This is a genomic window from Mycolicibacterium rhodesiae, from assembly GCF_002086695.1.
Taxonomy (GTDB): Bacteria; Actinomycetota; Actinomycetes; order Mycobacteriales; family Mycobacteriaceae; genus Mycobacterium; species Mycobacterium rhodesiae.
Genome location: NZ_MVIH01000001.1, coordinates 170,984 through 227,617, shown reverse-complemented (window position 1 = coordinate 227,617; position 56,634 = coordinate 170,984). Strand labels below are relative to the sequence as shown.

Here is a 56,634-nt window from a genome sequence, read left to right as displayed (position 1 = left end):
CCCGCGCCGACATCAACCGGACGGCCTTCGAGAGCAACGGAATCCGGGCGCTCAACCTGATGAGCTCACCGGGTTCAGGCAAGACGACGGTACTGGCCGCCACCCTCGACGAACTGGCGGACGACCTCGCTGTCGGTGTGATCGAGGGCGACATCGCCACCGACCTCGACGCCGCCAAGCTCGGCGGCCGCGGCGCACAGATATCGCTGCTCAACACCAACAACGGTTTCGGTGGCGAATGTCACCTGGATGCCCCGATGGTCAACCGCGCGCTACAGGGCCTGGACCTGCGCCTGCTGGACCTGGTGATCATCGAGAACGTCGGCAATCTGGTGTGCCCCGCGGAGTTCGACGTCGGCGAGCACGCCAAAGCGATGGTGTACTCCGTGACCGAAGGCGAGGACAAACCGCTGAAATACCCGGTCATGTTCCGGTCCGTCGACATCGTGCTGCTGAACAAGATAGACCTGGTGCCCCACCTGGATGCCGATGTCGACACCTACGTCTCGCGGGTTCGCGAGGTCAATCCGACGGCGACGATCCTTCCGGTGAGTGCCCGCACCGGCGAGGGCATGGCGGCCTGGTTCGAGTGGATTCGGCGCTTCGCGTCCGCAACGACCACCGCGCTCTGAGCCGGCCGCGTCGGCGCTCTCAACGCACGGCGAGTTCCAGAGACGAATGCCGCCGCGCCAGAACACTGGGCAACCACGGACCGACGTCGACGGTATCGATCCACGTCGTGCGCTCGAGCATCAAACGCAGGACGGTGGTGGCTTCCAGCCGCGCCAGCGGCGCCCCGAGACAAAAATGGGCACCCCGGCCAAACGACAGATGTGCCTTGCTGTTCGGCCGGTCGAGCCGGAATTCGTCGGGTGCCTCGAAGTGCTCCGGATCCCGGTTGGCCGCGCCCCACAGCAACAGGACCCGGGAGTCGGCAGGCAGTCGGACGCCGCAGAGATCGGTGTCCCGCAACACGTGACGGTAGTGGGCCCGAAACGGCGGTTCCAGCCGCAAGGTCTCTTCGATGAAGCCACCCAACAGTTCGGGACTGTTGCGAAGCTGCTCCTGGAGCTCAGAATGCCCGGCCAACACCGACACCGCCGTCCCGAGTAGTGACGCGGTGGATTCGCCACCGGCACTGAACAGTGATACCAGGATGAGCTGTGCGGTGAACTCACTGAGCCGACCGCCGCGACAGGCCCTGGCCAACTCACCGATCAGGTCATCGCGCGGGTCGGCGATGGCCCGCCCGAGGTGATCGGCGATGTAGCCGGACAGTTCGGCGATCGCCGTCATCGAGGCGGCAAGTTCGTCTGCTGACATCAGACCGTCGAGCAGCTGAGTTGTCGCGCACCCCCAGTGCGCCAAACGCTCGGTGTCGACATCGGGCACCCCGATGAGGCGAGCCACGATCATCATGGGCAATCGGTTGGCCACCGTGTCCATCCAGTCGATGCGACCGTCGACAACGCCTGCCGCCCACTGCTGTTCGAAGACGTCCTGAATCAACGGAGCCAGGGCGGCAACACCTTTGGCCGAGAACTGCGAGAGCACCAGCTTGCGGTGGACAGCATGCACCGGGTCGTCCGCGGTGACCAGGATGTGGGTGGCGCCCCCGACGCCGTCCATGGGAAACGGCACCACCCCGCCGTCGGTGGTGTAGGTCATCGTCGCGGTGAGGTTCGACGAGAAGTCCTGTGGGCGCGCGGCGACATCGGTGATCGCGGGCCACGAGCAGGCAAGATAGAAGCCCGAGTCACCGACCTGATGGACCGGCCCTGCGGAGCGCAACTTCGCATACAGCGGGTAGGGATCCTGGATGGCTTCCGCGCTGAAGAACTCTGCCGGGTCCACCGGACACGCGATCACGCGATGGGCCCGAGCAGGCCGGGATCGAACGTTGCCCGGGCCGAAACCGACACTGCTGCAGCCGAAACCACCAAGGCGGCGTCGTCCTCGTATCCTTTGGGAAAGACGATCTCAGCGCTGTCAGGGTCTTCGCGGTGCGCCATCAGCCAATCGTAGAGCAGCCAGTCCACCGCACAGCTCACCGTCAACGGATCGGCATCCGGCGACCGTGCCGCCGCGACCACCGCCTGCAATGCGTCGCGATGCTCCTTGCGTGCGGCATCCTTGTTGACCCCGGAGCTGTCGAAGAACAGCATCGCAAGAGTGAGCGGAAAGCGCTGGCCCGCTTCGGTGCGGACCACCCAACGGCCGCCCTTCCACGGCGTCTCGGGATCGACGTAATGGAACTCGCCGAAGCCGCCGATGACCCCGATGGACGGATCGTCGAGTTCGCCATCGAAAGGCGCGGGCCCGAGCAGGTCCAGCGGAAGGCGTGCCCGGATCGAGAACAAGGCGGCCGTGCCGACGATCTTTCCGGCCCGCAGATCAACGCCGACGCCGGTCATCTCCTGTGCCGTCGCGAATTCGAGGCACAGCCGGTCGAGGGTTCGGTACAGCTCGACAAGGCCGTCACGTTCGTCGGCACCGGCGGGTGGGCGCCCGCCGCCCAAGATCTCACCGAAGCGGCCCGCGGCGATGATCAGCGCATCGTCGAGCGCCTCGAGGTGGGTGGCCAGCAACCGGTCGGGTTCGTCGTCGACGGTGACCAGGGCCTGCAATGACGTCGGAGTGCCTGTCGGTGTCGACCAGAAGAACCCGATCTGGTCGTCTCCCTGGATGATTCGTGGTCTCAAGGCCGCCGCCAGATCATCACCCGGTTGTTCCCGGAGTCGGCGACGGCCAGCGTGTCCCCGCGCAGCGACAAGCCGTAGGGCCAGCAGAGTGTGTCGCGCTGCACCGAGGTCCACCGATTCTCGCCGTTGGAGCCGAAATCCGGTTGAGCGAGCACGTGATCGGCGCCGCGTCCATCAGCAGGCATGCCGTCCCACAACAGAATCCGGTTGTTGGCGGTATCAGCCACGGCCAGCCGCTCGCCGTCGAGGCACGCCGTATAGGGGAAGCGCAGCCGATCCGACGTGTGCGGTCCATAGGGCCATTCGAGCGCGCTGGTGAAATCCGGCTGGCCGAGCACGGAATCGGCGTCCCGGTCGGCCTGCGGCGGAGGTGACCACCCCAGCAACCGGTGATCGCCGGCATCGGCGACCACCAGCAGGTCCTCGCGACCGGTGATGTCATGGGGCCAACGGAATGAGGCCGGGCCGACGGGGCCACCGCGGTTCTCCTCCCGCGTGGCCGCGTCGGGCTGGCCCAGCACGACATCGGCGGGCTGATCGGGTTCGGGTATCCCGTTGCGCCATCCGAGAACCCGGCGATTGCCGGTGTCGGCAACCCAGAACGCGGAGCCGACCATGCCGATGCCGAACGGCCAGTACAGGGTCGACGCCGAACATTCACCGCCGCGGTTCTCCGCCACCGAGGCGGCGTCGGGCTGGCCGAGCACGAGGTCGGGTGCCACGTCAGGTGTCTGCGGCACGGTGTTCCACACCAGGATCCGGTGATGCCAGGCATCGGCGACGACGAGCCGGCCGTCGTGCACCAGAACACCGGTCGGCAGATTCATTCCGCGTTCCGGACCGCGGCCGCCGGCCGCGCGGCCCTCCGACTCACCGTCCGGTTGGCCGAGCACGACATCGGCGGGTTGCTCGTCGTCCTCGGGTATTCCATGCCAGATCAGGACGCGATGGTTTCCCGAATCGGCCACCACCAGGTGCCGGTCGCCGAGGAAGACGCCGCGTGGTGAATACATCCAGGACAAGGACGGTTTCGCCGGTGGAAGTGCCAGCCCGCCCGGCGCGGGTGCGCCCAGCCACAGCGCAGGCGACCAGCCCCCGCTGCGATCGACGTCGGGTGTCACGTCGACGCGGGTGCCCAATCCGCTCACGTTGTGCCGGACGGTGTAGCGGCTCATCCGCCGACGCGCACCCAGACGACACCGTCGTCCACACGCAACGGCAGCTGTTCCAGCTGGGCGCCGGGGGCGCTGAGACACTCCCCCGACGTCGCGTCATAACAGAAGCCGTGCCACGGACAGGTCAGCGTGTTGCTGCCCAGGTCGAGTATTGCGTTGTCCAGCGGAAGTGCTTCGTGCGCACACTCATTGCGGTAGGCCGACAGTCGCAGGCCCGCATTGACCACGATCACGTCGGCGCGCTCACCGTTGGCCGCGGTCACGCTCAGCGGCGACAGATCGTCGACGGCCAGATCAGCGGCCGGGCCCACCTCGACCCAGCCCTCACCGGCAGGGTCACGCCCGATCCGCAGCGCCTCGACCGGAATCAGTGTCGGTGTCGGCTCATTCGGCAACACCTCCACCGCCGAGATCGCCGGGACACCCTGCACCAGAGCCTCTTCGACCAGGGTGCGCAGCGTCACCGCCGACATGGAACAGCCGTTGCACGCGCCCTCCAGGCGGACGTACGCCGTGCCCTCGTCGACCCGAACCAAGGCCACGTCGCCGCCATGGCTGTGCAGTTGCGGACGCACCGAGGCCAGTACCTGGTTGGCGTGGGTGACCGGATCAGGGCGCACGATCCCATGCAATGACAGCAACAGATGCACGGTCGGATCGTCCACCAAGTCGAACAACACGTCCCGCGCCGGGTCGTCGGACCGCATCCGGCGCACCATGGTCACCAGCCCGGCACGATGGATCTGCTCGATCGCCGCCTTGAGCTCCTCGGCAACCGCGCGCGCCGAGGGATCCAGGCCACCCAGCGCGGCGACCGCGTCGTCGACACGTTTGGCGAGATCTTCGAAAGTCGGCTCGGTGACCGGCCGTTCAGTGGTCGTCGACATCGCTGCCGTCCGTTCTGCCCAGTGTGACCTGTCGGGCGATCTCGTCGAGTACGCCGCGCACCGCACGCACCGAGTCGCCGTCGCCGAGCTCCTCGAACAGGAACCGGGCTTCGTACAGTTTGGCTTTGGCCTGGTCGAAGGAACCGAGATGCGCCAACACGTTGCCCTGATTGGCCAGGACCCTGGCCCGGCCCAGCGGATCGCTGTCCCGGCTGCGCGCGTCGAGGACCGCTTCGTACAGTTCGACGGCCTCGACCAGGTTGTCGGCCTGGTGCTTGGACGGGGTGTACACCAGCGAGTTCGCCAGATTGAGCTGCACGCTGGCCCACTGCTCGGGGTAGTCCTCGCGGGTGTACACCTTGAGCGCCGAGCGCAGCGACTGCGCCGCGATTCCCAATCGCAGCTGGCCGGAGGCCTCCGTCATCGGCATGGTGAGGTAGGCGGTCGCCAGGTTGGCGTGCGCCGACGCCCACAGCAACGGGGCCTCTTCGCGCAGTACCAGCTGCAGTGCCGAATGATAGTGCGGCACAACAGCTGCCAACAGCTCGGGCCGCTCCGGCGCCTGTTCGTGCAACAGCCCCGCCAGGTTCAGGTGCAGTTCGGCCCGTGCGACGCGCAGACCGTCAGCGCCCTCGAGACCTTTCAGCGCCGTTTCGAAACGCCGGACGGCATCAGGATGGCCGCCGTGAGCGGCGATCGACGCTGCCGCACCGAGCAGCACCCCGTACAGCGGCTTGGACACCGCTGCCGCCTCGTCGGCTGCCTGGTCGAGCAACGCGGTGGCCCGGGCCGCGTCGCCGTCATTGAACGCGCTACTGGCCTGGGTCGACAACACCAGGGCCGCGAGCTCGGCGCCGGCCGAGCCCAACTCCGGCGCGACGTCCGAGCGGCCCACAGCGAACAGCACGACATCGACGAGAACTCCGAAATCGCCCAACAACGAGCGCAATTCCGCGGGGTCGTCACCATCCGGGTCCATCACGAAACGGTTGTATCGGCTGACCGGATCGTCCCCGTTCAGCGCCTCCAGCGCGCCGTCACGGTCACCGGCCAGTGCCAGCTGGTGTGCCCGCAGCGCCGCGGGCCACTGCGGTACGTTGCCTGCGAGCAGTGCGGTGCGGGCGTCCTCGGTGTCAGCGGATGCCGGAATCAGCATGTATCCCAGCGGGAGTGGGAAAGCTCCGAGCGGTTGCGGTCGCACCGCAAGGATGTCGGTGTCCACCGGTTCGGTGTTGGCAAGGGCGGTCACTGCTCGTCTCCCGTCATCCGTGGATGGGCCCGCGGATATCGCGCTCGGCGGCGCGTTTGATCAGTCGGGCCGACAGTTCGGCGCGAGCCTTGGTGTGATGGGTGTCGATCCGCTTGCGCACCACCCCGTCGGCGAAGACGACGACGATGTCGACCGCCCACCGGCCCCGTTCCTCCACGACGACGGTCTGCACATCCACAGCCTCGTCGGAGGAGCTTCCTTTGCGGACGGCGGTCTTCGGCCGGGGCTCGTCACACATCACGATCACCGCGCCGACTCCAGCGGAATCCGCAACGCCTGTTGGGCATCGTCCCAGAATGCCCGATGAACGCCGGTGACGAGGTGATCCGACAGCACTTCACGGATCAGCAGGGACCGGTCGCCCGCGGGGTTGCGCTGTTTGAGTAGCAACCCGCCGCTGCGAGGCCCGCGCAGCGGGAACAACCAGAGATCGTCGCCGCGCACCATCGCCGCGACGGTATCGGAGGGAAATCGGCTGGCCGCCAACGCCGCATCGAGGCGCAGATATCCGTCGTCGGTGAACTGCACCGAGATGTCGTCGTCCCCCGGAGGTCGCAACGGCCCCAGAAAATCCCGCTCGAGAACGTCGATCACCTGCTCCATCGCGGCCTGCACCGGCTCGGAAAGGTCAGCGCCCAGCTCGACGCCACCCGCCTCGATCAAGAACACCGTGATATCGCTGGGGCAGGCATCGGCCAGCGCCCAGTGTGCGAAGGCGATGGCGTGATCCCACCGGAACGAGTGGGTGTGCAAGCCCTGCAGGGGCGGCAGGTCGGCCAGCTCCTCGCCGGGGACGCGGTAGATGGTCCCTGGCGTTGCGCCGGTCGCCGAGGCATCGACGATGACGACCCGCTCGGCGCCGCGCATCTGGAACGCGACATCCATGCCCGCGGTGCCGCCGTCGACCAGGCGAGCGCCCGCGGGCACGCCCCGCTCCCAGAGATGCCGGACCAGAACCGGTCCGACCCCGTCGTCGCCACGCAGCAGGTTGCCGCAGCCCACCACCAGAACCGCACACCCAGGCGGCCCGATATCGAGCGAGGGGTTGCTGATATCGGAACCGCCTGGGTTGCTGTGGGAGTCGTGTGCCCCAGGCTCGACCGCCGGGATCACACCATTCCGTTGATGACGAACTTCGAGAGCTCCTTGCCTGTCTTGCCGTCGTAGGCGTGCACGGTGCACACCAGGCAGGAGTCGAAGCTGCGTGCCACATGTCCGAGCTCGACCGGATCGTCGGGATCGACGATCGGTGAACCCACCAACGCCTTCTCGATGGGACCAAGGACCTCGTTGCCGTCTCGTGGCCCGATGTTCCACGCTGTCGGGGTGACGACCTGGTAGTTCTTGATCTTGTTGTCTTCCAGCACGATCCAGTCGCTGAGCGATCCGCGGGCCGCCTCGGTGGAGCCGAAGCCCTTGCCCTCGGCGTATTCGACGGGCTTGGTGTAGAAGCTCTCCTTCAGGTCCAGCTGGTCGAGCCAGGACTTCACCCACTTGTAGTACTTGGGCGCCTCATGCATGCGGGCGAGCTGGCGCACCAACACACTGGGGCCGATCTTGCTGTAGATGTCACCGAAGAGCGGATCGTTGTCCTGATGCGGTCCGGCGTTCGGGCCTGCTGCGGCCATCCGGCGGGCCAGCGGCCCCGCCTCCAACGGAATCGTGCCCAGGTCTCCGACGGCATAGCGCGGCGACTTGGCCCAGCTGTACTTGCCCTGCTTCCTGCCCTCTTCGGGGTCGACCGGGATGGTCTCCCCGTCGAACGGGTGCAGCGGCGTGCTGCCCTCGTAGAACGAATGGGCAACATCCTCGCGAACGTTGGCCTGATCGAACTCGTACCACTGGCCTTTGGCGTAGATCCCGCCCCGGCCGATCAGCGCCGCGTTGCGGCCGTCGATGGTGGGGTTCTCGTACAGCGTCGGATCGAAGTAGGTACCGGTGGCGATGTAGTTGCCCACACCCTGGCCGTACTTGTCCAAGCCGATGTCGAGGGCGTAGCGGATGAAAAAGCCGCAGTCGCTGTTGTACTGGGACTCGTTCTCGTCGACCCAGGCCAGAACGTCGTCCCAGGTTTTGTTCTCCAGCCAGCGGTCGATGCTGCAGCCCAGCCATTGGCCTTCGAGCCAGTTGTCTTTCCAGTGCTCCAAGATCGCGATCGAACGGGTCACGTCCGACAGGGTGGGCGCACACATGACGCCGCCGGGCACCATGAAGCTCGAATGCGGCCACTGCCCACCGAAGATCGCATATACCTCGACCGGCTTGTTCGAAAGCACCACTCCGGGTTGGTAACTGGTACCGACGTAGGGCGCGAAGCGGCGAACCGCCTCGTCATACATCTTGGATTTGGCGTAGTTTTTGTTGGTGAGATCGATCGCGAACAGCGCATAGAAGTAGCGGGGAATCGACTGCAGCGTTTCGCATGCCTGCGCGATGTTGCGGATCAGCGTCGCGTTCGCCGGCATGTGGGTGCGCCACGCGGTGTCCAGGGCGTAGGCCGACTTGTACAGATGGCTGCCGCCGCAGATCCCGCAGATGCGGGGGCACACGACGAGACCGGATTGCGGGTCCTTGCCCCGCAAGATGATCTCGAAGCCGCGGAACATCGCGGCCTCCGTCCACGCCGACGTCACGACGCCGTCGTCGATCGTGACCCGGACATCGAGGTCACCCTCGACACGGCCCAGTGGGCTGACGTAAAGGTCGAGCGCGGTCATGAGATGGTCCTCCAAGAGGTGAGAGCTGAACCAGGGCTGGCGGTTTCGGTGGGCCTAGACGACGAACATGTCCTCTTTGGACCACTGCGGCGCGGCGATACGGGCGGCCGCAGCATGCGCCATGTACGTCAGGTGATCGGATCCCTCCGGCACTTCCTTGGGGATCACCCCGCCGACCTTCTGGGTCTTGAACAGCGTTCCGGGCGCCAGATCGAAGTGCGGGAACTCTGGCTCTGTGCAGCCCAGGCACGGCATGCCGGCGCGGGTCTTGGACGACTGCCGGTTCCACAGGATGCGGTTGCACGGCGAGTGCGTCATCGGTCCGCGGCAGCCGAACTCGTAGAACAGGCAGCCTGTTCGAGTGCCTTCACCGAAGGACATCGTCGACTGTTTGTACTCGAAGAATTGCACACGGGTGCAGCCGGTTTGGGTGAACGTCTTGAAGAATGTCTCGGGCCGGTGCAGCTCGTCGAGGGCGATGTCACCGGCGCGTCCGGTGGCGAGCGCCACGATGATCTGGGTGATCCAGTCGGGATGCGCGGGGCAGCCCGGAATGTTGATGACGGGAAGTCCCATCTTCGAGCGGAAGTCGGGCCCCAGGAAACCGCCCTTGTCCCGCTTGTGGAACTGAAGACCGGTCGAGGCCGACGGGTTGGGCTCCATCGCGGGGATGCCGCCCCAGCAGGCGCAGTCGCCGATCGCCACGACGATCTGAGCGGCGCCGGCCAGGTCGGTGACCCAGTCCTTCATCGGCCGGTCGGCGAACATGTCCATCCGCCCGGTGCCGTTGGGAGCTTCGATGACGGTGCCCTCGAAGACGAAGATGTCCAGGGGCCGTTCACCTTTGGCGCAGTCCCAAAACACCTTCTGGGCGTTCTTGCCGAGTTCCAGACCGAGCGACGGGTGCCAGATCAGATCAAGGCCGAAGTCGACGATCAGGTCGACGACGTTGGGTTCCTCCGCGTTGAGGAAAGACATCGTGTTGCCACTACACGCACCTCCCTGAAACCACAGAACAGAAGCCATTCGAACTCCTCTCAGAGAGCGGCCCGGAGGCCAGGCCGGTAGTGACCGATGGTCAAGCGCACGAGCGAGATACAGGCGGCCACTACCGGTTCACCCGGCGGCCGAAGGATGTGGCGACGGCGATGAGGAAGCCGAGACCGCGGGCGAAGTCGGGGTCTTTGGTGGCCTTCCACAGCCCGTAGACGCCCTTGGGGGGATTCGCCGCACCGGCCTTACCGTCGCCGAGGGCATCGCCGATGGAGGCCAGCACCGCAGCGGTTTCCGGATCGGTCAGCCCGGAGGACAGCACGGTGGTCAGCGCGGGTGCGGCGGTCACGACCGAGCCCGACAGCAACGCCAGACTGGTGGCGAGGCTCTGCAGGTCGACGCTCTTGAGCGCATCAGCACCGGGGACCACCGCCGCCGCCGAGGCGCCGCGCAACTCCGCGACCGCGGCCGACACCGAGTCGGTGATGGTGTCGCCGCGACTGAGGAAGCCATCGAGACCGCCGAGCAGGACTGCCAGCACATCGGCGTGGTCGAGCAGGGTGTTGAGCGCGGCCGCGACATGGGGGTCGTCGAGTCGATCGCGGAGGGTGTCCGCTGGGGTGACTGACACCGCCTGCCCGTTAGCTGTCATGCGCACCTCCCAGCAGTTTGGCCTGAACCGAAGGTAGCCGTCCGGAGCGTGGCTGCCTATCGCTTTCGCGCAATGACTGTCAGAATTACGAACAATTACCCGCGCTCAAGCGCGACCGATGTTTGAGAGGCTGGCGGATCGATTGCGATGGAAACTAGCGGCGGCCCTTGCGCCGCGGCGCGTTCACCCGGGTAGGCGCTGATGTCACGGCTCACCCGACTCGGCTATATCGACGTCCGGCGCACCAGCAATCCGGTCCGGCGCAAGGTGCGTTCCCGCGGCGTTCCCCCGGCGCTGGCCGACAACGAGATCTTCTACACCGAAGACGTCAAAGCCGCGTCGAGGCTGATCGCCAAAACCCTGGGCCCGCTTCGCCTCACCGTCGCAGGCGACGACGCGACCGGTTTCGCGGCGACCATGCACGGCGTCCGGCTGCGCAACGTCAGCCTGCTCTACCTCGACCTGCACGTCGCAGCGACTGTCGAGATTCCGATGGTCGGCCCGCACTACGCGGTCCACATGCCGATGAACGGCCGAGCGCTGGTCGAGCACCGCGCCCACTCCTTCGAAGCCAACACCATCCGCTCCGTGGTGAGCAGCCCCGGTGCGTCGCTGCGGATGGCCTTCGACCACGACTCGCCACAGCTGATCATCCGGATCGAGGAGCGAGCGCTGGACGCTCATCTGACCCGGTTGCTCGGTCGCGCGCTGGACCGCCCGCTGGTGTTCGATCCGGAGTTCGACATGGCCACCGAAGCCGCCATGCGATGGCACGCCGCTGTGCAGCTGATCCACACCGAGGTGTTCCACGAGGGTTCACTGATCCAGCGCGGGCAGGGCATCGGGGCGGTCGAGGACTTCGTGATCAGCAGCCTGCTGCATCTGCAACCGTCGAACTATCACGCGGAATTCTTGGCGCCGGCCCAGCCCGACCAGCGCCGCGCCGTCGTGCAGAACGCCATGAGCTACATCGAGGACCACCTCGCGGAGCGGATCACCATGGAGTCGGTGGCCAAGGCCGTGCACATGAGCGTCCGGTCGATTCAGCAGGGGTTCCGCGAGGAGCTGGGGATGACACCGATGACCTACGTGCGGGAACGCCGCCTGGAACGGGTGCACGAGGAACTGACCGACGCCATCCCCGCCGACGGCGTTACGGTGACGCAGGTGGCGGAGCGGTGGGGCTTCAACCACCTCGGCAGTTTCGCCGTCGAATACCGAAAGCGTTGGGGCGAAGCCCCTTCGGGCACGCTTCGCCGCTGACTTCAGCCCTCGACGGGGATGCTCACCGTGACGGTGGTCCCAACCCCGGGGCGCGACCTGACGGTCAGGGTGCCGCCGACCAGCTCGGCACGCTCAGCCATCGAGAGCATGCCGTAACCAGCTGACGACGAAACCGGTCCGGTCTCGAATCCCACCCCGTTGTCGACCACCTCGAGTCGGGCCACCCCGTCGCGCACCGTGAAGGTGACGGTGGCGACCAACGCACGAGAATGCTTGACGACGTTCTGAAAACACTCCTGCGCAATGCGATACAGCGCAACCTCGATGTGCTCGGGCAGCCGCTCGTCGGCCAGGTGCAGGTCCAGGTCGACCTCGGGGATCGACGTGGCGAGGCTGGCCAGGCCCCCCAACAGACCCAGATCGTCCAGGACCGGCGGCCGCAGCCCGCCGATCGCCGACCGGGCCTCGGCCAGCGTGAGATCGACCAGATCCCTGGCCTTTTCCAGCTGCTCGGCGGCCGCCGGCTGATCCAGGTCGTCAACCGCACGGGCCGCCGCGTCCAGCCGGTAGGTCAGTCCGACCAGACGCTGCGAGATGCCGTCGTGAATGTCGCCGGCCAGCCGGCGGCGTTCGCTCTCCTGAGCGGCGATCACCTGCTCGGCGAAATTCTCGTGCGCGCGTTCCCGTGCCGACAGCTGACGGTGCAGTCGGGCCTGGTGCAGCGCGCCGGCGATCAGCCGGCCGATGACGAGGAGCAACTCGATGTCGCGCGCGGTGAAATCACGCCGCTCGATGGTGTGCACGTTGAGCACCCCCACCAGACCGCCGGGCTCGGTTTCCATCGGAACCGACGCCATCGAGGCAAAGTCCTTGCCGCGCAACGCCGCAATCGGGACGTAACGCGGATCGGCTTCCTTGTCGCTGACGATCACCACAGGTTCCCGATGGCTGGCGACCCACCCGGAGACGCCCGATCCCAGCGGCATCCGGATGCGGCCGACCTGCTCGTCGAACGGCGGGGTGGCACCGGCCAGCGTCAGCGACTGGTCGGTGTCGTCCAGGACATGCACGAAGCAGACATCGGATGCGGTCGCCGCGGTGATCATCCGAGCCACCGCTGCAGCCATCGGTTCCACCTCGGGCCCGCTCGACGTCGCGGCGATGATGTCCAGCAGCAGAGCGACCTCCCGGTCGGCGTCGACCAGACCGTGTACGGCGTGCGGGCTGACGCCGCCGGAGCGACTGCTCATCGAAAAATGCCTTCCCGCAAGGCTGTTGCCGCCGCGCTGGTGCGGTCACTGACTCCCAGCTTGCGATAAATGGAGCTGAGGTGGGTCTTGACGGTCTCCTCGCCGATCACCAGCTTGCCTGCGATCCCCCGATTCGACAGCCCGGTCACCACCAGCGACAGGATCTCGCTCTCGCGCTGGGTGAGGCCGTGCCGGGCGCCCGGCCAGAACTGGTCACTCTGCAGCCGCGCCGCGGTCTCCGCTGCCCGCGCGGCCAGCCCGGCATCGATCGCGGTCGAGCCCGCGTGCACACCTTCCAGCTGGCGTACCAGCTCATCGCTGCTGATGCCCTTGAGCAGATAGCCCGATGCACCGACCCGCATGGCTTGGAAAAGGTACTGCTCGTCGTCGTAGACCGAGAGCAGGATGACCTTGCGCTGGGGATCGCGCTTACGGATCTCCCGGCACAGGTCCAGACCGCTGGCACCCTGCATCCGCACGTCGCACAACACGATGTCGGGCTGGAGGTCGACAATGACGGCCATGGCCTTCTCGGCCCCTACTGCCTCGCCCACCACCTCGACACGATCGCCGAACGGCGCGAGCATCGCCTTGAGGCCCTCGATGACCATTTCGTGGTCGTCGACCAGCACCACCCGCACCGTCATGGACAACACCGTAGTGCCGCAACCACGCCCACCGGACCGCAATGCCGTTCGACACCTGTCAATTCCCTAGAAAGGCCACTGCTGCAGGTGATTTCGGCCGGAATTTGCCGAAGAGGCCGGAGGTGTCACTGCGGTGACACGGGTGAGGGGTTCCCCCGCCTCTCCCCTGAACGGGGGATGCTGCGCACCACACGGCGCGCGATACTTCCCCCGTGGCCACGATGCTTTTGGACACGATCAGCCGGAATCGATCCTTCTGGTGGGATCGGGCGCGGTGCGCGCATGACGACGCGCCGGCACTCGAGGCGGTCATTTTCGACTTCGACGCGCCATTGGCGGCCACCGAACGCGATGCGCACATGTTCCGCGAGTTGATCTGGAGCCTGCACTGCGGCGACATCCGGGTCGCCGTCACCGCGGCGGGTCCCCGCGACTGGGTCGAACCATTGGTCCGCGAGCTCATCGGAGACGGCGTGGTCGAGGTGCTGATCACCGGTGACGACGTCGTTCGGCCCAAGCCCGACCCGGAGGTGTATCACCGGGCGCTGTGCGAACTCGGGGTCGGCCCCGAGTCCGCGATGGCCGTCGAGCATTCCCCGGCCGGGTTCCACACCGCGCGCTCGGCAGGACTGGCGACGATCGTCGTCACCACCCTGGGTATCCGCAACCGGGACTTCGCCGGGGCGGCCGCCGTCCTGGACCGCTACGACGGCGACGAACCCCTGTCGGCGAGCCGATGTCGGCGACTGCACGAACAGTGGTGGATCAACCGCAGCCGGCTCAGCGCCTAACTAGGTCTGGCCGCACGCGGCCATGACCAATTCACGAACCCGCGCCGCATCGGCCTGCCCCTTGGTGGCTTTCATCACCGCACCGACGATCGCACCGGCCGCCTGAACCTTGCCGCCGCGGATCTTCTCGGCGATATCGGGATTGGCGGCCAGCGCCTCGTCCACGGCGGTCTGAATGAGCGAGTCGTCGCGGACCAGTGCCAAACCCCGGTCGGTCATCACCTGCTCGGGCTCGCCCTCGCCGGCCAGCACACCCTCGATGACCTGGCGCGCCAGCTTGTTCGACAGCTTGCCCTCATCGACCAGCGCGATGACCTTCGCCACCTGAGCCGGCGTGATCGGCAGAGCCGCAAGCTCGACGCCTACCTCATTGGCTTTCTGCACCAAGAAGTTTCCCCACCAAGCCCGGGCCTGCTCACTGCTGGCGCCCGCCTCGACCGTCGCACTCACCAGCTCGACCGCACCCGCGTTCACCAGGTCGCGCATCACCTCATCGGAGATGCCCCAGTCGTCCTGAATTCGCTTGCGCGACAACCACGGAAGCTCCGGGATGGTGGCCCGCAACCGCTGGATCAGTTCCTCGCTCGGAGCCACGGGTTCAAGGTCGGGCTCCGGAAAGTACCGGTAGTCCTCGGCGGTCTCCTTGTCGCGACCGGGCGAGGTGTGGCCCGCCTCGTCGAAGTGCCGGGTCTCTTGATGAATCCTGCCGCCCTCGACGAGAATCGCTGCCTGGCGGCGCATTTCGTAGCGGACCGCCACCTCGACACTCTTGAGCGAGTTGACGTTCTTGGTCTCGGTTCGGGTGCCGAACTCTTCCTGGCCGATCGGGCGAAGCGACACGTTGGCGTCGCACCGCAGCGAACCCTGATCCATCCGCACATCGGAGACACCCAGTCCGCGCAGCAGATCCCGCAGCGCGGTCACGTAGGCGCGGGCGACCTCGGGGGCCCGCTCACCGGTGCCCTCGATCGGCTTGGTGACGATCTCGATCAACGGAACCCCGGCGCGGTTGACATCCAGCAGCGACGTGGTCGCGCCGTGGATGCGGCCGGTATCGCCGCCGACGTGGGTGAGCTTGCCGGTGTCCTCCTCCATGTGCGCCCGCTCGATCGCGACGCGGAAGGTGCTGCCGTCGTCCAGCGGCACGTCAAGGTAGCCGTCGAAGGCGATCGGCTCGTCGTACTGCGAGATCTGGTAGTTCTTCGGCTGGTCGGGATAGAAGTAGTTCTTGCGCGCGAAGCGCGACCACGGCGCGATGTCGCAGTTCAGCGCGAGACCGATCCGGATGGCCGACTCGACGGCCGCCTCGTTGAGCACCGGCAACGCACCGGGCATGCCGAGGCAGACCGGGCACACCTGGGTGTTGGGCTCGGCACCGAATGTCGTCGCGCAGGGGCAGAACATCTTGGTGGCCGTGGACAGCTCGACGTGCACCTCGAGCCCGAGCACCGGGTCGAAGCGGGCGATGACGTCGTCGTAGTCGAGCAGTTCAGCCTGCGCAGCAGCAGTCATGACTCGATCCTAGTGGGTCGCTTTTCCCCGCCGAGCAGACACAAACTCGGGCTTCGGGAGCCGAAAAAGGCCAAGTTTCTGTCTGCTCGCGGGGAAAAGTCTCAGCCGAAGAAGGCGGCCGCGTCGTCGTAGCGGCTCTGCGGCACCAGCTTGAGTTGGCGCACCGCGTCCGCCAACGGCACCCGGCCGATGTCCTGCCCGCGTAGCGACACCATCATTCCGTACTCACCGGCGTGCGCGGCGTCGGCGGCGTTGACGCCGAACCGGGTGGCCAGCACCCGGTCATAGGCCGTCGGCGTGCCGCCGCGCTGGACGTGCCCGAGCACAGTGACCCGCACTTCCTTCTTGATCCGCTTCTCCACTTCCATGGCCAGTTGCTGGGCCACGCCGGTGAAACGTTCGTGTCCGAATTCGTCGGTGCCGCCCTGGCGCAGTTGCATCGACCCCTCGGCGGGCTTGGCCCCTTCGGCGACCACGATGATGAAGCTGGACTCGCCGCGCTGGAAGCGTTTCTTGACCAGCCGGCACACCTCTTCGACATCGAAAGGCTGCTCGGGGATCAGGGTCATGTGCGCGCCCGAGGACAACCCGGCGTTCAGCGCGATCCAGCCCGCGTGCCGGCCCATCACCTCGACCAGCATCACCCGCTGATGCGACTCCGCGGTGCTGTGCAGCCGGTCGATCGCCTCGGTGGCGATCTGCAGCGCGGTGTCGTGGCCAAATGTGACGTCGGTGCAGTCGATGTCGTTGTCGATGGTCTTGGGCACGCCGACGACGGGCACACCCTCCTCGGACAGCCAGTGCGCGGCGGTGAGGGTTCCCTCACCGCCGATCGGGATCAGCACGTCGATCCCGTTGTCTTCCAACGTCTGCTTGATGTCGTCCAGACCGGCGCGCAGCTTGTCGGGATTGGTACGGGCGGTGCCCAGCATGGTGCCGCCCTTGGCCAGCAACCGGTTGTTGCGGTCGTCGTTGTGCAGCTGGATCCGGCGGTCCTCGAGCAGGCCACGCCAGCCGTCCAGGAACCCGACCACCGAAGACCCGTAGCGGGCGTCGCAGGTCCGCACCACGGCCCGGATCACCGCGTTCAGGCCCGGACAGTCACCCCCACCGGTCAGCACTCCGATACGCATGGGACCTATCCTGCCCCGTCAGATCGCTGTTGGCAGCGAACCGCGGGCAGACTCATAGGCCGCACCTATGCGGTACAGCCGGTCGTCGGCCAGTGCCGGCGCCATGATCTGCAGGCCGACCGGCAGATTGTCGTCGGTCGACAGCCCCGACGGCACCGACATTCCGCAGTGCCCCGCCAGGTTCAATGGCAGCGTGCACAGGTCGAACAGATACATCGCCAGTGGGTCGTCGACCTTCTCCCCCAGCCGGAAGGCGGTGGTCGGGGTGGCCGGGGAGACCAGCACGTCCACCTTTTCGTAGGCGGCGTCGAGGTCACCGGCGATCAGGGTGCGCACCTTCTGCGCCTGGTTGTAGTAGGCGTCGTAATAACCCGCCGACAGCGCGTACGTGCCAATCATGATGCGGCGCTTGACTTCTGGGCCGAATCCGGCCGCCCGCGTCAGCGCCATCACCTCTTCGGCGCTGTGGCTGCCGTCGTCGCCGACCCGCAAGCCGTAACGCATGGCGTCGAAGCGGGCGAGGTTGCTCGACACCTCCGAAGGCAGGATCAGGTAGTAGGCGGACAGCGAGTAGTCCAGGTGCGGGCAGTCCACCTCGCTGACCTCGGCACCCAGCGCTTCGAGCTGCTCGACGGCGGCGTTGAACGAATCCAACACGCCCGGCTGGTACCCCTCACCGCTGCGCAGCTGCTTGACCACACCGATCCGGACGCCCGACAGGTCACCGGTGGCGCCGGCCTTCGCGGCCGCGACCACATCGGGCACCTGCGCGTCGACCGAAGTGGAGTCGCGCGGGTCGTGCCCGGCGATCACCGAATGCAGCAACGCGGTGTCGAGCACGGTGCGAGCGCACGGCCCGCCCTGATCCAATGACGACGCGCACGCCACCAGCCCGTAGCGCGACACCGTGCCGTAGGTGGGTTTGACCCCGACGGTCGCGGTCAATGCCGCCGGCTGGCGGATCGATCCGCCGGTATCGGAGCCGATCGCCAGCGGCGCCTGGAAGGCGGCCAACGCGGCCGCGCTGCCACCGCCCGACCCGCCCGGCGTCCGGTTGACGTCCCACGGATTGCGGGTCGGGCCGTAGGCCGAGTTCTCGGTGGAGCTGCCCATCGCGAACTCGTCCATGTTCGTCTTGCCGAGGATCGGGGTGCCCGCCGCACGCAGCCGGGCCGTCACCGTCGCGTCGTACGGCGAAGTCCAGCCTTCGAGGATCTTCGAGCCGCACGTCGTGGGCATGTCGACGGTGGTGAAGACGTCTTTGAGCGCCAGCGGCACACCGGCCAGCGGCGACGGCAGCGTCTCCCCGGCGGCGACGGCGGCGTCGACGCGGGCGGCACTGGCCAGCGCTTCATCGGCGGCGACGTGCAAGAAGGCGTGGTAGCGCTCGTCGGTGGCGGCAATCTGGTCCAGGCAGGCCTGGGTCACCTCGACCGACGAGACCTCTTTGGCTGCGATCTTCTCGCCCAGTGTGGCGGCGTCGAGCCGGATCAAGTCGCTCACTGGGGCTCCCCCAAAATCTGCGGGACCGCGAAGCGGCCCTCCTCTGCGGCCGGCGCCCCGGCGAGCGCTTCGGCCTGGGTCAGGCACGGCTGAACCACGTCGGGCCTGGTGACGTTGGTGTCTTTCAGGGGATTGTCGGTGGGCTTCACGTCTGCGGTGTCGACGGCCTGAATCTGGCTGACGTGCTCCAGGATGGCGTCGAGCTGGCCGGCGAAGCTCTCGAGTTCGTTGTCGGTCAGGGCCAGCCGGGCCAGCTTGGCGAGCCGGGCGACATCGTCGCGGGAGATCTGGGACACGGTGGTCAAGCCTAGGTGAAACCCTGGCCTCGCCGAGACTGCAGGTGCTGCACACGAACCTCGAGAGCTGTCGCCGGCAGCTGCACTCCGGGGGTGAGCGTGCCCGACCCTGCCGGAATGCTGAGTCCAGGCGGCTGTGAAACAGTGTCCGCGTGCCTTCGTATCTGCTGCGGGTCCAGCTGGCCGACCGGCCCGGTAGCCTCGGCTCGCTCGCCGTGGCGCTGGGCACCGTCGGCGCCGACATCCTGTCGCTCGACGTTGTGGAGCGGGGGCCCGGCTGGGCGATCGACGACCTGGTCGTCGAGCTGCCGCTCGGCGCCATGCCCGACATGCTGATCACGGCCGCCGAACAGATCAAGGGTGTCCGGGTCGACACCATCCGTCCGCACACCGGGCTGTTGGAGGCTCATCGCGAACTGGAGCTGATCGATCACATCGCGGCGGCCGGTAACCGGGCCGCCAAGCTGCAGGTGCTCGCCGACGAGGCGCCACGGGTGCTGCGGGTGGGCTTTTGCACCGTGGCGCGGATGTCGGAGTCGGGCCTGGAGCGCATCGTCGGCAGCTCTGGCGCGCCGGAGACCCCGGCGACCTCGGCACCGTGGCTGCCGCTGGCCCATGCCGAAGCCCTGGACGGTACCGCCGACTGGGTGCCGCAGGTGTGGCGAGACATGGACACCACGCTGGCCGCCGCGCCGCTGGGTGATCCCAACACGGCGGTGCTGCTGGGTCGTCCGGGCGGACCGCTGTTCCGGCCATCCGAGGTCGCCCGGCTGGGTTATCTGGCCGGGATCGTCGCGACGATTCTGCGCTGAGTCAGTCGTCGGCGTCGGCCGGCGGTGGTGGACCCTCGTCCAACAGCGTGCGGAAGCCCTCCTCATCGAGGATCGGCACACCCAGTTCGACGGCCTTGTCGTACTTCGATCCGGGCGAATCGCCTGCCACGACGTACGAGGTTTTCTTCGAGACCGAACCGACCGCCTTGCCGCCGCGGCTGATGATGGCCTCCTTGGCCTCGTCGCGGGAGAAATTCGGCAGCGAGCCGGTGACCACGATCGAAAGTCCTTGCAGCGTAGGGGTAATCGAGGTGTCGCGGATGTCTTCCATCCGCACCCCGGCCGCCCGCCATTTGTCGATGATCGCGCGATGCCAGTCGACGGCGAACCATTCGACCAGCGCCGCGGCGATCGTCGGGCCGACACCCTCGACGTCGGCGAGCTGCTCCTCGGTGGCGGCCATGATCGCGTCGAGGCTGCCGAACGCCACGGCCAGCGCCCGCGCGGCGGTCGGCCCGACGTGCCGGATGGACAACGCCACCAGGATCCGCCGCAACGGCCGGTCCTTGGCCTGCTGCAGGTTGACCAGGAACCTGGCCCCGTTGGCCGACAGCGTCCCGTCCTTGGTGGTGAAGAAATCCGACGTCAGCAGGTCGGCGCTGGTCAGACTGAACAGGTCACCCTCATCGGTGATGACCTTGGCGTTGAGCAACGCGGTGGCCGCCTCGTAGCCGAGCCCCTCGATGTCGAGCCCGCCGCGGCCGGCCAGGTGAAAGACCCGCTCCCGCAGTTGCGCGGGGCAGGACCGGGCGTTGGGGCAGCGGATGTCGACGTCGCCCTCCTTGGCCGGTGCCAGCGGGGTGCCGCATTCCGGGCAGTGGGTGGGCATCACGAACTCGCGCTCGGTGCCGTCGCGCAGGTCGACGACGGGTCCCAGTACCTCGGGGATGACGTCACCGGCTTTGCGGATCATCACGGTGTCACCGATCAGCACGCCCTTGCGCTTGACCTCCGAGCCGTTGTGCAGGGTGGCCATGCCGACGGTCGATCCGGCGATCTTGACCGGCGTCATCATCGCGAAGGGGGTGACGCGGCCCGTGCGACCGACGTTGACCTGGATGTCCAGCAGCTTGGTCTGGGCTTCTTCCGGCGGGTACTTGTAGGCGCACGCCCAGCGTGGCGCGCGGGAGGTGGCGCCGAGCCGACGCTGCTGAGCGAAGTCGTCGACTTTGACCACCACGCCGTCGATTTCGTGCTCGATCTCATGGCGACGCTCGCCCCAGTAGACGATCTTCTCTTCGACCGCGGCCAGCCCCGCCACCCGAGTGGTGTGATCGGAGACCGGCAGACCCCAGGCCTTCAGCGCGAAGTAGGTGTCATGGAGGGAGGATGGGGCATAGCCTGCGGAAAACTCCGTCCGGCCGAGGCCGTGACAGATCATTCGCAACCGCCGCCGCGCGGTGACAGCCGGATTCTTCTGCCGCAGCGAGCCGGCCGCGCTGTTGCGCGGATTGGCGAACGGCGCCTTGCCCTCCTCGACCAGACTGGCGTTCAGGTTCTCGAAATCCGCCAGCATGAAGAACACCTCGCCGCGCACCTCGAGAAGCGCGGGAATCGGGTAATCGTCTGACGCCGTGAGGGTTTCGGGGATGTCGTCGATGGTGCGCGCATTGTTGGTCACGTCCTCGCCGACCCGGCCGTCACCACGGGTGGCGGCCCGCTCGAGGCGGCCGTGGCGGTACACCAAGGCGATCGCGACGCCGTCGATCTTCAGCTCACACAGGTACTGCGGGTCCCGGCCGATCTCGGCTTCCACCCGGCTGGACCAGGCCGCCAGTTCCTCGGTGTTGAACACGTCGTCGAGGCTGAGCATGCGGTCCAGGTGGGCGGCCTCGGCGAAGTCGGTGGCGAATCCCGCGCCGCCGACCAGCTGGGTCGGCGAGTCGGCTACCCGAAGCTCGGGAAAGCGCTCCTCGAGTGCGAGGAGCTCGTTGAACAGCGTGTCGAATTCCGCGTCGGAGACGATCGGCGCGTCCTTGATGTAGTAGCGGAACTGATGCTCGCGCACCTCCTCGGCAAGCTCCTGCCAGCGCCGCCGCACATCCGGATCGATGGGATCAACCTCGGGATCGGACGTCTCTGCAGCCACCCTGGCAGGCTATCGGAGCGTTCCGACAGGCTTCGATCGTGGCAAGGTAGGGCCATGTCGCACCCGATCATGTTCGACGATTCCGACCCGATCCTTGCTCGGGTGCGCGCGATCGCGCTGGCATTGCCGGAGGCGACCGAGAAGATCTCGCACGGCAGGCCGACGTTCTCGGCTCCGAAGATGTTCGCCGTCTACGGCGGCAGCCAGAAGAATCCCAGCGGCCCGATGATCCGCTACGCGCATGCACTGCTGATCAAGGTCGACGACGGTGATCGCGAGGCGCTGCAGCAGGACGCCCGGTTCTTCTTCCCGGCCTACCTCGGTCCGTACGGGTGGCTGGGCCTGGACTTCGACGCCGCCACGATCGACTGGACCGAAGTCGCCGAACTGATCGACGCGTCGTTCCGGCTGCAGGCGCCGGCGCGGCTGATCAAGCAGCTGGACGGCTAGCCGGCCGGTGCCGGCTCGGGCTCCGGAATCGGCTGTGGCCGTCTGATATTGGCTCGAGCTACCCGCGCCAGGATTGACGGCCGCATCAACCGGGTGGGCGATTCGAGCATGCTCAGCACCCGGAAGAACTGACTGTTGACCACCACATCGGTCTCGACGGCGGTCAGGACCATGTCGGCAAACCTGCTGTTGATCCGCATTCCCAGCGGTCGCTCGCCGGCTATTTCCGGCAACGATAGATCGGCGCCGACCGCGTTGCGCCACGCCACCCGAACGATCTTGGCGGCATCGCGAAAGAACCGCTGCGGCAGGTCGGTGTCACCCCTTCGCAGACAACGCCGTAACGCCAGCGCCTCCAAGGCCGCCACCGTCATGCCTTGTCCGTAGATCGGGTTGAAGCTGCACACCGCGTCCCCGGTGACCATGAAGCCGTCGGGCCGTCGGGTCATCTCGTCGTAGCGGCGCCAACGGCTCGACGGGGTGCGATAGTGCGCCGTGTGCCCGACGGGTGCGGCCGACTCGAGTACCTCGAGAAGGCGACGTGGAAGTCGGCGCCGCGCGAGCCGCAGCATGTCGGTGTAGTCCTGCGCAGGCTCCGCACCCGCCATTACGCCCACGGTCATCAACCACGTGTCGTTCTCGTGGTTGAGCAGGGCGACAGTGGTCGCCTCTCCTGGCCTGGGGAACGTCGCCACCATGTGCTCGTGGATCGCGCCGGGCGGAATTCGGAGCCACTGGCTGGTGTAGCACAGGTTGACCACCAGCTCGTCTTCGCGCGGGCGGCCATAGCCAAGATCCTGCAGAAAGACCGGGGCTCGCGATCCTCGGCCGCTGGCGTCGATCACCAGGTCAGCATCGAGCACCGAGGCGGCTTCGGTGGCGCCGCGCCGCGCGACCAGTGCACCTGTCACTCGCTGACCTTCCTGCGTAGAGACCAGACCGACCACGTCGTGGCCGCTGAGCACCGTGGCGTTCGGGATCGCCGAAAGGTGTTTCAGCACATGCCAATCGAGGAATGGCCGGCTGGGCATGTACGTTGTCACCGCATCGGGCAAGCATCCCGACCGCAGGAACCGATGTCCGCCGTATTCGAGGTACACCCTACTGAGGTCACCGTCGCTCCAGGTCGGCACACCGCCGGCGACCATCTCGGACAGGACGCCGGGGAACAGTTCATCGAGCACGGCGACTCCCCCGGCTTGGAGCACGTGACCATGGGCCGCCTGCGGCACTCCGCGGCGGTGCACCGGCCGCTCGGGCGGTATATCGCGATCGACCACCAGCACCGTCCGATAGTGTTCGGCGGCCACCCGGGCGGCCAGCATCCCGGCCATGCTCGCCCCGAGGACAACCGCCCGTTCGCCCAGTAGCGCCATCGCAGACCCCTAACTTCGACCCATCGCTGGTCAGAAGGCTAGAGCTGCGGGCGGTCGGCGTTACGAGTAGCCGACCACTCGATTTCCGGCGCGGCGGCTACGCGCCGGACCTAGATCGCTGCGGGATCCTCGGCAACCGCGTCGCCGGCCCGCTGGCACAACCCGATCGCGACCCGGGCCCACGCAGCGTCCGCGCCGGCCAGCCCACACGCCGGGCTGATGCCAACTCGATCACGAATCGCGTTGCGGGAGAACCCGATTCGATCGGTGATCGCCACAGCCGCGGCGGCCACTTCTTCGGCGGACGGCCGGGCTGCCGGGGTGCTCGTCGACACCAGGCCGAACACGACGCTTCGCCCCGAGTCCAGAAACTCGCCCAGCCCGTCGAAGTCTTCGTCACCAAGGGTGCTCGCATCCACCGAGACGGCGTGGATGGTACTGCGCTGCACCACGTTCCACGGCACGCCCGCACAGCTGTGCAGCATCACTTCCGCTCCTGCGGCGGCAACGCACTCGTCGAGCAGGCCGATCGCCACCGCCTCGTCGACGGGATGAACCGGGTTCAGCGCCGTCACCCCGGTCAGCCGCCCGGTCAGCGCCGCGGACAGCACCGGCTCGTCGTACTGCACCACGACCGTCGTCGCCAACCGCCGGGCCAACTCGGCGCGGTGCCGCGCCACCCCCTCGGCCAGTGACGACGCCAGATCGCGCACCGCGCCCGCATCGGTGAGCGCTCGGTGCCCGTTCGACAACTCGAGCTGCGCGGCGAGTGTCACCGGGCCCGGCGCCTGCACCTTGACCGGCCGTCCGGAGCCGGGGCCGCCGGCTTTCTCCCACGCTTCCTCGATGGCGTCGATGTCCTCGTCGAGCAGACTCTTCGCCCGCCGGGTGACAGCACCGGGCCGGGCGGCGATGCGGTAGCCGCGCGGGACGGTGTCGATGGCGATGTCGACCAGAAGCGCGCCGGCCCGCCCGATCATGTCGGCACCCACCCCGCGGGCCGGCAGTTCGACCAGGTGCGGCAGCCGGTGCAGCTCCCCGACCACGATTTCGGCGGCTTCCCGCGGGGCTGAACCCGGCCACGAGCCGATACCGGTGGCTGCCGCGAAATCACTCACCGGGCAACCGTATTGGACGCACCCGGCACGCCGCATGCCCGGGGGCCTACCGTGATGACATGACGGTGCGCGCGGCAGTGGTCTGTTGCGCTGCTGCGGCGCTGCTGGCGGGCTGTACCGAGTGGGTCGAGGGGGCGCCGCTGCGCGCCGTTGGCGAACCACCCTATCGCCCGCCGGGTGTGGTAGATGTCGACCGAATCATGCTCAGCCAGACCCAGATCCAGGCCATCACCGGCGGCGGCCAGGACGTGACGATCATTCCGAGCATGGACGGCAAAGCCATGGTGGACGTCGATCCGCTGGCCGAGTCGGTGCCGCGCGATTGCCGGTTCATCTTCGCCGAGACGGATACGTTCGGCACGGATGTCGAGGACTTCCACAAGACCAGCTTCCAATACCCGCCGCGGCGCGCACTGATCTCGGAAGCGGCCGCGTCCTACCGAGACGAGTCCACCGCCCGGCAGACGTTCAACACCCTCTCGACCGCCGTCCACCGCTGCGCTGACGGACCGATGGGTGCGGGCCTTGTCGGCGATGTCGACGGTGACGCCGACTCGCTGCGAATGCGCCTTCCCCGATGCGGCCGGGACTATCGGCTCAAGGCGTCGGTGCTGGTGGAGGTGACGTTCTGCACGTTCCCCGAGTCGGTGCCCGAGATCGTGATGACGAATATTCTCAGCAAGATTCCTGGCGGCTGATCGTCGCGCTGCCGACGACCTCGTCACCGGCCGGGTCGGGCCGGTAGAGCACCAGCGTCTGCCCCGGCGCGACGCCGCGCAACGGTACCCGCAACGAAACGCGCAGCTCATCGTCGACGGCTTCGGCGACGGCGGGGACCACGCCACCGTGGGCGCGGACCTGAACCTCGCATTCCACCGGACCGGTGGGCGCGACGCCGGAGGTGAACACCGGACGGATGCCGGTCAGCGACCGCACTTCGAGGTCAGCTTTCGCCCCCACCCGCACCGTTTGCGACTCGGCGTCGATGGCGGTGACGTACCGCGGCAGGCCGTCCGGTCCGGGGCCGGCGATCCCGAGGCCCTTGCGCTGGCCGATGGTGAAACCGTGTACGCCGTCATGCTCGGCGAGCACCGCGCCGGTGGCGTCGTCGACGACGGCTCCGCGCCGCACGCCGATCCGGGCGCCAAGGAAGGCCTGGGTGTCGCCGGAGGGAATGAAGCAGATGTCGTGACTGTCCGGCTTGTCGGCAACGGACAGCCCGCGCTGCGCGGCCTCGTCGCGGATCGCCGGCTTGGGGGTGTCGCCGATCGGGAACGCCGCATGGCGCAGCTGTTGGGCGGTCAGCACACCGAGCACGTAGGACTGGTCTTTGTCGGCGTCGACCGCGCGACGCAGCCGACCCTCGGAGAGCCGGGCGTAGTGCCCGGTGGCCACCGCATCGAAGCCCAACGCCAGTGCTTTGGCGGCCAATGCGGAGAACTTGATCTTTTCGTTGCAGCGCACGCAGGGATTGGGGGTCTCGCCGCGTTCATAGGAGGAGACGAAGTCGTCAATCACGTCCTCGGCGAACCGGTCGGCGAAATCCCACACATAGAACGGGATTCCGAGCACATCGGCCACCCTGCGGGCGTCGCTGGCGTCTTCTTTGGAACAACAGCCGCGCGAACCCGTCCGCAGGGTGCCCGGTTGTCGGGACAACGCCAGGTGCACACCGACGACCTCGTGGCCGGCATCGACCATCCGTGCGGCGGCCACCGACGAATCGACGCCGCCGCTCATCGCCGCCAGCACCCTCATCGCAGTGCCCCCAGCGACGAACTGGCCAGCGCCGCTTGGCGGGCGCGCTCGACCGCGGCGGGCAGCACCCGCAGCGCCGCGTCGACGTCGGCCTCGGTAGTGGTGTGCCCCAGGGACAATCGCAGCGATCCGCGGGCGGCGTCGGCATCGGCGCCCATGGCCAACAGGACATGCGAGGGTTGCGCCACCCCCGCGGTGCACGCCGATCCTGTCGAGCACTCGATTCCGTTGGCGTCCAACAACATCAGCAGCGAGTCGCCCTCGCAGCCGCGGAACGTGAAGTGAGTGTTGCCGGGCAGCCGACGATCCGCCAGGGCACCGTTGAGATGGGTGTCGGCGATGGAATCCAGCACCCCACTGACGAGCCGGTCGCGCAGGTAGCGCAGTCGGGCGCCGGTGGCGTCGAGCGAGTCGACGGCGACATCGGCGGCCGCCGCCATGGCGACCACGCCCGCGACATCCGGTGTGCCCGAACGGACATCGCGTTCTTGGCCGCCGCCGTGCAGCAGCGGAACGCACGCGGTGGCCCGCCGCAGCAGCAGTGCGCCGACACCGGTCGGTCCGCCGAACTTGTGGGCGGCCAGGCTGATCGCCGACAGGTTGGAGCCTGCAAAGTCCACCGGGATGTGACCGACTGCCTGAACGGCGTCACTGTGGACCGGCACGTCGAACTCGGCGGCCACGGCGGCCAGTTCGGCGATCGGCATAATCGTGCCGACTTCGTTGTTGGCCCACATCACCGTGACCAGCGCCACGTCATCGTGTTCGGTCAGCGCCTCTCGCAGCGCGGCCGCCGTCACTGACCCGTCCGGTTCGGTGGGCAGGAACGTCACCTCGGCGCCCTCATGCTCGGCCAGCCAGGTGACGGCGTCGAGCACGGCGTGGTGCTCGACCGCGGTGGTCACCACACGGCGGCGGGCGGGGTCGGCGTCGCGGCGCGCCCAGTAGATCCCCTTGACCGCGAGGTTGTCGCTCTCGGTGCCGCCTGCGGTGAAGATCACTTCGGACGGCCGGGCACCGAGGCGTGCAGCGATGGTTTCCCGGGCCTCTTCCATCCGCCGACGCGCGTCGCGTCCCGCGGTGTGCAGCGAGGACGCGTTGCCGACGGTGGCCAGCGCAGCCGTCATCGCCTCGATGGCAGCAGGATGCATCGGGGTGGTGGCAGCGTGGTCGAGATACACCGGACCGGCGGTCGGGCTCATAGCCCGTCCAGGATACCGGCAGGCGCGCGGGCCCCTCGCCATGGCGAACGTCACCCCAGCGTGACACTCGGCGCCCGATGTGGCTTTGGAGTGACGTTCGGCGCCGAAATCAGCCCGCGAGGGCGTGGCTGTGCTGGAACCTCGGGGCGATCTGCCCGCGCACCGCCACCTCGCAGCGGGCCGCCAGCTCCCGCCGGTCGGTACCCGGCAGCTCCAGGGACGCCACCTCGACGTCGACGACGGTCACCCGGGTCCGCACCGTTCGGCTCAGCGACTGCCACAGCGAGTCGTCGCCGACGAACGCCGTCACGGTCGACGGTCGCCCGTCGCGGTGGTGGTAGGTCAGCCGCAGCGGCTGCACCGGCCGGCCGGAGTCGACGGCGGCCTGGAACATCGCCGGACGGAACTGGCCGTAGGCCAGGCCGCACCAGGTGGTCCCTTCCGGGAACGCGACGACGGTCTGCCCGTTGCGCAGCCGCTCGGCCACGGTCGCGACCACCTGCGGCAGCCGGCGCAGGCTGGCGCGATCGATCGGGATGACCTTCATGATGCGCGCCGCCAGACCGACGGCAGGCCAGTCGATGAGATCCGCGCGCGCGACGAACGCGCCCGGCAGCACCGATCCGATGACGAAGGTGTCCACCCAGGAGATGTGGCCGCTGACCACCAGCACGCCCCGCAGGTTACGAATCGGCCCGCCCGACACGGTGATTCGCACGCCGAGGCAGCGCAGGAAGGTTCGGCAGTACAGCCGTTGGACACGGCCCCGCCCGGGCAACGGCACCGCCAGCAGCGGCACCACCATCAGCAGCATCAGGGCTGCCGCGATGCGGTACGTCGCCCGCACCGCCGCGACGAGGCGCCGCGACGGCGGGGCACCGCCGGCGCGCACACAGCTGCTGTCACACAACGCGCGCGGCAGCCACGCGTGCTCGGTCACCGTCATGCCGTCCCCCCGACTCCGTCGGCCATCTCGCTGGCCGCCGACACCGACCTCAGCCTGGTCAGATAGCGCGTATCGGCCTGCCTTTTGTCCAGCAGGGCCGGAAAGTCGCCAACACCGAACTCGGGGTCGTGTGCGGGTTCTCCGCAGACCCGGGCGCCCAGGCGCAGGTAGCCGCGCATCAGCGGCGGGATCGTCGGACGGGCCGGCGGCGCGATGTCGTCGAGACCCTTACCGCCCAGCACGACCGGCCGATATGGGTACACCGTGTGCTCCGCGGCGGCGGCGTGGCGGCGCAGCACGAAGTCGCGCACGCCGCGAACCTGGCTGCCCGGGGCACCTGCTGGATCTTCCGGGTGCGTCGGCACCGAGACACACCCGGTGACGTAGTCGTATCCGCAGCGATCGAGATAGGCCAGGATGCCGGCCCACATCAGCAGCACCACGGCGCCGTTGCGGTGATCGGCGCGCACCACCGCGCGACCCATCTCCACCAGCGACGGCCGCAGCGCGTCGAGTGCACGGACATCGAATTCGGTTGCGGTGTAGAGACTTCCGGCGGCGATCGCACCGGGCGGCGGCATCATGCGGTAGCAGCCGACCAACTCGCCGGAGGTGTCCTCGCGCACCAGCAGGTGGTCGCAGAATTCGTCGAACCGGTCGGCGTCACGGCCGTCGCCGTCGGCGGGCAATGAGTAACCGGGTTCGGTGGTGAACACCTGATACCGCAGCCGCTGGGCCGCGTCGATCAGGCTGGGGTCGGTGGACAGCAGGAGTGAGTAGCGCGGGCCGCGCAGCGCGGCGGATTCGTTCTGGTCGGGGGCTATGAGTACGGAGGCAGTGCTCATACCTGAACGGTTGCTGAGGCGTTCAGCGGGATGTCAACGCCAGCATGACGTGTTCGTGCACGCTCGATGACCAATAAGGATTGACCGCCAACAGACGCAAACGCCCCCGAACACTCGGCGTGTCGGAGGCGTTTGCGTCTGCTCGCGCAGAGAAACCTAACCCTTGCGGGACTTGACCGCGTCGGTCAGCTGGGGCGTGACGTTGAACAGGTCGCCGACGATGCCGTAATCGGCGATCTCGAAGATCGGGGCTTCCTCGTCCTTGTTCACCGCGATGATCGTCTTGGACGTCTGCATACCGGCGCGGTGCTGGATCGCACCGGAGATGCCCAGCGCGATGTACAGCTGAGGCGAAACCGTCTTGCCGGTCTGGCCCACCTGGAACTGGCCCGGGTAGTAGCCGGAGTCGACGGCGGCGCGCGATGCGCCGACGGCGCCACCCAGCGAATCGGCCAGCTCCTCGACCACCGAGAACTTCTCGGCACTGCCGACACCACGGCCACCGGAGACCACAACGCTGGCCTCGGTGAGCTCCGGGCGGTCGCCCGCCACGGCAGGCTCGCGCTTGGTGATCTTGGTGGCGTTCTCGGCCTGAGCGGGCACCTCGACGGTCACCTGCTCGCCGGCACCGGCTTGCGGCGCGGCGTCGACGGAACCCGGACGCAGGGTGATCACCGGGGTGTCACCGGTGGCCTGGGCCTCGACTGTAAAGGCGCCACCGAAGATGCTGTGGACACCCACCCCACCTTCTTTGACCTCGACGACGTCGGACAGCACACCGGCACCGGTCCGGGCGGCCAGCCGACCGGCGATCTCCTTGCCGTCGGCGTTGGCAGCCAGCAGCACGGCGGCCGGAGTGGCCGACTCCACCAGCGACGCCAGCACGTCGACGAACGGGGTGATCAGGTAGCCCGCGGCGTCGTCCGATTCGGCGACGTAGATCTTGGCCGCACCGGCGGCCTTGAGGTCGTCGACGAGCGGCGCGGCGGTGCCGGGGGCACCGATCACGACGGCCGACGGCTCGCCCAGGGCACGGGCGGCGGTGATGAGCTCGGCGGTGACTTTCTTCACCGCACCTTCGGCGTGCTCGACGAGCACAAGTACTTCAGCCATAGCTGTTCAGCCTCTTTGTCTTTCGAATGGTCCGGGAAGGGATTAGATGATCTTTTGGGCGACCAGGTACTGGGCGATCTTGCTGCCGCCGTCGCCTTCGTCGGTGATCTTCTCGCCTGCGGTCTTCGGCGGCTTCGGCGTGGACGACAGCACCGAAGTGCCTGCATTGGCCAGGCCGACCTCGTCGCCCTCGACGCCGATCTCGGCCAGCGTCAGGGTGGTCACTTCCTTCTTCTTGGCGGCCATGATGCCCTTGAAGGACGGGAAGCGCGGCTCGTTGATCTTCTCGTTGACGCTGATGACCGCGGGCAGTGAGGCTTCGAGGGTGAACACACCGTCGTCGGTCTCGCGCTCACCGGTGATCTTGCCGCCCTCGACGGTCACCTTGCGCAGGTGCGTCAGCTGGGGCAGACCGAGGTACTCGGCGATGATGGCCGGGACCGCACCGCCGGTGCCGTCGGTGGCCTCGTTGCCTGCGATGACCAGTTCGGTGCCTTCGATGGCGCCCAGCGCGCGGGCCAGGGCCCAGCCGGTCTGCACCATGTCGGAGCCGTGCAGGCCGTCGTCGAGCAGGTGCACGGCCTTGTCGGCACCCATCGACAGCGCCTTGCGGATCGCCTCAGTGGCGCGCTCGGGGCCGGCGGTCAGCACGGTGACGGTGCCCGCGGCGTCGCCTTCGCGCTCCTTGATCAGCAGCGCCTCTTCAACGGCACGCTCGTTGATCTCGTCCAGCACGGCATCGGCAGCGTCGCGATCGAGCGTGAAGTCACCGTCGGACAACTTGCGCTCGGACCACGTGTCTGGGACCTGTTTGATCAGGACCACGATGTTCGTCATGAGTCTTCTACGTCCTCCTGGCAGGCGTCCTGCGGCCAGAAAAGGTCGCAAGACTTTTGGTCATTCCGCAACACACATCATGTTACCGATGGGTAACTTAGAGTGGTTCGCACGATCACCATAGCTGGTCGAAGTTTGTGTATTAGCAGCCCATCGGTACCGAGCAGTTCGCGAACCACCAACTTCGGGTTAGCCTGCCTTGCAATGAGCGCATTCGTGACTGACGCAGGTGACAGCGGTTTGCCGCTGACCGGCGAGCGGACCATCCCCGGGCTGGCGGAAGAGAACTACTGGTTTCGCCGCCACGAGGTGGTCTACCGCCGTCTGCTCGATCTCTGCGCGGGTCGTGACGTGCTGGAAGCGGGCTGCGGCGAGGGTTACGGAGCCGATCTGATCGCGTCGGTGGCCAACCGGGTGGTGGCCGTGGACTACGACGCGGCGACGGTGGCACACGTGGCGGCCCGCTACCCCCGGGTCGAGGTCGTCGAAGGAAACCTGGCGGCCTTACCACTGCCGGACGCTTCAGTTGACATTGTGGTGAACTTCCAGGTCATCGAGCACTTGTGGGATCAGCCACAATTCGTGGCGGAATGCGCGCGAGTGCTGCGGCCCGGCGGCCTGCTGCTGATGTCGACGCCGAACCGCATCACCTTCTCGCCCGGGTTGGACACCCCGGTCAACCCGTTCCACACCCGCGAACTCAACGCCCGCGAACTGGCCGAGCTGCTGACCGGCGGCGGCTTCACGCTGCGCTCGATGAGCGGTGTCTTTCACGGTCCGGGCCTGGCCGCGATGGACGAACGCCATGGCGGCTCGATCATCGACGCCCAGATCGAGCGGGCATTGGCCGACGCCCCCTGGTCCGACGAGCTGCTGGCCGATGTCGCGACGGTTCGGTGCGAGGACTTCGATCTGCTCTCTGATGACGAGCGCAGTATCGACGACAGCCTGGATCTGGTGGCGATCGCGGTGCGCGCATGAGTGGTAGCGCACCTGACCAGGTCCCCGGACAGTTCACCCTCGTCCTGCACACCCACCTACCGTGGCTGGCCCACCACGGCCGCTGGCCGGTCGGCGAGGAATGGCTCTACCAATCCTGGGCGGCGGCCTACCTCCCGCTGATGCGAGTGTTGCGCACGCTGGCCGCCGAAGACCGCCGCGGCGTACTCACCCTGGGCATGACGCCGGTGGTCACCGCGCAGCTCGATGACCCCTATTGCCTGGACGGTATGCACCGCTGGCTGGCCAACTGGCAGCTGCGGGCACTCGAGGCAGCCACCCTACGCACCCCGACCGGAGCCGGCACAGGTACCGCGACGACTCCGGAAGCGTTGCGCGCGTTCGGCATTCGTGAGTACGACGAGGCAGGGCGCGCCCTCGAGGACTTCAGCACGCTGTGGCGGCACGGCGCCAGCCCGCTGCTGCGCCAACTGATCGACGCCGGCACCGTCGAACTGCTGGGCGGCCCGCTGGCTCACCCGTTCCAACCGTTGCTCAATCCGCGGCTGCGCGAATTCGCGCTCCGTGAAGGCCTGGCCGACGCCGACCAGCGCTTCGCGCACACGCCGAAAGGCATCTGGGCACCCGAATGTGCTTACGCCCCAGGCATGGAACACGACTACGCCGCCGCCGGCGTCGGGCATTTCATGGTCGACGGGCCGTCGCTGCACGGTGACACCACGCTGGGCCGGCCGGTCGGAACGACCGATGTGGTGGCGTTCGGCCGCGACCTCCAGGTCAGTTACCGGGTCTGGTCGCCGAAATCGGGCTATCCCGGCCACGCCGCGTACCGCGACTTCCACACCTACGACCATCTGACCGGGCTCAAGCCCGCCCGGGTCACCGGCCGCAATGTGGACTCGGAGGCCAAAGCCCCCTACGACCCGCAGCGCGCCGACAACGCCATCGACACCCATGTCGCCGACTTCGTCGGAGTCGTCCGGCAGCGGTTGATCTCGGAATCGCAGCGCATCGGCCGTCCCGCGCACGTGGTGGCCGCCTTCGACACCGAGCTGTTCGGGCACTGGTGGTACGAGGGCCCGATCTGGCTCGAGCGGTTGCTGCGCGCGCTGCCCGAAGCGGGTGTCCGGGTCGGCACCCTCAGCGATGCACTGTCCGCCGGTTTCGTCGGTACGTCCGTCGAATTGCCGCCCAGCTCTTGGGGATCGGGCAAGGACTGGCAGGTCTGGGCCGGCGAGCAGGTGGCCGACATAGTCGCGCTCAACACCGAGGTCGTCGACACCGCGCTGACGACCGTCGACAAGGCACTCGCACACCGCGGGGCCGCCCCCAGCCGGGATGTCGTCGCCGACCAGATCCTGCGCGAGACGCTGCTGACGGTGTCCAGCGACTGGCCGTTCATGGTCAGCAAGGATTCCGCGGCCGACTACGCGCGCTACCGCGCACATCTGCATGCCCATGCCGCCCGGGAGATCTCGGACGCGCTGGCGTCGGGACGCCGCGACGCCGCCGAACGGCTGGCCGCGGGCTGGAACCGGGCCGACGGGCTGTTCGGCGCACTCGACGCCCGGCGGCTGCCCCGATGAAAATCCTGATGGTGTCGTGGGAGTACCCGCCGGTGATCATCGGCGGGCTGGGACGCCACGTCTACCAGCTGGCGACCGCGCTGGCCGCCGACGGTCACGACGTCGTGGTGCTCTCCCGGCGCCCGTCGGGCACCGATCCCAGCACCCACCCGACCACCGACGAGGTGCACGAGGGTGTGCGGGTGATCGCCGCCGCGCAGGACCCGCACGAGTTCGACTTCGGCCGCGACATGATGGCGTGGACGATGGCCATGGGCCACGCCATGATTCGCGCCGGGCTGACCGTGCAGGCCAAAGGCTGGCAGCCCGACATCGTGCACGCCCACGACTGGCTGGTCGCCCATCCGGCCATCGCGCTGGCCGAATTCTTCGACGTGCCCATGGTTTCCACCGTGCATGCCACCGAGGCCGGGCGGCATTCCGGTTGGGTGTCCGGCCAGATCAGCCGCCAGGTGCACGCGGTCGAATCCTGGTTCGTCCGGCAGTCCGATTCGCTGATCGCCTGCTCGGCGTCCATGGCCGACGAGATCGCCGAACTGTTCGGCCCGGACCTGGCCGAAACCGTCGTGATCCGCAACGGAATCGATTCCAGCCGTTGGGCGTTCGCGCCTCGGCAAGCCCATCCCGGCCCGCCGGAGCTGTTGTATATCGGCAGGCTCGAATACGAGAAGGGCGTGCACGACGCCATTGCGGCGCTACCGCGCATCCGGCGCACCCATCCGGGGACGACGCTGACGATCGCCGGTGACGGCACCCAGCAGGACTGGCTGGTGGAGGTGGCCCGAAAGCACAAGGTGCTCAGGTGCGTCCGCTTCGCCGGCCGGGTCGACCACGACGAGTTGCTGCGCTTGCTGCACCGCGCCGACGCCGCGGTACTGCCCAGCCACTACGAGCCGTTCGGCATCGCCGCGCTCGAGGCGGCTGCGGCGGGCATCCCGCTGGTCACCTCGACTGCCGGCGGTCTCGGCGAGGCCGTCATCGACGGCGAGACCGGGGTGTCCTTCCCGCCGCGGGACGTCACCGCGCTGGCTGCGGCAGTGCGGCGTGTTCTCGATGATCCTGTCGCTGCGCAGCAACGAGCCGTCGCCGCGCGGGACCGGTTGACCTCAGATTTCGACTGGCACACCGTGGCGGCCGAGACCGCTCAGGTGTACCTGGCCGCCAAGCGCCACGAACGCGATCCGTTGCCGCGCCGGCCGATCGTCGAGCACGCGCTGCCGGGGCGCTGAAGTCTCACGGCGTCCAGATCAGCAGGTCCTCCATGCCGTTGTTCATGGTGACCGTGGTCGGAGCGGGCCCCGTGACGTCGAAGTGGATCTTGCCCGTCGCCGTCGCGCCCTGCGGGATGGTGGCACCGCTGATGTTCGACGGCGCGGCCACCATCCAGAGCACCCGATAGGCCGCCTGGTTCGGAGCGACGGCGTTGAACTGCGAGATGGCCGGCGTGACCGGGCCACTGATCGCGTTGACGGTGGCGGTCGCCTCCCACAGCCGGCCGGCCACCGGGTAACCGGGCATCACGTCGCTGCTGGGTTTGAGGTCACTGACCTTCCAGCTCAACGAGACCTGGCCGACGCTGTCGGTCATCGTCAGCGGGCTGCCCAATTTACCGACGATGGGATAGTCGGCCGCCGCCGCGAACGGCGCGGCCGCCAGCACGATGAGTGCGCTCAACGCGATGGCCAGTACAGCCTTGATGGAACTGGAGATCTTCACAGTGCCCTCCCCGATGAAGACATTGAATGGACGCCTTTGGCATAACCCCGGACGAACGCCGGAAGATAGTGCCCAAGGACCCGGGGAGAGATGACTTACGCCTCTAGACGGGACGCCTTCTTGCGTTCAATATCCGCCAGCGCCGCCGCCAGTTCGGCGCGCTGCGCGGCCGAGGTATCCCAGGCGAGCTTACGGTTCTTCACGACCTTGGCCGGCGAGCCGACCGCGATCGAGAAGTCCGGAATGTCGCCCTTCACCACGGCGTGGGCGCCCAGGACGCAGCCCCGGCCGACCGTCGTACCGCGCAGGACCGTTACTTTCGCCGCGATCCAGGTATCCGGCCCGATCCGCACCGGACTTTTGACGATCCCCTGGTCTTTGATCGGCATCTCGATGTTGTCCATCTTGTGGTCGAAGTCGCAGACGTAGCACCAGTCGGCCATCAGGGCCGAGTCTCCCAGTTCGATGTCCAGGTAGCAGTTGATGACGTTGTCGCGGCCCAGCACCACCTTGTCGCCGAACCGCAGCGAGCCTTCGTGGGCGCGGATGGTGTTCTTGTCGCCGATGTGTACCCAGCGCCCGATCTCGAGCTGTGCCAGTTCGGGGGTGGCATGGATCTCGACGTCCTTGCCGAGGAACACCATCCCGCGGGTGATGATGTGCGGATTGGTCAGCTTGAACTTCAGCAGGCGCCAGTAACGCACCAGGTACCAGGGCGTGTAGGCCCGGTTCGCGATGACCCAGCGCAGCGAGTCCCTGGTCAGGAAGCGCGCCTGCCGCGGATCCCGCAGGCGCGAGCCCATCCACCGCTTGTGGAGCGGCGATCCCCACATCGTCGTCATGGCCTGAGAGCCTAGTGGAGGTTCGGCGCGGGTTACCCTCGCCTGTACTGACACGGGGTGCGATGGGAAGGTGACACGAGTGCTGCGGCGATTGCTCGCGTTGGCGTCGGCCGCGCTGGTCGTGATCGGTTTGGCCGGTTGCGGCAACACGGACTCGTGGGTCCAGTCCACCGCGGCACACGGCTGGTCGGCTCAGTACGCCGACGCCGCCAACAGCAGTTACACCCGCACCGGCGGCGCCTCTGCGCTCCGGCTGAAATGGAGCCGCTCGGTGAAGGGCGAGCTCGGCGCGGGCGCCGCGCTTGGCGACGGCAGCTACCTCGCGGCGAACGGGCAGACCGCCGGCGGCTGTTCGCTGATGGTGTGGGAGAACGACAACAACGGCAGGCAACGCTGGTGCACCCGCATGGTGCTCGGCGGCGGATTCGCCAGCCCGCTGTTCGACCAATTCGACAACCTGTACATCGGCCAGCCCGGCATGATGCAGTCCTACCCGCCGACGCAATGGATCCGCTGGCGCCAGAACGTGATCGGAATGCCCACGACCGCAAGGTTTCTCGGTAGCGGCAAGTTGCTTGTGGTCACCCACCTCGGGCAGGTGCTGGTCTTCGATTCCCACAGCGGCGACGTGAGCGGCACTCCACTCGATCTCGTCGAGGGCCTCGACCCGACCGATTCGGTCCGCGGGCTGACCGATTGCGCCCGGGGCGCACCGCAGTGCCCGGTGGCCGCACCCCCTGCCTACGCCACCGCGACCCGAATCATCGTCGTCAGCCTGTGGCTGCCCGGCGCCAAGGCGTCGACGCTCGTGGGTCTGCAGTACCACCCCGGCCAGACCCCGCTGCTCACTCGCGAATGGACCTCCGACGCCATCGCCGCCGGCGTGCTGGCCGCACCGGTGGCGTCGGCCGACGGGACCACCGTGTACGTCACCGGCCGCGACAACAAACTGTGGGCCTTGAAGACCTCCGACGGCAAGCCGAAATGGTCTGTGCCGCTGGACTTTCTGCCCCAGACTCCGCCATCGGTGTCGCCCGACGGGCTGATCGTCGTCGGCGGCGGCCCCAATTCCCACCTGGTCGCACTCAAGGATGCCGGCGATAACGCGCAGGTGACCTGGCGCCGCGACGATGTCACACCGTTGAGCACCACCAGTCAGGCCGGCGCCGTGGCCTACACGGTGGCCGCGGGTGCGCCGTCGGGGCTGTCGTTGCTGGCATTCGACCCCGCCGACGGTCACACCCTCAACAGCTATCCTCTGCCGCAGGCCGACGGCTTCCCGGTGGGGGTGTCGGTCGGTCTGGATCGGCGGGTCGTGGTGGCCACCAGCGCCGGCCAGTTGTACAGCTTCGACCCGGCCTAGGTGAGCTGCAGCGGCGGGAGGGCCGCCCGAGGCACCGAGGCCGAGGTGGCTCCGGCGTCCGACGGCAGCAGCTCACCCTGACCGAAGTAGAAGATCACCGCATCATCGGTGATGGCGAAGTTCCGGTAATGCGACGGGTCCAACCCGTCGCCGGTGGCGATGGCGCCGGTCAGACCTGTCTGACGCTGAAGATCGGCTTGCACGATCGGGAATATCGTGTTGAGAACCTTGGCGTCCGGCGGAAAAAGCGTCTCGAATGTCACCGGCTTGCGGTGTGCCACATCGTAGGTGAACGCCTTGTACCAGGTGGTCGGGTGCGCGCCACCGACGTCTTGGAAGAGTTTCAGCACCACACTCTGGGTGGCACCTGGCGGCGGTCCCGAGGTGAATGATTCTGTGGTGACGTCCATTTCGTAGGGCACATTACGAGTGGACGGAGTCTGCGCGACGTTGGTGAAACCCTCGCGGTTCTGCGTCAGGTAGTCCAGGACGGCCTGCTCGTCGGCGTAATCGGTGGGGAACCGCAGATCCATCGTGTACCCGGAGGCGGCGGTGTGCACATGGCAGACGTTGCCGGCCTCCATGGTCCCGCCCATGGCTCCGCAGTCGGTAGCCGCACCGGCCACCCCGATGGATTGCTCACCGACCAGCACGCCGAAGACCAGCAAGGTGGCCAGATGAAAAATGCGCATTCGTCGACAGTCCTCGCGCTCGAAGACGGCACCGGCGCCGCTGGCCGCCAGCGTACCCGCGCTAAATGTGTGCGGCGGACGCTCGACAGAGGAAGGCCGTAGAGCGCTCCCCCGCGCCCGCGCCGATGCGGGTGATCACCAGCGACAGCGCGGTGCGCCCAGCCGGTCGCAGCCGTCGTCGCAGTGCGTCGGGATCGACTCCGACGCCGCGCACCAGGATTTCGAGCTGCCCGCAATCATGCTGTGAGAGTGCTTGACGCAGAGTCTTTTCCCGCAGCGGGAGCTCGTCGAGCACTTCGAAGCCACGCACCCCGGGAGGCACGTGATCGCCACTGAGGTACGCGATCGCCGGGTCCAGCTGCCACAGCCCGTGCCGAGCCGCGTACTGGCGGACCAGGCCGGCGCGCACGATCGCCCCGTCCGGGTCGACGATCCAGCGTCCGACGGGACGGGTCGGGCAGTCGTCGGGATCGGCGTCGGTGATCACCTCACCGCGGTCCAGGACGCTGGCCCGCCGGCGCACTCCCGGGGTGGCCAGCGCCGGCGACCACAGACAGGCCTCCCGCACCGAACCGCCGGCTGAGGTCACCTCGATCTCGCCGTCGAAGCCCAGTTCCGCGACCGCCTCGAAATCTATTCCGGGCGCACACTTCACGACGGTAGACCGGCCGCGGTAGGCGTCGAACACCGCGTCCAGCGGTGGCACGTAATCGCGAGGATCGAAGCGGCGACGGCCGCCCGAGCGCCGCGCGGGATCGAGTAGCACCACGGCGTCGCGGCTCACCGGATGCAGTGCATCGGCACGGCACAGCGCCACGTCCGGCACATTGTGGTGAGCCATTGCCAGGCGCACCTCGTCGATATCGCTGCCGACGAGCTCGGCCGTCGTGGACCGCAGCGCGGCCAGCTCGGTGCCGATCGAACAGGTCGCGTCGTGCACCACCGCGCCGGCCAGCCGGGCGGCCCGGTGCCGGGCCACCGGCTCGGCGGTGGCCTGCTGCAGCGCGTCGTCGGTGAACAACCACCGCGACACGTCGGCCAGGTCTCCGAGTTTGGCAACGGCCTTGCGGCGCAACAACGTCGTCTCGACCAGCGCCGTAGTGCGCTCGGCGAACCGGTCGCGGATCGCGGCGATGTCGGCGAGCCGGCTGGCATCGGTCAGCCGATAGCACGCCACCTCCGCCAGCGCCGCCACCCCGGCGTCACCGGTGAGGTAGGTGACGTCGTCGCGCCGAAAGGTCAGGACGGTTTGACCCCGGTGATCATGACGTTGTAGTACCAGCCCTTCGGCACGACGCGCCGCCAAAGGTTGTCGTCCACCCAGCTCAGCCCGATCCAGCTGTTGAAGGCGAACTTGGCGTAGCCCCAGCCCAGCTTTCCGGGCGGCACGGCCGCCTCGAACGTGCGCAGCGGCCAGCCGAGCATCGCGGCGGTGAACTCCGTGGTCGAGGTCGACACGTCCACGGCGCCCGCGCTGCGGGCCATCCGCTCGAGGTCTTCGGGATCGAAGGTGTGCAGGTCGACGACCGCCTCCAGCGCCGCCGCGCGCGACGACTCGTCGAGTTCGGCCTGCGGCCGTCGCCAGCCCTGCAGGCCGGGCAGCTTGGTGGCGTTGGTGGCGACCCGCCAGGTCAGCGTCGACAGGGAGCGGGCGTAGGTGTTGCCGACGCTGGTCGGCTCACCGGCGAACACGAACCGGCCGCCCGGCTTGAGCACCCGCACGACTTCACGCAGCGACTTCTCGACATCGGGAATGTGGTGCAGCACGGCATGCCCGACGACGAGGTCGAACGTGTTGTCCTCGTAGGGGACGCCTTCGGCGTCGGCGACCCGGCCGTCGATGTCCAGGCCCAGGTTCTCGCCGTTGCGGGTGGCGACCTTGACCATGCCCGGCGACAGGTCGGTCACCGAGCCGCGCCGGGCCACACCCGCCTGGATCAGGTTGAGCAGGAAGAAGCCGCTGCCGCAGCCCAGCTCCAGTGCGCGGTCGTAGGGCAGCTCACGCAGCTCCTCGGGCGGCACGGTGGCGTCGAAGAGGTTGCGGGCGTAGTCCACGCAGCGTTTGTCGTACGAGATCGACCATTTGTCGTCGTAGCTCTCGGCTTCCCAGTCGTGGTACAGGATCTGGGCCAGCTTGCTGTCCTTGAGCGCGGCCTCGACTTGTTCCGCCGTGGCGTGCGGTATCGGAGCGGGGTCGCCCGCGACATCGGGCAGGGTGCCGGAGTCCTTGGTCGTCATCAGGGCAGCCTAACCGCCATCGCCGGTGGCGAAGACCTCACCGTAGCGTTCGGCCTGCTCACGGGCGTCGAGCCGGCCGTCGATGAGGGCTTTGGCGCCCGCCAGCGCGCTCGGCTCGGCGTCGACGAACCGGCCCGCCCACGCCGCGGCGGCGTCAAAGACATGGTCGGGGGCCACCATCTCGTCGATGAGTCCGAGCGCCAGTGACTCCTTGGCGTCGACGAACCGGCCGCTGAACGCCAGTTCCTTGGCCCGCGCCGGCCCGATTGCGCCGGCCAGCCGCTGGGCTCCGCCACCGCCGGGCACCAGGCCGGCCAGGACTTCGGTGGCGCCCAGCTTGACGTTGTCACCGCTGACCCGCCAGTCGGCGGCCAGCGCCAGGCTCAACCCGGCGCCCAACGCGTAGCCGGTGATCGCCGCGACCGTCGGCTTGGGAATCGCTGCCACCGCATCGAGCGCATCGCGGCGCAGCAGGTCGGCGTGCTCGGCCTCAGCGCGGTTCAGCGTGCGCAGTTCGGGGACGTCGTCGCCGGCGGAGAAGATCTCGTGGCCACCGAACAGGATCAGCGTCGCGATGTCGGCGCGCTGGGCCACCTCGGCGGCCGCATCGATGAGCTCGCGGTACGTCTGCCTGGTCAGCGCGTTGGTCGGTGGGCGTGACACCAGCAGCACGCCGACTCGGGGGTGCTGCTCGCCGACGTGGATGCTGACGAACTCGCGCACGGCCTACCCCCCGTAACCCGATGGGCTACGCCGATTACGGGCCTCGTTGTATCGATCGCTGTTGAAGAACTCGATCTCCCAATTACCCTCGTGCACAGCCAGATTGGGCTGAACGACCACGATCTGACGCTCCAGCGTCAACACCTCGTCGACGCTGCGCCCGGCCAGCGAGTCCAGTTGCGTCCAGGTCGGCGGCAGCAGGAAGGACCGCCCGCCGGCGAAGTCCTCGATGGCAGCCTCCGGACTGGTCCAGGCCGCCTGATCGGATTCGGTGTTGTGGCCGTCGGCCCGCTGGCCTTCGGGCAGGGCGCCGACGAAGAAATAGGTGTCGTAGCGGCGGGTGCGCTCCTCTTCGGGGGTGACCCAGTTGGCCCACGGTCGCAGCAGGTCGGCACGCAGTACCAGCTTCTCCCGGCGCAGGAAGTCCGAGAACGACAGGCTCCGGTCGACAAGGGCCCCGCGCGCCTCGCGATAGACCGACGCATCGGCGACGATGCCGTCCGGATCGTCGGCAGGCCCGGCGAACAACACGCCGGACTCCTCGAACGTCTCGCGGGCCGCCGCGCACACCAGCGCTTCGGCGAGGTCCTCGTCGATGCCGAAGCGGGTGGCCCACCAGTCCGGGCCAGGCCCGTACCAGTCGATGTCGGAGTTGCGGTCGCGGTCGTCGACACCGCCGCCCGGGAACACCATGACCCCGCCGGCGAACTCCATCGCGCGGTGCCGGCGCATCAGGAAGACCTCGACGCCGTCCGCGGGGGTGTCGCGGATCAGCATGACCGTGGCCGCCGGGCGGACCGGCAGCGGTTCGGGTTTGTCGCTCATCAGCGCCTCCTGTGGGCCGCGCGACTCCGCACGCGTCGGGCGAAGTAGCGGCCGTCGATGACATCCAGCGCAATCGATTGCCCGAATGCGGTGGACAGGTTCTCCGCCGTCAGGGTGTCACGCAGCAGTCCACCGGCCACCACCTGGCCCTCGGACAGGATCAGGCAGTGGCTGAAGCCCGGCGGGATCTCCTCGACGTGGTGGGTGACCAGCACCAGCGCGGGTGCATCGGGGTCGGCGGCAAGATCGGCCAGCCGGGCCACCAGCTCTTCGCGGCCGCCGAGATCCAGCCCGGCTGCGGGCTCGTCGAGCAGGAGCAACTCGGGGTCGGTCATCAGCGAGCGGGCGATGAGCACCCGTTTGCGTTCACCCTCCGACAGCGTGCCGTAGGTCCGATCGGCCAGATGTTCGGCGCCGACGCTCTCCAACGTGTCCACGGCACGGGCGTAGTCGATCTCGTCGTAGTTCTCCCGCCACCGGCCCAACACGGCGTACCCGGCCGAGACGACCAGATCGCGGACCAGTTCGTCGTCGGGCACCCGTTGCGCGAGTGCCGCGCTGCTCAGCCCCACGCGCTGGCGCAACTCGGCCATGTCGGTGCGGCCCAGCCGCTCGGCGAGCACATAGGCGATGCCGGACGACGGATGTTCCATCGCGGCCGCCATCCGCAGCAGCGAGGTCTTGCCTGCACCGTTGGGGCCGATCACGACCCAGCGTTCGTCGAGTTCGACCTGCCAGGTGATGGGTCCGACCAGGACCCGGCCCCCGCGGCGCAGCGATACTTTCCGGAAGTCGATCAGCAGGTCGGGGTCGACCTCGTCGGCGGCATCGGGCACTGCACCATCGTGCCGTATTCACCGGCGTCTGCACGCCTGGGGTCGCTGCGTTTTCGACTCTTCTCGAGGATGTTCGCCCACCCGCTCGCAGCCAGGACGGGTTTCGGGGTGACGCGCAGGACCAGCTGCACCATCGGCCCGATGCCAAAGGCGTAGATGACGGTCCCGACTCCCACGCTCCCGCCCAGCAGCCAGCCCACCGCCAGCACGGTGGCTTCGATCGCGGTGCGCACCACGCGTACCGAAACACCGGTCCGCGCAACCAGTCCCGTCATCAGGCCGTCACGGGGACCTGGCCCAAGACCGGCGCCCACGTACAGCACCGTCGACACCGCGTTGAGCAGAACCGCTCCCAGCATCAGGGCGATTCGGGCCGGTACCGACTCGGGTGCGGTCAGCACGGCCAGTCCGGCGTCGACGGTGACCGCGATGACGACGACGTTGGCGACCGTGCCGATACCGGGCCTGTTGCGCAACGGGATCCAGGCCAGTAACACAACGACACCGACCACCGCCGAGGCCACCCCGATGGTCATCGGTGTGTGCCGGGTCAGCCCCTGGTGGAACACGTCCCACGGATCGAGGCCGAGCCCGGCGCGCACCATCATCGCCATCGAAAGGCCGTAGCCGGTGAGGCCGGTCAGCAGGGCGAACCCGCGCAGCGCCGCACTCACCGGTGGTCGGAGAACCGCACGCGCAGTGCGTCGAGATCCGCGCGCATCCGGCGCGCGTCGGCGTCGACGTCGTCCCATCCTGTCGAGGACGGATTCCACGGGCCGTGGCCGGGGTCGAGGAGGGTCGCGAGGCGGGAGGCCACTCGAGAAAACCAGGTACTCATGTGAACCATACTTCCGACGGACTGGCTTGCTCATCAATAGCCAGTTGACTCATACTGGCTTGCAAATGGCGACGACGATGAAGGCCAGAACTCTCGACCCGGACCTTTTGGTCCGAGAGTTGGGCAACTGGCGTACCTCCAGCAGAAGTGGCCCCAGCTACCAGGCGTTGGCCGACGGGCTGCGGATGCTGATCGTCGACGGCCGGCTGCCGGTCGGTTCGCGGCTGCCCAGCGAGCGCGTGCTGGCCGAAGCGCTGCGGGTCTCGCGGACCACCGTCACAGCCGCGTATGCGGAACTGGGCGAGAGCGGCTACCTGCATGCCCGCCGCGGCGCCCGCAGCACAGTTGCGCTCCCCCACACCCCGGTCAGTGTGCCGAGCGCGACACCGGCCGCGATCAACCTGGCGGCGGCCGCTCTGGCCGCCCCGGCCAGCGCGGTGCAGGACGCCTTCGCCGAGGCAGCCCGCGAATCCGCCGGTTACCTGCAGCAGACCGGTCACGACATGCGCGGGATCGTGCCCTTCCGCACAGCGATCGCCGAACGCTATTGCGCCAGAGGGCTTCCCACCGAGGCCGACCAAATCATGGTCACCAGCGGCGCCCAGCACGCGATTGCGTTGATCCTGGCGACCTACGTGCAGCCCGGTGATCGCGTACTCGTCGAGCAGCCCACCTATCACGGGGCGCTCAGCGCGATCGCGACCGCGGGCGCCCGGCCCGTGCCGGTGGCAATGACAAGGGAGGGTTGGGAACTCGACGCCCTGCACGCCGCGGTACGACAACTCGCCCCGACTCTGGCCTATCTGGTGCCTGACAATCACAATCCGACAGGGTTCTCGATGCCGCCGGCGGACCGCAAGCGAATTTGCGACATCGTCGCCGAGACACGCACCCGCACGGTGGTCGACGAAACGCTCACCGACGTCTGGATCGACGAGCCGGTGCCGCCGCCGGTCGCCGCTTGGATGAGTGCGCGCACCGACCTGATGATCACGATCGGATCGATGTCGAAGTCGTTCTGGGGCGGGATGCGCATCGGCTGGATCCGCGCCGAGCCGAGCGTGCTCGCCACCATCCGGGCTGTCCGCCCGTCGATCGACCTGGGCACCTCGGTGGTCGAACAGCTCGCTGCGGCAAGGCTTCTCACGCATCAGGCCGACGAGGTATTGCCCGAACGTCGGGAGATTTTGCGCGGGCGACGGACGCTGCTACTCGAACTGCTTGAGCAACACCTGCCAGAGTGGCGTCCACTGCCGGGCACCGGCGGCATGTCGCTGTGGGTGCAGCTGCCCGCTCCGGTGAGTTCGGCGATGTGCGCGTCCGCCTCCCGGCTCGGCGTCGAGTTGCCGCCCGGACCCCGCTTCGGGGTGGACGGCACACTGGAGCGTTTTGTCCGTGTTCCGTTCGCGCTGCCCGAGGACGAGCTGACGCAGGCCATCGAGCTGCTCGGCCGGGCGTGGCGCAGCATCACCGGCTCGGCGACCGTCGAGTCGACGGCCGTGGTGATCTAGGGACGGAACTACTGGCCTGAGCGCACACCGTGTGCGCCGACAGTAACGCCATGGCGGGAATCCACGCTGATGTCCGCCGTGGGGTTACTGTCGACCGCGCGTGAGCGCGCCGAGCGGCTGAATTCAGCCGCCACGTCGATCTCGACGAAGGCCTACCTACTCGGGCGGGATCTCGACCCGGCGGAGCACACCGTCGACGGCGTCCGCCGCCTCGATCTCAGCGCGGGTGATGCCAAGAATGAACAACACCGTGTCCAGGTAAGGGTGGCTCAGCGAGGTGTCGGCAACCGCCCGCAGCGCGGGCTTGGCGTTGAACGCCACCCCGAGGCCGGCGGCGGCCAGCATGTCGATGTCGTTGGCTCCGTCGCCGACCGCTACGGTCTGCTCCATCGGAACACCGACCTGACGCGCAAAGTCGCGCAGCGCCTTGGCTTTTCCGGCGCGGTCGACGACCTCGCCGACGACCCGTCCGGTCAGCTTGCCGTCGACGATCTCGAGTTCGTTGGCGGCCACGAAGTCCAGCATCAGTTCGTGCGCCAACGGGTCGATCACCTGACGGAAGCCGCCGGAGACCACGCCGCAGTGAAAGCCCAGCCGCCGCAACGTCCGGATCGTGGTACGCGCGCCGGGGGTCAGCTCGATCTGCTCGGCGACCTCGTCGAGCACCTCGGCGGGCAGGCCGGCCAAGGTCTCCACCCGGCGGTGCAGTGATTCGGCGAAGTCCAGTTCGCCCCGCATGGCCGCCTCGGTGACGGCGGCGACCGCCTCCTCAGCGCCGGCATGGGCGGCCAGCATCTCGATGACCTCACCCTGGATGAGCGTGGAGTCGACATCGAACACGATGAGCCGCTTGGCCCGTCGCTCCAGGCTGTAGTTCTCGACGGCGATGTCCAAGCCCTGCTCCGACGCCACCCGCGCGAGAACCGTGCGCAGATCTCCACCCACACCGGCGGGAACCGATACCCGCAACTCGAGCCCGGTCACCGGGTAGTCGGAGACGCCGCGGATGAAGTCGATGTTGACCCCGAGCGCGGCAGCCTCGCGAGCCACCACACCGAAGGCCGCCGCCGTGATGGGCCGCCCGAGCACCACGATGGTGTGAGTGGACGGCTCACGGATGATCGGGCTGTCGTCGCTGCGTTCGATCGTGACGTCCAGCCCGACGCGATGAATCGCAGTCGTGACGTCGTCGCGCAGCAGTACGCCGTCGGCCACGCTGGCTTCGCCCGAAACCAGCACACCGAGCGTCAGCCGCCCGCGGATCACCACCTGCTCGACGTTGAGAAGATCCACCGCATGGCGCGCCAACACTTCGAACAGTGCCGAGGTGACACCTGGCTGGTCGACACCGGTGACGGTGATCAGCACCGACACCTTGGACATGGTCATACCCGGAAGGTTGCGGATCCCGAGTTAGGTGCGGACGTGCTCGTCATCGAGACGCGTGACGTCGCCGTCGTCGGGGCCGTGTGCACGCCCGACGTGCGCCTCCGCACGCATCCGCTCGATCATGTGCGGGTAATGCAGCTCGAAAGCCGGACGCTCCGAACGGATCCGGGGCAACTCGCTGAAGTTGTGCCGCGGCGGCGGGCACGAGGTGGCCCACTCCAGCGAGTTGCCGTAACCCCACGGATCGTCGACCGTGACGACCTCGCCGTACCGCCAGCTCTTGAAGATGTTCCACACGAACGGCAGCACCGACACACCGAGGATGAACGCGCCGATGGTCGACACGATGTTCAGCGTCTCGAAGCCGTCCGACGGCAGGTAATCGGCGTAGCGGCGGGGCATGCCCTCGTCACCGAGCCAGTGCTGCACCAGGAACGTGGTGTGGAAGCCGATGAACGTCAGCCAGAAGTGCACCTTGCCCAGCCGCTCGTCGAGCAGGCGGCCGGTCATCTTCGGGAACCAGAAGTAGATTCCGGCGTAGGTCGCGAACACGATCGTGCCGAACAGCACGTAGTGGAAGTGGGCGATCACGAAGTAGCTGTCGCTGACGTGGAAGTCCAGCGGCGGGCTGGCCAGCAGCACGCCGGAGAGGCCACCGAGCAGGAACGTCACCAGGAAGCCGATCGAGAACAGCATCGGCGTCTCGAATGTCAGCCGGCCCTTCCACATCGTGCCGATCCAGTTGAAGAACTTGATACCGGTGGGCACCGCGATCAGGAACGTCATGAACGAGAAGAACGGCAGCAGGACCGCGCCGGTGACATACATGTGGTGCGCCCACACCGCCACTGACAGCGCCGCGATGCTGATCGTCGCGTAGATCAGGGTGGTGTAACCGAACACCGGCTTACGGGAGAACACCGGGAAGATCTCGGTCACGATGCCGAAGAACGGCAGCGCGATGATGTACACCTCGGGGTGCCCGAAGAACCAGAACAGGTGCTGGAACAGCATCGTTCCGCCGTTGGCGGGGTCATAGATGTGTGCACCCAGGTGGCGGTCGGCAGCCAGGCCGAACAGCGCCGCGGTCAGCAGCGGGAAGGCCACCAGGACCAGGATCGAGGTCACGAAGATGTTCCAGGTGAAGATCGGCATCCGGAACATGGTCATGCCCGGGGCGCGCATGCAGACCACCGTGGTGATCATGTTTACGCCACCGAGGATGGTGCCCAGACCACCGACGGCCAGACCCAGAATCCACAGGTCACCACCGGCGCCGGGGCTGTGCATCGCGTCCGAGAGCGGGGTGTAGGCGGTCCAGCCGAAGTCGGCGGCGCCACCCGGGGTGATGAATCCGGCCAGCGCGATCATCGCACCGAAGACGAACAGCCAGAACGAGAGCGCGTTCAGCCGCGGGAACGCCACGTCGGGGGCGCCGATCTGCAGCGGCAGCACAAGGTTGGCGAAACCGAACACGATCGGCGTCGCATAGAACAGCAACATCGCCGTGCCGTGCATGGTGAACAGCTGGTTGTACTGCTCATTCGACAAGAACTGAAGCCCCGGCACGGCCAGCTCGGCGCGAATGAACAGCGCCATCAAGCCACCCATGAAGAAGAAAACGAAGCAGGCGACGCAGTACATGATGCCGATCAGCTTGTGATCGGTCGTCGTGACCAGCTTGTAGATCAGGTTGCCCTTGGGACCCATCCGTGCAGGTGCGGGTCGAGTGGCCTCGAGTTCCCCCTGCGAAGGCACAACGGCAGTCAACTGTCCTCCAAAAATCGTTAGCGCGCCGAGAACGTGTAGTTGATCCTAGCCGCCCGTCGCCGCCAATGGGCTGTGGGTCCTACATTCTGTCGTATTTGTCACCGGTACACCTTGAGCCGCAGCTCAGCCACCCTACGACAGCCAGGTGTTACCGTCGGCGTCGTGCTGATCGGTGGTGGGCGTGCGGGTGTCGTGATGGCCGCCGGCGCGGTGCTGGCCGCGGTCGCCATGACAGTCGCCAGCGGGTGCTCCACAACCCCGCCGAAGGCCGCGCAGCCGGGGGTACCGTCCCCGGTCACCAGCACCACCAAGATCGCGAGCGCAGGTGTGCTGGGTAATCAGCGCCGGCCCGACGAATCGTGTGCACCCGAGCCGGCCCGCCTCGACCCGGCCGCGCCGGACCCTCAACGCATCGTGGTGCTGGCCGGCGACGAGCTCGACGCGCTGTGCGCGCTGGGGCTACAGACGCGGATCGTGGCGGCCGCCCTGCCCGACGGATCCACCAGCCAGCCGTCGTATCTGGGCACCGTTATCCATAACGTGCCCGCAGCCGGCACCCGCAGCGCACCGGACCTCAGCGCAATCGCGGCCGCCAAACCTGACCTGATTCTCGGCTCGCAGGCGTTGACGCCGCAGTCCCTGCCGGAGCTGACCGCCATCGCTCCGACCGTGTTCGCCGACGCCCCCGGCGCCAAGTGGCAGGACAACCTGCGCACCGTCGGCGCGGCGACCGGACGAGCCCAGGCCGCGGCCGATCTGATCGGCGGGTTCACCGAGCAGGCCAAACAGAAGGGTGGCGCCAACGACGCTCCGCACTTCCAGGCCTCCATCGTCCAATTCACCGACACCACGATGCGGGTGTATGGCGCGGCGAATTTCCCGGCGTCGGTGTTGGCCGACGTCGGAGTGGATCGCCCTGCAGCACAACGGTTTACCGATAAGCCGTACATCGAGATCGGGATTTCCAATGCCGATCTGGACCGGTCACCGGACCTCTCCGCCGCCGACGGCGACATCATCTATCTGTCGTTCGCCTCGCCGGCGGCTAAGGATCGGGCGCCCGCGGTCCTGGACAGCGCGCCGTGGCGGAAGTTGTCGGCCAACCGCGACAACCGCGTCTTCGTGGTCAACAACGAGATATGGCAGACCGGTCAGGGTCTGGTCGCCGCGCGCGGCATCCTCGACGACCTTCGCTGGCTCAACGCACCGATCAACTAGCCCTCCATCGCCGAATTTCACGTTTCGCCGCAGAAGTGCGAGTGCGACGCGACAAAACGTGAAACTCGGAGGCCACGTGTAGCGTTCAGACCCGTGTTCCACGTGCTGACGATCACTTACGAGAAGCCGCTCGACGTCGTCGACCAAACCCGGCCGGCGCATCTGGCGTTTCTGAACGACGAGGTCGAGGCCGGGCGTCTGCTGCTCGCCGGGCGCCTGGAGACGGGTACCGGCGGTGTGCTGATCACCGCGGATATCAGCACCGAAGACGCCCAGAGCATCATCGACCGCGACCCGTACACGCTGGCGGGCGTGGTCAGCTATCAGCGGTTATCGTTCAACGGCGGGGTTCGCGCAGCCGGGCTGTAAACCTCGTCACGTCGGGATTAGGCACTCGCCCCGAGGGGTTATGCCTCTTGGTCGCAACGTTGCGACCCAACTTGCACTCAAAACGCTGAATCGATCAGTGCTGCCTGAAACGCGATCAAAGAGGACACGATGAGCACAGTCACCGCTTACGCCGCCACGTCGGCAACCGAGCCGCTTACCAAGACCACCGTCACCCGTCGCGACGTCGGCCCGACTGACGTCCGGTTCGACATCCACTTCGCCGGAATCTGTCACTCCGACATCCATACGGTGAAAGCCGAATGGGGACAACCTAATTACCCCGTCGTACCGGGCCATGAGATCGCCGGTGTGGTGACCGAGGTCGGTAGTGAGGTGACCAAATACAAGGTCGGTGACCACGTCGGCGTCGGCTGCTTCGTCGACTCCTGCCGCGAGTGCGACAACTGCAAGGCCGGCCTGCAGCAGTACTGCACCGGCACCGGCATGGTGGGCACCTACAACGCCGTCGGTCGCGACGGTGAGCCCACCTACGGCGGATACAGCGGCGAGATCGTCGTCGACGAGGACTACGTCCTGCGTATCCCCGACAGCATCGCCTTGGATGCGGCGGCTCCGCTGCTGTGCGCCGGCATCACGCTGTTCTCTCCGCTGCGCCACTGGAACGCAGGCCCCGGCAAGAAGGTGGCCATCATCGGCCTCGGCGGTCTCGGCCACATGGGCGTGAAGCTCGCGCACGCGATGGGCGCCGAGGTGACCGTGCTGAGCCAGTCGCTGAAGAAGATGGAAGACGGCCTTCGGCTCGGTGCCGACGCCTACTACGCCACCAGCGACCCCGACACCTTCAAGAAACTGGCCGGCCACTTCGACCTGATCCTGAACACGGTTTCGGCCAACCTCGACATGGGTGACTACCTGGGACTGCTGGCGGTCGACGGCACGCTCGTCGAACTCGGCATCCCGGAGCACCCCATGGCGGTCCCGGCCTTCCCGCTGGCCGGCGGACGGCGCAGCCTGTCGGGTTCGATGATCGGCGGCATTCCCGAAACCCAGGAGATGCTCGACTTCTGCGCCGAGCATGGCGTGGCGCCCGAGATCGAGGTCATCGAGCCGGATTACATCAACGAAGCCTACGAGCGGGTGCTGGCCAGCGACGTGCGCTACCGGTTCGTCATCGACACCAGCTCGCTGCGCGGCGAGTAATCACTCGCTGACGGGGTCCTCGGACACACCGGCCAGCGGCCAACCGGCCGCGGCCAGTGTTGCCGCCACCCGCTTGACGTTGTCCGGCCCCGCATCGTGGTGGCTGACGTCCTTGATGAATGCCGCGATCTCGTCCTCGTCGATCCCGCCCTCGAGCGCAGTCGAGTCCTCGGCGGTGATGTGAGCGACGACCTCTTTGATCTGCTCTTCGGTCAGCGGGGTCGAGCGCAACAAGGCCAGCAACGGGACCCGGTCAGGACCGGGCACCCCGTTGGGATAACCGGCCCGCAGCCAGTTCAGGATCGAGTTCAACAGCGACGTAGCGGTCACGCCGCCCAGTCTCTCGGTTGGGTGCGAACTGCGCCAGCACCGATGGGACAGTTCTCCCCCGGTTCACACCGCGTTCACCGGTCGACGGCGTACTCGGCCAGGAATTGCACGACCGCGTCGGCGAACAAATCGTTGCGATCGCCTGCCACCATATGACCGGCGCCCGCGACGTCGACGAACTCGATCTGCGGGAAACGCGCGAGGAAGTCGTCGGCGCGTTCCTGGGTGACGAGATCGCTCATCTGACCGCGCACCAGCAGCATTGGGGTGCCGCCCGCCAGGATCGCTGCGACCGCCGCGTTGATGCGTTCGACGTCGGTCACCTCGATGGGTGGGCGCGACGCGCTGCCGTCGATGAACTTCGGGTCCCAGTGCCAGTACCACCGGCCGTCGCGGTGACGCAGATTGGTGCGAAGACCGTCGAGGTCGTCGGGACGGCGGCGATGAGGGTTGTACTCCTGAATCATGTCGGCCACCTCGTCGAGCGAGGCGAACCCGGATTCCATTCTGTCGTACATGAATTGGTGGATTCGCGAGGCGCCTGAGGGATCCATGTCCGGAACGATGTCGACGAGGACCAGCGCGCGCAGCGTATCGGGGGCGATCTCACCGGCGAGCAGCATGCCGGTGAACCCACCAAGGGACGCGCCGACGAGCACGGGGTGCGGCGGCAGCCGGCGCATGAGTTCGAGGACATCTTTGGCGAAACTGACAACCCGGTAGTCACCGTCGGGCGACCAGTCGGACTCGCCATGCCCGCGCAGGTCGACTGTGACCGCCTGCCAGCCGCGGGCGGCAACTGCTGCAGCGGCCCGGCCCCACGATCGGCGCGTCTGGCCGCCGCCGTGCAGAAACACGACGGCCGGCGCATCCGGGTCACCGATGCGGTCGGCTGCGATGCGGACCCCGCCGACTCCAGCGGTGCTGAACGGTTCGGGTGTGTTCACGCATTCAGCATCCGTGATGGAATCGCCAGCTCAAAGCGCCAGTCCCAACCGAATGAAGCCTTTGGGTGTCGATAACCGGGACGAACGGCCCTACGGTGGCGTCGCCTCGGCGCGGACGTTGGACGGGTGGAGCGGAACGTAGATGACCCATAGGGCGGTCTTTCCCCGGGTGACCCGCGCATTGGAGCGCCCGTGGTTCATCCTCGGCCGCATCGGTGATCAGGCGCTGTTCTACGGCAAGGCGATGGCAGGCATTCCGACCGCAGTGCGCTCCTACCGTACGGAAATCGTCCGCCTGATCGCGGAAATCAGCATGGGCGCAGGCGTCCTGGCGATGATCGGCGGCACGCTGGTGGTCGTCGGGTTTCTCACCGTCGCCACCGGCGGCACGTTGGCGGTGCAGGGCTACAGTTCGCTGGGCGACATCGGCATCGAGGCGCTCACCGGCTTTCTGGCGGCGTTCATCAACGTGCGCATCTCGGCACCCGTCGTCGCGGGGATCGGGTTGGCCGCGACCTTCGGCGCGGGTGTCACCGCCCAACTGGGGGCGATGCGGGTCAACCAGGAGATCGATGCGCTGGAGGCGATGGCGATCCCGTCCCTGGTTTTCCTGGTCAGCACCCGGATCGTCGCAGGCATGGTGTCGATCGCGCCGCTGTATGCGATCGCGGTGATCCTGTCGTTCCTCGCCAGCCAATACACCACTGTCACGCTGCTGGGGCAGTCGGCGGGCCTCTACGAGCACTACTTCTCGACGTTCCTGAGCCCGATCGACCTGATGTGGTCGTTCGTCCAAGCGATCCTGATGGCCATCGCAATCCTGTTGATCCACACCTATTTTGGCTTCTATGCCTCGGGCGGGCCGTCCGGTGTCGGCGTCGCGACGGGTGACGCCGTCCGGACCTCACTCGTGGTGCTGGTGTCCGTGACGTTGCTGATCTCGCTGGCGATCTACGGCAGCCAAGGACGATTCAACCTGGCAGGCTGACGTTTTCAGTCGAGCTGCGGGATCGACGCGCCGGTGGCCAGTTCGGCATACCGTCGCATGAGCCGAAAGGCTGTGGCGCGGTTGATCTCTGGATCCCGGGCGACGATGCGATAACCGAAGTAGTCCTCCATGGACATCAGCGTCATCGCGATGTCGTGTGCCGAGTCGCTGAGACGGAACACCCCGGACCGGGCGCCCGCATCCAGCAAATCGGTGTAGAGACCGACCTGACGGTGGTAGATCCCCTGTACGTCGCGACGGGTGTCGAGGTCGAATCCGGCGGCCAGCACCGCCCGCCAGATGGCGCGCCACTCGGCGTCTTCGGGACCGGTCGGCAGACCGGCAGCGATCGTCCGGGCGAGCTGGCGACACGGATCGTCGCTCTCGGTCCGCAGCCGCAGCCGGTCATCGTAGAACCGGACGTCGGAGCGCAAAGCCAGCTCCGACAGCAGCTGCGCCATGTCCTTGAAGTAGTACCGGACCGCGTTGGTGGTCAGGCCCAGTTCCGAGGCGACGTCGGAAAGCTTGAGGGTGGCCAGGTCATGGCGTTCGATCAGCGCGATGGCGGCATCCATGATGTCGCCGCGCCGCTCGACCTGCCGGTTCGGCCGTGCCATACCTGCGCCACTCCTGTCGTCGGGCTGGGTGGATCCACCCCATTTTGCACTTCCTCTTGCGTGCTGCGTCACACCGGCGCATAGTTCTTTTCCAACTAGGAAAAGAACTACCGGTGAAGTGAGCGTGACAATGCGGGCCAGAGACCTCGGCGTAGCCATCGGGGAACATCCCACCGGGCCGCACAACGCCATCACCGACGTCGCGGGCGTCCGGGTGGGGCACACCACCATCACCTCCGATGATCCGCACACCGTGCGCACCGGCGTCACCGTCGTCATCCCTCACGAACACATTTGGACCGAACCGGTGTTCGCCGGCGCGCACCGACTCAACGGCAGCGGCGAGCTGACCGGCCTGGAATGGATCCGGGAGTCCGGCGAGCTGACCACCGCCATCGGCCTGACCAATACACACAGCGTCGGCGTGGTTCGCGACGAACTCGTGGCGGCGCAGGTGCGGGCCCGCGGCGAAGGCGCTTATTGGTCGTTGCCCGTGGTGGGCGAAACATACGACGGTCTTCTCAACGACATCAACGGCTTTCACGTGCGTCCGGACCATGTGCGGTCCGCGCTGGAGGATGCCAGCGGTGAGCCGCCCGCCGAAGGCAACGTCGGCGGCGGGACGGGCATGATCTGCCACGGCTTCAAAGGTGGTATCGGTACCGCCTCGAGGGTCACCGACACCGTCGCCGGGCGCTACACCGTCGGGGTCCTCGTGCAGGCGAATCATGGTCGGCGTGAACGACTTCGGATCAACGGCGTGCCGGTCGGCGAGCGGATCGGCGCCGCGCAGGTGCCTCTTCCCGAACTGCCCGCGCGCTACGAACCCGGGTCCGGATCGATCATCGTCATCGTCGCCACCGACGCCCCTTTGCTCCCCCACCAGTGCACCCGGGTGGCCCAACGCTCCGCTCTGGCCGTCAGCCGACTCGGTGGCAGCGGCGAGCAGTACAGCGGGGATCTGATGTTGGCGTTCTCGACCGGCAACCGCGGCATTCCGCCCTACGCGTGGGACGAGGACACGGCGACGTCCCGCCCGGAGATCCCGCTGCGGATGGTGGCGCCGCAACTGATGACCCGACTGTTCGACCTGACCATCGAGGCGACGGAGGAGGCCATCGTCAATGCCATGGTCGCGGCCACCACTATGACCGGCCGAAATGGTTTCACCGTCCACGCACTAGACCACGACCTACTTCGCCATGCGCTGTCCCCCACTGCCCCAACACTTCAGGAGATCTCGTGACCGCACCCACCAAGGCCGAAGGGCGCCGCCTGAACGGGCGCCTCGGACCGATCGGCATCGTGTTCATGGTCGTCGCGGCGGCCGCCCCTCTGACCGTGATCGGCGGCAACATGCCGTTGGCGATGGGACTGGGAAACGGCGCGGGCGCCCCGATGGGATTCGTGATCGCCGCGCTGGTGCTCCTGGTTTTCAGCGTCGGGTTCGTCACCATGACGCCGCATGTACCCGAGGCCGGGGCATTCTTCTCTTATGTGACAGTCGGACTCGGCGAGCGGATGGGCAAGGGCATCGCGGTGGTCGCGTTGATTGCCTACACCGCGATCCAGGTGGGCATCTACGGCTACATCGGCTGGGCCATCAACGACACTGTCACGCACTACAACGGGCCGGTGATCCCATGGCCGGTGTACTCATTCGTCGTTCTGGCGATCGTCGCGGTGCTCGGCTACCGGCACATCGAGTTGAGCGCCAAGGTCCTTGGTGTGGCACTCGCACTCGAGATCGGCATCGTCGTCATCCTTGACGTGGTGATGGTGGCCAACCCCAGCCCGGCCGGCATCACGTTGAGCTCGTTCGATCCCGCCGTCTTCACCCACGGCACACTGGGGATCGCCGTCCTGTTCGCGCTCACCGGATTCATCGGCTTCGAGGCCACCGCCGTGTTCCGCGACGAGGCGCGCGATCCGGAACGCACCATCCCGCTCGCCACCTACGCCGCAGTCATCATCATCGGCGCGTTCTACGCCATCACGGTGTGGGCGTTCGTCGTCGCCCTCGGGCCCGATCAGGTGACAGCCACAGCGGAGAAAACCCTTGCCGGAGAAGGCAATATGCTACTCGACACCGCCGGTGACATGCTGGGGACCATCGGGCGCGACATCGTCAACTTGCTGCTGCTGACCAGTCTGTTCGCCTGCGTGCTGTCCTTCCACAACGTGATCGCGCGCTACCAGTTCGTGCTGGCCGGAAAAGGCTTGCTGCCGGCCAAACTCGCCGACGTGCACGACAACCACGAGTCACCGGCATTCTCCTCGGTGGTGCAGACCGTCACCGCCGCCGTCATCGTCGGGGTGCTGGCGATCCTCGGGATCGACCCGCTGGTCGGTGTTTTCGGCTCGATGGCGGGCAT

General features: G+C 67.5%; 57 protein-coding genes (2 of these 57 only partly in view). 17 read left to right on the top strand and 40 right to left on the bottom strand.

Annotation, left to right across the window (positions count from 1 at the left end):
* Positions 1-632 carry the 3' portion of a hydrogenase nickel incorporation protein HypB gene (hypB, locus tag BST42_RS01120; RefSeq protein WP_083116721.1) on the top strand. 172 nt of this gene lie to the left of the window's left edge, so only the last 632 of its 804 coding nucleotides appear in the window; the start codon falls outside the window, past its left edge; it ends in the stop codon at positions 630-632.
* Between the two features lie 19 nt (positions 633-651).
* Here hypB and BST42_RS01115 read toward each other — a convergent pair whose 3' ends face one another.
* The 10 genes from BST42_RS01115 to BST42_RS01070 all read right to left on the bottom strand — a co-directional run bounded on the left by BST42_RS01115 (position 652) and on the right by BST42_RS01070 (position 10,396).
* Entirely contained in the window at positions 652-1,854 is a 1,203-nt protein-coding gene (locus BST42_RS01115) for a cytochrome P450 (RefSeq protein WP_237159152.1), read from the bottom strand.
* 11 nt (positions 1,855-1,865) lie between these two features.
* Positions 1,866-2,702, bottom strand: coding sequence for a hypothetical protein (locus tag BST42_RS01110; protein WP_083116720.1), 837 nt, complete (start codon positions 2,700-2,702; stop codon positions 1,866-1,868).
* Positions 2,699-3,877, bottom strand: a complete 1,179-nt coding sequence (locus BST42_RS01105; protein WP_083116719.1) for an NHL repeat-containing protein — start codon at positions 3,875-3,877, stop codon at positions 2,699-2,701. Before BST42_RS01105 ends, BST42_RS01110 begins: the two co-directional genes overlap by 4 nt.
* Positions 3,874-4,764: a NifU family protein gene (locus BST42_RS01100; protein ID WP_083116718.1), complete on the bottom strand. Its 891-nt coding sequence runs from the start codon at positions 4,762-4,764 to the stop codon at positions 3,874-3,876. Before BST42_RS01100 ends, BST42_RS01105 begins: the two co-directional genes overlap by 4 nt.
* Positions 4,748-5,920: a tetratricopeptide repeat protein gene (locus tag BST42_RS01095; RefSeq protein ID WP_276010063.1), complete on the bottom strand. Its 1,173-nt coding sequence runs from the start codon at positions 5,918-5,920 to the stop codon at positions 4,748-4,750. Before BST42_RS01095 ends, BST42_RS01100 begins: the two co-directional genes overlap by 17 nt.
* Before the next feature lie 106 nt (positions 5,921-6,026).
* On the bottom strand, positions 6,027-6,272 hold the full coding sequence (locus tag BST42_RS01090; RefSeq protein WP_083117220.1) for a hypothetical protein: 246 nt from the start codon (positions 6,270-6,272) through the stop codon (positions 6,027-6,029).
* A gap of 5 nt (positions 6,273-6,277) precedes the next feature.
* Positions 6,278-7,039 carry a hydrogenase maturation protease gene (locus BST42_RS01085; RefSeq protein ID WP_083117219.1) on the bottom strand — a complete coding sequence of 254 codons (762 nt, stop codon included), beginning with the start codon at positions 7,037-7,039 and terminating at the stop codon, positions 6,278-6,280.
* Positions 7,040-7,143: 104 nt separating this feature from the next.
* Positions 7,144-8,751, bottom strand: a complete 1,608-nt coding sequence (locus tag BST42_RS01080; protein ID WP_083116716.1) for a nickel-dependent hydrogenase large subunit — start codon at positions 8,749-8,751, stop codon at positions 7,144-7,146.
* A gap of 54 nt (positions 8,752-8,805) precedes the next feature.
* Positions 8,806-9,777 carry an NADH-quinone oxidoreductase subunit B family protein gene (locus BST42_RS01075; RefSeq protein ID WP_036339240.1) on the bottom strand — a complete coding sequence of 324 codons (972 nt, stop codon included), beginning with the start codon at positions 9,775-9,777 and terminating at the stop codon, positions 8,806-8,808.
* An 82-nt stretch (positions 9,778-9,859) separates the two neighbouring features.
* Positions 9,860-10,396, bottom strand: coding sequence for a DUF1641 domain-containing protein (locus BST42_RS01070; RefSeq protein ID WP_083116715.1), 537 nt, complete (start codon positions 10,394-10,396; stop codon positions 9,860-9,862).
* A gap of 201 nt (positions 10,397-10,597) precedes the next feature.
* Here BST42_RS01070 and BST42_RS01065 point away from each other — a divergent pair, with 201 nt between their 5' ends.
* Complete coding sequence (locus BST42_RS01065) at positions 10,598-11,659, top strand: AraC family transcriptional regulator (RefSeq protein WP_083116714.1); 1,062 nt, start codon at positions 10,598-10,600, stop codon at positions 11,657-11,659.
* A gap of 2 nt (positions 11,660-11,661) precedes the next feature.
* Here BST42_RS01065 and BST42_RS01060 read toward each other — a convergent pair whose 3' ends face one another.
* Positions 11,662-12,870, bottom strand: coding sequence for a GAF domain-containing sensor histidine kinase (locus BST42_RS01060; protein WP_083116713.1), 1,209 nt, complete (start codon positions 12,868-12,870; stop codon positions 11,662-11,664).
* Positions 12,867-13,517, bottom strand: a complete 651-nt coding sequence (locus BST42_RS01055) for a response regulator (protein ID WP_036339254.1) — start codon at positions 13,515-13,517, stop codon at positions 12,867-12,869. The genes BST42_RS01060 and BST42_RS01055 overlap by 4 nt, the downstream gene beginning before the upstream one ends.
* Positions 13,518-13,738: 221 nt before the next feature.
* Here BST42_RS01055 and BST42_RS01050 point away from each other — a divergent pair, with 221 nt between their 5' ends.
* Positions 13,739-14,308, top strand: coding sequence for an HAD family hydrolase (locus BST42_RS01050; protein ID WP_110918449.1), 570 nt, complete (start codon positions 13,739-13,741; stop codon positions 14,306-14,308).
* On the opposite strand, the gene gatB is transcribed toward BST42_RS01050, so the two are convergent.
* The 4 genes from gatB to gatC form a co-directional block, all read right to left on the bottom strand.
* Positions 14,309-15,820 (bottom strand): Asp-tRNA(Asn)/Glu-tRNA(Gln) amidotransferase subunit GatB, encoded by a 1,512-nt coding sequence (gatB, locus tag BST42_RS01045; RefSeq protein ID WP_083116711.1) that lies wholly within the window; start codon positions 15,818-15,820, stop codon positions 14,309-14,311. It lies immediately after the preceding gene.
* 101 nt (positions 15,821-15,921) lie between these two features.
* Complete coding sequence (locus BST42_RS01040) at positions 15,922-16,953, bottom strand: ATP-dependent 6-phosphofructokinase (protein WP_036339260.1); 1,032 nt, start codon at positions 16,951-16,953, stop codon at positions 15,922-15,924.
* Positions 16,954-16,971: 18 nt separating this feature from the next.
* Positions 16,972-18,456 carry an Asp-tRNA(Asn)/Glu-tRNA(Gln) amidotransferase subunit GatA gene (gene gatA / locus BST42_RS01035; RefSeq protein WP_083116710.1) on the bottom strand — a complete coding sequence of 495 codons (1,485 nt, stop codon included), beginning with the start codon at positions 18,454-18,456 and terminating at the stop codon, positions 16,972-16,974.
* On the bottom strand, positions 18,453-18,752 hold the full coding sequence (gene gatC, locus BST42_RS01030) for an Asp-tRNA(Asn)/Glu-tRNA(Gln) amidotransferase subunit GatC (protein ID WP_083117218.1): 300 nt from the start codon (positions 18,750-18,752) through the stop codon (positions 18,453-18,455). The genes gatA and gatC overlap by 4 nt, the downstream gene beginning before the upstream one ends.
* Positions 18,753-18,904: 152 nt before the next feature.
* Here gatC and BST42_RS01025 point away from each other — a divergent pair, with 152 nt between their 5' ends.
* Complete coding sequence (locus tag BST42_RS01025; RefSeq protein ID WP_083116709.1) at positions 18,905-19,564, top strand: ACT domain-containing protein; 660 nt, start codon at positions 18,905-18,907, stop codon at positions 19,562-19,564.
* Between the two features lies 1 nt (position 19,565).
* Here the strand turns inward: BST42_RS01025 and ligA are convergent, their stop codons facing one another.
* Positions 19,566-21,638, bottom strand: coding sequence for an NAD-dependent DNA ligase LigA (ligA, locus tag BST42_RS01020; RefSeq protein WP_110918448.1), 2,073 nt, complete (start codon positions 21,636-21,638; stop codon positions 19,566-19,568).
* Between the two features lie 90 nt (positions 21,639-21,728).
* Between ligA and BST42_RS01015 the strand changes: the two genes are divergently transcribed.
* Positions 21,729-22,124 (top strand): MmcQ/YjbR family DNA-binding protein, encoded by a 396-nt coding sequence (locus BST42_RS01015; protein ID WP_083116707.1) that lies wholly within the window; start codon positions 21,729-21,731, stop codon positions 22,122-22,124.
* On the opposite strand, the gene BST42_RS01010 is transcribed toward BST42_RS01015, so the two are convergent.
* Positions 22,121-23,500, bottom strand: a complete 1,380-nt coding sequence (locus BST42_RS01010; RefSeq protein WP_083116706.1) for an FAD-dependent oxidoreductase — start codon at positions 23,498-23,500, stop codon at positions 22,121-22,123. The genes BST42_RS01015 and BST42_RS01010 overlap by 4 nt on opposite strands.
* Before the next feature lie 110 nt (positions 23,501-23,610).
* Complete coding sequence (locus BST42_RS01005) at positions 23,611-24,618, bottom strand: uroporphyrinogen decarboxylase/cobalamine-independent methonine synthase family protein (RefSeq protein WP_083116705.1); 1,008 nt, start codon at positions 24,616-24,618, stop codon at positions 23,611-23,613.
* Between the two features lie 59 nt (positions 24,619-24,677).
* Between BST42_RS01005 and BST42_RS01000 the strand changes: the two genes are divergently transcribed.
* The gene (locus BST42_RS01000) at positions 24,678-25,316 is read left to right on the top strand and encodes a sensor domain-containing protein (protein WP_083116704.1); all 639 of its coding nucleotides are present in this window, start codon (positions 24,678-24,680) and stop codon (positions 25,314-25,316) included.
* Here BST42_RS01000 and mnmA read toward each other — a convergent pair.
* The 6 genes from mnmA to BST42_RS00970 all read right to left on the bottom strand — a co-directional run bounded on the left by mnmA (position 25,294) and on the right by BST42_RS00970 (position 31,319).
* Positions 25,294-26,376, bottom strand: a complete 1,083-nt coding sequence (gene mnmA / locus BST42_RS00995) for a tRNA 2-thiouridine(34) synthase MnmA (protein ID WP_083116703.1) — start codon at positions 26,374-26,376, stop codon at positions 25,294-25,296. The genes BST42_RS01000 and mnmA overlap by 23 nt on opposite strands.
* The gene (locus BST42_RS00990; RefSeq protein ID WP_083116702.1) at positions 26,373-27,578 is read right to left on the bottom strand and encodes a cysteine desulfurase family protein; all 1,206 of its coding nucleotides are present in this window, start codon (positions 27,576-27,578) and stop codon (positions 26,373-26,375) included. The genes mnmA and BST42_RS00990 overlap by 4 nt, the downstream gene beginning before the upstream one ends.
* 109 nt (positions 27,579-27,687) lie before the next feature.
* On the bottom strand, positions 27,688-28,524 hold the full coding sequence (locus BST42_RS00985; RefSeq protein ID WP_083116701.1) for a lysophospholipid acyltransferase family protein: 837 nt from the start codon (positions 28,522-28,524) through the stop codon (positions 27,688-27,690).
* Positions 28,521-29,369, bottom strand: coding sequence for a GNAT family N-acetyltransferase (locus BST42_RS00980; protein ID WP_083116700.1), 849 nt, complete (start codon positions 29,367-29,369; stop codon positions 28,521-28,523). The genes BST42_RS00985 and BST42_RS00980 overlap by 4 nt, the downstream gene beginning before the upstream one ends.
* 156 nt (positions 29,370-29,525) lie before the next feature.
* Complete coding sequence (locus tag BST42_RS00975; RefSeq protein WP_083116699.1) at positions 29,526-30,482, bottom strand: electron transfer flavoprotein subunit alpha/FixB family protein; 957 nt, start codon at positions 30,480-30,482, stop codon at positions 29,526-29,528.
* 42 nt (positions 30,483-30,524) lie between these two features.
* Positions 30,525-31,319 carry an electron transfer flavoprotein subunit beta/FixA family protein gene (locus tag BST42_RS00970; protein WP_083116698.1) on the bottom strand — a complete coding sequence of 265 codons (795 nt, stop codon included), beginning with the start codon at positions 31,317-31,319 and terminating at the stop codon, positions 30,525-30,527.
* 135 nt (positions 31,320-31,454) lie between these two features.
* On the opposite strand from BST42_RS00970, the gene BST42_RS00965 reads away from it, so the two are divergent.
* Genes BST42_RS00965 through BST42_RS00955 form a run of 3 tightly spaced genes read left to right on the top strand, consistent with a single transcriptional unit; the run spans position 31,455 to position 35,094 of the window.
* Entirely contained in the window at positions 31,455-32,300 is an 846-nt protein-coding gene (locus tag BST42_RS00965) for a class I SAM-dependent methyltransferase (RefSeq protein WP_435405997.1), read from the top strand.
* Positions 32,297-33,865 carry a 1,4-alpha-glucan branching protein domain-containing protein gene (locus tag BST42_RS00960; RefSeq protein ID WP_083116696.1) on the top strand — a complete coding sequence of 523 codons (1,569 nt, stop codon included), beginning with the start codon at positions 32,297-32,299 and terminating at the stop codon, positions 33,863-33,865. The genes BST42_RS00965 and BST42_RS00960 overlap by 4 nt, the downstream gene beginning before the upstream one ends.
* Positions 33,862-35,094, top strand: coding sequence for a glycosyltransferase family 4 protein (locus BST42_RS00955; RefSeq protein WP_083116695.1), 1,233 nt, complete (start codon positions 33,862-33,864; stop codon positions 35,092-35,094). Before BST42_RS00960 ends, BST42_RS00955 begins: the two co-directional genes overlap by 4 nt.
* 4 nt (positions 35,095-35,098) lie before the next feature.
* Here the strand turns inward: BST42_RS00955 and BST42_RS00950 are convergent, their stop codons facing one another.
* Both BST42_RS00950 and BST42_RS00945 read right to left on the bottom strand, forming a co-directional pair.
* Positions 35,099-35,581 (bottom strand): MPT63 family protein, encoded by a 483-nt coding sequence (locus tag BST42_RS00950; RefSeq protein ID WP_083116694.1) that lies wholly within the window; start codon positions 35,579-35,581, stop codon positions 35,099-35,101.
* Positions 35,582-35,676: 95 nt separating this feature from the next.
* Complete coding sequence (locus BST42_RS00945) at positions 35,677-36,423, bottom strand: acyltransferase (RefSeq protein ID WP_083116693.1); 747 nt, start codon at positions 36,421-36,423, stop codon at positions 35,677-35,679.
* A 100-nt stretch (positions 36,424-36,523) separates the two neighbouring features.
* On the opposite strand from BST42_RS00945, the gene BST42_RS00940 reads away from it, so the two are divergent.
* The gene (locus tag BST42_RS00940; protein WP_207569434.1) at positions 36,524-37,786 is read left to right on the top strand and encodes a BamB-related PQQ repeat family beta-propellar protein; all 1,263 of its coding nucleotides are present in this window, start codon (positions 36,524-36,526) and stop codon (positions 37,784-37,786) included.
* Here the strand turns inward: BST42_RS00940 and BST42_RS00935 are convergent.
* The 8 genes from BST42_RS00935 to BST42_RS29505 form a co-directional block, all read right to left on the bottom strand.
* The gene (locus BST42_RS00935) at positions 37,783-38,478 is read right to left on the bottom strand and encodes an esterase (protein ID WP_083116691.1); all 696 of its coding nucleotides are present in this window, start codon (positions 38,476-38,478) and stop codon (positions 37,783-37,785) included. The genes BST42_RS00940 and BST42_RS00935 overlap by 4 nt on opposite strands.
* Before the next feature lie 61 nt (positions 38,479-38,539).
* The gene (locus BST42_RS00930) at positions 38,540-39,760 is read right to left on the bottom strand and encodes a THUMP-like domain-containing protein (protein WP_237159206.1); all 1,221 of its coding nucleotides are present in this window, start codon (positions 39,758-39,760) and stop codon (positions 38,540-38,542) included.
* On the bottom strand, positions 39,718-40,716 hold the full coding sequence (locus BST42_RS00925; protein ID WP_083116690.1) for a class I SAM-dependent methyltransferase: 999 nt from the start codon (positions 40,714-40,716) through the stop codon (positions 39,718-39,720). Before BST42_RS00925 ends, BST42_RS00930 begins: the two co-directional genes overlap by 43 nt.
* 9 nt (positions 40,717-40,725) lie before the next feature.
* Positions 40,726-41,439 (bottom strand): enoyl-CoA hydratase, encoded by a 714-nt coding sequence (locus tag BST42_RS00920; RefSeq protein WP_083116689.1) that lies wholly within the window; start codon positions 41,437-41,439, stop codon positions 40,726-40,728.
* A 3-nt stretch (positions 41,440-41,442) separates the two neighbouring features.
* The gene (locus BST42_RS00915) at positions 41,443-42,264 is read right to left on the bottom strand and encodes an NUDIX hydrolase (RefSeq protein ID WP_083116688.1); all 822 of its coding nucleotides are present in this window, start codon (positions 42,262-42,264) and stop codon (positions 41,443-41,445) included.
* On the bottom strand, positions 42,264-43,100 hold the full coding sequence (locus BST42_RS00910) for an ABC transporter ATP-binding protein (protein WP_083116687.1): 837 nt from the start codon (positions 43,098-43,100) through the stop codon (positions 42,264-42,266). Before BST42_RS00910 ends, BST42_RS00915 begins: the two co-directional genes overlap by 1 nt.
* Positions 43,061-43,714: a membrane protein YczE gene (gene yczE, locus BST42_RS00905; protein ID WP_237159204.1), complete on the bottom strand. Its 654-nt coding sequence runs from the start codon at positions 43,712-43,714 to the stop codon at positions 43,061-43,063. The genes BST42_RS00910 and yczE overlap by 40 nt, the downstream gene beginning before the upstream one ends.
* Positions 43,715-43,770: 56 nt before the next feature.
* On the bottom strand, positions 43,771-43,938 hold the full coding sequence (locus BST42_RS29505; RefSeq protein WP_096310941.1) for a hypothetical protein: 168 nt from the start codon (positions 43,936-43,938) through the stop codon (positions 43,771-43,773).
* Between the two features lie 65 nt (positions 43,939-44,003).
* Between BST42_RS29505 and yczR the strand changes: the two genes are divergently transcribed.
* Positions 44,004-45,449, top strand: coding sequence for a MocR-like transcription factor YczR (gene yczR, locus BST42_RS00900; protein ID WP_083116685.1), 1,446 nt, complete (start codon positions 44,004-44,006; stop codon positions 45,447-45,449).
* 156 nt (positions 45,450-45,605) lie between these two features.
* On the opposite strand, the gene serB is transcribed toward yczR, so the two are convergent.
* On the bottom strand, positions 45,606-46,838 hold the full coding sequence (gene serB, locus BST42_RS00895; RefSeq protein WP_083116684.1) for a phosphoserine phosphatase SerB: 1,233 nt from the start codon (positions 46,836-46,838) through the stop codon (positions 45,606-45,608).
* Between the two features lie 24 nt (positions 46,839-46,862).
* Complete coding sequence (ctaD, locus tag BST42_RS00890) at positions 46,863-48,548, bottom strand: aa3-type cytochrome oxidase subunit I (protein WP_083116683.1); 1,686 nt, start codon at positions 48,546-48,548, stop codon at positions 46,863-46,865.
* Between the two features lie 222 nt (positions 48,549-48,770).
* Here ctaD and BST42_RS00885 point away from each other — a divergent pair, with 222 nt between their 5' ends.
* The 3 genes from BST42_RS00885 (at position 48,771) to BST42_RS00875 (ending at position 51,377) form a co-directional block, all read left to right on the top strand.
* Positions 48,771-49,826: an iron-siderophore ABC transporter substrate-binding protein gene (locus BST42_RS00885; RefSeq protein WP_237159151.1), complete on the top strand. Its 1,056-nt coding sequence runs from the start codon at positions 48,771-48,773 to the stop codon at positions 49,824-49,826.
* A 93-nt stretch (positions 49,827-49,919) separates the two neighbouring features.
* Positions 49,920-50,195, top strand: coding sequence for a YciI family protein (locus tag BST42_RS00880; protein WP_083116682.1), 276 nt, complete (start codon positions 49,920-49,922; stop codon positions 50,193-50,195).
* Between the two features lie 129 nt (positions 50,196-50,324).
* Entirely contained in the window at positions 50,325-51,377 is a 1,053-nt protein-coding gene (locus BST42_RS00875; RefSeq protein WP_083116681.1) for an NAD(P)-dependent alcohol dehydrogenase, read from the top strand.
* Here BST42_RS00875 and BST42_RS00870 read toward each other — a convergent pair whose 3' ends face one another.
* Positions 51,378-51,707 (bottom strand): DUF3349 domain-containing protein, encoded by a 330-nt coding sequence (locus tag BST42_RS00870; protein ID WP_083116680.1) that lies wholly within the window; start codon positions 51,705-51,707, stop codon positions 51,378-51,380.
* A gap of 74 nt (positions 51,708-51,781) precedes the next feature.
* Entirely contained in the window at positions 51,782-52,654 is an 873-nt protein-coding gene (locus tag BST42_RS00865) for an alpha/beta fold hydrolase (RefSeq protein ID WP_110918419.1), read from the bottom strand.
* 142 nt (positions 52,655-52,796) lie between these two features.
* Here BST42_RS00865 and BST42_RS00860 point away from each other — a divergent pair, with 142 nt between their 5' ends.
* Positions 52,797-53,642, top strand: coding sequence for an MlaE family ABC transporter permease (locus tag BST42_RS00860; RefSeq protein WP_083116678.1), 846 nt, complete (start codon positions 52,797-52,799; stop codon positions 53,640-53,642).
* Between the two features lie 5 nt (positions 53,643-53,647).
* On the opposite strand, the gene BST42_RS00855 is transcribed toward BST42_RS00860, so the two are convergent.
* Complete coding sequence (locus BST42_RS00855; RefSeq protein WP_083116677.1) at positions 53,648-54,259, bottom strand: TetR/AcrR family transcriptional regulator; 612 nt, start codon at positions 54,257-54,259, stop codon at positions 53,648-53,650.
* 130 nt (positions 54,260-54,389) lie between these two features.
* On the opposite strand from BST42_RS00855, the gene BST42_RS00850 reads away from it, so the two are divergent.
* Together BST42_RS00850 and BST42_RS00845 are read left to right on the top strand one after the other, a co-directional pair.
* Positions 54,390-55,505: a DmpA family aminopeptidase gene (locus BST42_RS00850; protein WP_083116676.1), complete on the top strand. Its 1,116-nt coding sequence runs from the start codon at positions 54,390-54,392 to the stop codon at positions 55,503-55,505.
* 65 nt (positions 55,506-55,570) lie between these two features.
* Positions 55,571-56,634, top strand: partial view of an APC family permease gene (locus BST42_RS00845; RefSeq protein WP_110918447.1) — the 5' portion only. Its footprint extends 286 nt past the window's final position; the window shows 1,064 of its 1,350 coding nt (coding positions 1-1,064); it begins with the start codon at positions 55,571-55,573; its stop codon lies off the right edge, out of view.

Coding starts and splice junctions, on each gene's coding strand:
- BST42_RS00850 (WP_083116676.1), top strand. CDS start 54,390: ATGCGGGCCAGAGACCTCGGCGTAGCCATCGGGGAACATCCCACCGGG.
- BST42_RS00970 (WP_083116698.1), bottom strand. CDS start 31,319: ATGACGAACATCGTGGTCCTGATCAAACAGGTCCCAGACACGTGGTCC.
- BST42_RS00945 (WP_083116693.1), bottom strand. CDS start 36,423: ATGACGACGATGTGGGGATCGCCGCTCCACAAGCGGTGGATGGGCTCG.
- BST42_RS01060 (WP_083116713.1), bottom strand. CDS start 12,870: ATGAGCAGTCGCTCCGGCGGCGTCAGCCCGCACGCCGTACACGGTCTG.
- BST42_RS01070 (WP_083116715.1), bottom strand. CDS start 10,396: ATGACAGCTAACGGGCAGGCGGTGTCAGTCACCCCAGCGGACACCCTC.
- BST42_RS01010 (WP_083116706.1), bottom strand. CDS start 23,500: ATGGCGCTACTGGGCGAACGGGCGGTTGTCCTCGGGGCGAGCATGGCC.
- BST42_RS01050 (WP_110918449.1), top strand. CDS start 13,739: ATGCTTTTGGACACGATCAGCCGGAATCGATCCTTCTGGTGGGATCGG.
- BST42_RS00855 (WP_083116677.1), bottom strand. CDS start 54,259: ATGGCACGGCCGAACCGGCAGGTCGAGCGGCGCGGCGACATCATGGAT.
- BST42_RS01075 (WP_036339240.1), bottom strand. CDS start 9,777: ATGGCTTCTGTTCTGTGGTTTCAGGGAGGTGCGTGTAGTGGCAACACG.
- BST42_RS00935 (WP_083116691.1), bottom strand. CDS start 38,478: ATGCGCATTTTTCATCTGGCCACCTTGCTGGTCTTCGGCGTGCTGGTC.
- BST42_RS00925 (WP_083116690.1), bottom strand. CDS start 40,716: ATGACGACCAAGGACTCCGGCACCCTGCCCGATGTCGCGGGCGACCCC.
- mnmA (WP_083116703.1), bottom strand. CDS start 26,376: ATGAGGGTGCTGGCGGCGATGAGCGGCGGCGTCGATTCGTCGGTGGCC.
- BST42_RS01015 (WP_083116707.1), top strand. CDS start 21,729: ATGTCGCACCCGATCATGTTCGACGATTCCGACCCGATCCTTGCTCGG.
- BST42_RS01040 (WP_036339260.1), bottom strand. CDS start 16,953: ATGCGTATCGGAGTGCTGACCGGTGGGGGTGACTGTCCGGGCCTGAAC.
- BST42_RS00980 (WP_083116700.1), bottom strand. CDS start 29,369: ATGAGCACTGCCTCCGTACTCATAGCCCCCGACCAGAACGAATCCGCC.
- BST42_RS01055 (WP_036339254.1), bottom strand. CDS start 13,517: ATGACGGTGCGGGTGGTGCTGGTCGACGACCACGAAATGGTCATCGAG.
- BST42_RS00860 (WP_083116678.1), top strand. CDS start 52,797: ATGACCCATAGGGCGGTCTTTCCCCGGGTGACCCGCGCATTGGAGCGC.
- BST42_RS01080 (WP_083116716.1), bottom strand. CDS start 8,751: ATGACCGCGCTCGACCTTTACGTCAGCCCACTGGGCCGTGTCGAGGGT.
- serB (WP_083116684.1), bottom strand. CDS start 46,838: ATGACCATGTCCAAGGTGTCGGTGCTGATCACCGTCACCGGTGTCGAC.
- yczE (WP_237159204.1), bottom strand. CDS start 43,714: ATGGCGATGATGGTGCGCGCCGGGCTCGGCCTCGATCCGTGGGACGTG.
- BST42_RS00975 (WP_083116699.1), bottom strand. CDS start 30,482: ATGGCTGAAGTACTTGTGCTCGTCGAGCACGCCGAAGGTGCGGTGAAG.
- BST42_RS00875 (WP_083116681.1), top strand. CDS start 50,325: ATGAGCACAGTCACCGCTTACGCCGCCACGTCGGCAACCGAGCCGCTT.
- BST42_RS01090 (WP_083117220.1), bottom strand. CDS start 6,272: ATGTGTGACGAGCCCCGGCCGAAGACCGCCGTCCGCAAAGGAAGCTCC.
- BST42_RS01065 (WP_083116714.1), top strand. CDS start 10,598: ATGTCACGGCTCACCCGACTCGGCTATATCGACGTCCGGCGCACCAGC.
- BST42_RS01095 (WP_276010063.1), bottom strand. CDS start 5,920: ATGCTGATTCCGGCATCCGCTGACACCGAGGACGCCCGCACCGCACTG.
- ctaD (WP_083116683.1), bottom strand. CDS start 48,548: ATGGGTCCCAAGGGCAACCTGATCTACAAGCTGGTCACGACGACCGAT.
- BST42_RS00990 (WP_083116702.1), bottom strand. CDS start 27,578: ATGAGCCCGACCGCCGGTCCGGTGTATCTCGACCACGCTGCCACCACC.
- BST42_RS00985 (WP_083116701.1), bottom strand. CDS start 28,524: ATGACGGTGACCGAGCACGCGTGGCTGCCGCGCGCGTTGTGTGACAGC.
- BST42_RS29505 (WP_096310941.1), bottom strand. CDS start 43,938: ATGAGTACCTGGTTTTCTCGAGTGGCCTCCCGCCTCGCGACCCTCCTC.
- gatB (WP_083116711.1), bottom strand. CDS start 15,820: ATGACTGCTGCTGCGCAGGCTGAACTGCTCGACTACGACGACGTCATC.
- BST42_RS01100 (WP_083116718.1), bottom strand. CDS start 4,764: ATGTCGACGACCACTGAACGGCCGGTCACCGAGCCGACTTTCGAAGAT.
- BST42_RS01000 (WP_083116704.1), top strand. CDS start 24,678: ATGACGGTGCGCGCGGCAGTGGTCTGTTGCGCTGCTGCGGCGCTGCTG.
- BST42_RS00955 (WP_083116695.1), top strand. CDS start 33,862: ATGAAAATCCTGATGGTGTCGTGGGAGTACCCGCCGGTGATCATCGGC.
- yczR (WP_083116685.1), top strand. CDS start 44,004: ATGGCGACGACGATGAAGGCCAGAACTCTCGACCCGGACCTTTTGGTC.
- BST42_RS00960 (WP_083116696.1), top strand. CDS start 32,297: ATGAGTGGTAGCGCACCTGACCAGGTCCCCGGACAGTTCACCCTCGTC.
- BST42_RS01105 (WP_083116719.1), bottom strand. CDS start 3,877: ATGAGCCGCTACACCGTCCGGCACAACGTGAGCGGATTGGGCACCCGC.
- BST42_RS00915 (WP_083116688.1), bottom strand. CDS start 42,264: ATGAGCGACAAACCCGAACCGCTGCCGGTCCGCCCGGCGGCCACGGTC.